Here is a 57,671-nt window from a genome sequence, read left to right as displayed (position 1 = left end):
TATCATGACTATTCGTAACTATACCTGACTATTCATGACTACACCTGACCATTCTTGCCCCAAATTACACTTTCAGGAATAACTTATTTTTGTAAAGTAAATACATAAATGCCCATTGTACGGCGATAAATGCAATTACTTCGCCGACTGCCTCTACCGGATGCGGGAAGTAACTGAGTATTCCACCGAACAACGCGCGGGCTGTGTAGCCGAAGTCGATAAACCCGCCGATCATGTAAATTACAATCGAATTCATGCCTATTACCACAAAAAACAGCGTCCATTTGCGGTAATTCAGCACGTCTACGATCCAGTAGAACAATGCGAGCAACAAGGTGCTGAACCCGCCTGCGCAGAGTACGAAGGAACTGGTCCAGAGGTTTTTGTTAATGGGGAAAAAATAATCCCACACCAGACAGAGCAGTAGGCTTACTATCCCCGCGAATGTGAGGTAAATGACTTTGTTTTTTTGGGAAATGATTTCGTGGCTGGTTCGGAGCAGCTCGCCTGCGAAAATACCCATCAGACCGGTGGCAATGGCCGGAATCGTCGAGACGAGCCCTTCCGGATCGTGAATGGTAAGGTGCAGACGGCCCGGGATCAGCATTTTGTCGATGTAGCTGGCTGGGTTACAGTCGATCGTCAATAACCCGGCGCCGCAGCCCGGCACGGGGTAGAACATCATAAAGAGATAATAGCCGATGAGCAGCCCGCCAAACCAGACCCAACGCGCACGGTAACCGAAATAGAGGTAGATGATCTGCGCGAACATTCCCGCGAGCCCGATGCGCGCGAGCACGCTCGGGTAACGCATTTGCGACCATTCCGTTTGGAAGAGGCCGTTGTTGTAGATGATCCCTAAAATGACGAGGATAATGCCGCGCTGGATCACCTTACGGATGAGCTGCGATGGCGGGACTCCTTTTTCGAGGCGGCTCCCGAGCGAGAATGGCGTCGAGACGCCGGCCATGAAAAGGAATGTCGGGAAAATCAGGTCGTATGCCCGGAAACCATTCCAGTCGGGATGGGTGAACTGGTGAGCCAGGAATACCGCCCACGACCAGCCGGTCGCTTTCGCGAGTACATGGAAAATCTCTTCGCCGCCCGAAATCCAGAACATATCGAAACCACGCAATGTATCCAGGGACAACAACCTTTGTGAAGGAGCACTATCTTTCATCTGATAAAACAGGGTGTAGGAAAATAAAATTTGGAAAATAGAATGGAGTTTGGAATAAAACTAACAACAACTACTGTAAAGATTGTAAAAAATACCATCCGTGCATTCGTGTAAAACTATAATTATTTGAATAAGCCAATAACTCTCGCGGATAGTTAAAAACTCGGCGCGCATATAACACAGGAGCGAAATGCCGTTATATGCATCGAATTTTTAACCCGTTATCGCCCCATGAAAAGAATCCTGACGCTGACCTTCGCCCTCGGGCTCCTATTGAGCGGTTTTACCGCCTCCACTTCATTCGCGCAGAGCGATCGGAACGACAGTCGGCGTGGCGACGCCCGACGTAGCGACGTTCGACGCGATGACGACGGTTTCCAAAATGACGCTGCAACCAATAGCAAGCTCAACAACCGGCGGCTTGAAAAGAACATGGACAAGTACGCCGACCAGCTCTACCTTACAAAGCGGCAGCAGAAACAGCTCAGAAAGATAGACAGGCGTTATGCGAGAATGGAAAGGAAAATGAAGCGCCGGGGTGACAATAAAAGAAGCGACCGCAAACGCCTGGCCGAGGAAAAGCGCATTGAAATTATCGAGGTATTAACGCCGGAGCAGCAGCAGACGCTGGAAGCATTGTCGAAGAAAGGCAGGTTTAGTTTGGATCAGCTGTTTGGGCGGTAGTTTTCAGGAAGCCCCAAATCATCATAATCCTGAAATATTAGAAATGCCGGTTACTTAATGACAACACATGACTATTCCTGAACAACACTTGACCATTCCTGACAACACTTGACAATACCTGACCAAAAATCACTTCAACCCCTCCAACCAAGCCTCGACCGTCGGCCCTGACAAATCAAACAGCAGCCCCGGCAGGATACCCACCAGAATGGTAAGGAGCACCAACGGCACAAGCATAAGCGTTTCCCGGCGCGTAAGATCCGTAAGCACTTGTGTGGTCCCGTTTTTGTACCAGAACGAGCTGAAAAACATCCGCTGATAGGTCCAGAGGAAATAGCCGGCCGCGAGCACGATGCCGAGTGTGGAAACCGCCGGGATCCAGACGGGCAGCGCGTCCGACTGAAATGCGCCCATGAGCGTGAACAATTCTCCGACGAAGCCCGAGAAGCCCGGCAAGCCGAGCGATGCAAAGAATGCGATGCCCGTAATAACCGTGTATTGGGGCATGACGGCGATCAGGCCGCGATAGTGGTCGATGCGGCGGTCGTGGGTACGGTCGTAGAGGACGCCGGTAAGCAAAAAGAGCATTGCCGACAGAATGCCGTGGCTGACCATCTGGTAAATGGCGCCGTTGAAGCCCTCTGGCGTGAATGCGGCGATTCCTAGGAGCACGAAGCCCATGTGCGAAACCGACGAGTAGGCGATCATTTTCTTCAAATCGCTTTGCCCCAATGCATTGAAACCGCCGTAAACGATGGAGATCATACCGAGAATGGCGAGCGGAATGGCGCTGTACAACGCTTCGGCAGGGAAGAAACCATCGACGATCCGGATGAAACCGTAACCACCGATTTTCAGCAAGATACCCGCGAGCACAACGGATATGGGCGTGGGCGCTTCCACGTGCGCGTCGGGCAACCACGTATGCACGGGCACGACGGGCAGTTTCACGGCGAAGCCGATGAACAGGAACCAGAATGCGAGCAAGCGCACCGGAATATCGGCGATGAAAAATTCGGATACCGCGTTAAGGACCGAACCCGGAATGTAGTTGCCCGGATCAGCGAGGTATGTGAAACGGAATGTGTGAATGAGCTGTTCGGGGGCGATTTTACCATCGAAAAGCCATTGCTGGATCTGCGGGATCATGTCGGGATGGACCGCATCTTCGGGGCCGATAAGGCCGACCGCACGCGCCGTTTCCACCGGGTCGATCACCGAAAGGTACAGGCCGATCATCACGATCAGGATCAGCAATGAGCCTAGAAATGTGTAAATGAAGAATTTCAAGGCCGCATATTCCCGCCGCGGACCGCCCCAAAGACCGATGAGGAAGTACATCGGCAAAAGCATGAATTCAAAGAATAAATAGAACAGGAAGAAGTCCTGCGCGAGAAAGCAACCCATGACGCTGCCGCTCAGCAGCAAATACAACCCGAAATAGGCCCTCGATTTGTGATTGATGTTCCATGAACTCACCACGCCCACCAGCAGCACCACCACGGCCAGCAGCACGAGCGGGAAGCTGATCCCATCCACCGCCAGTGCATAATCAATCGAAACAACACCCAGCGAGCCAATCGGCAGCGTGATCCATTCCCTTACTTCGGAAAGTTGCAGCACAGCGTCCTGATTATTAAATGACAAATAGGATACCGCGGTAACGATCACTTCCAGCAGCAATGCTACCAGCGCGATGAGGCGGAAGTTATGCGGGCTGTCGACCGGCCAGAATGCGACGGCCGCGGCACCGAGTAATGGTATGGCTATTAAAAAGGTGAGTATATGATCGATCATCAAGCATTAATTTAATCGGCCGCGCTACATTATATCGCAACCAGCCACAATATCAACAAAAGGACGCCCATTACCGCTACGACGTAGTACGACTGTATCCGGCCGCTCTGTACGTTCCGCGCTGCCTGCCCCGCCGAACGGATCGAGAAAGCGGTGAGATGTACCGCACCGTCGACGAACATCCTGTCGAACCAGGCGATAAAATGCCCAAACACAAGGCTGCCTTTCGCAACCAGGTCGACAAGGGCATCGACAATATTTTTTTCGAAGGCTTTGAGCGACTCCGCGACCATTTCAAATGGAATGAGGAAATACTTTTCATTGGAATAACCGCGCAGCCAGTTCCATGGACTCTGAAAGGGTTCGCCAACCGGAATGGGGTCATTTACCTTAAATGGATTTTCGGCGCCCGTTTCACGATAGGCCAGAAAAATCGAAACGAATGTAACGGCACTTGCCGCAAACGGTACCCATATTAAATGCGCGCCGTACTCCTTTCCGATCCAATGCAGGAACCACCCCTCCGCATTAAAAGGATTAACCGAAAACCAGAAGAACAACGACAATACGGAAAGTAATACCATCGGCAGCCACATCGCCACCGGCGACTCGTGCGGGTGTACGCTTGCAGGGGAACGCGTCTCTCCAAAGAATACCAGCCAGACCTGGCGTGTCATATAAAAAGCAGTTAACCCGGCGGATAGAATCACCAATACGGGGAATAGGTAGCCCAACGTTCCATATTCCGAAGCCCACAAAAAGCCTTCGGTAATAATCGCGTCTTTGGAAAGGAAGCCTGAAAAGAATGGTAATCCCGCCAGAGCAGCCGCGCAAACCGAAAAGCAAATGAATGTAATGGGCAATGCCTTGCGCAGGCCGCCCATTCTGCGCATATCCTGCGGATCATAACCAGGCAGTTCGTTGCCCGGAGTTACCGCGTGGATCACCGAGCCGGCCGAAAGGAACAATCCCGCTTTAAAGAATGCGTGCGTTGCGAGATGGAACAATGCCGTTTGCCAGCTCCCGAACCCGACCGCCATCACCATGAGCCCCAGTTGCGACATCGTCGAATACGCCAGGACCTTTTTAATATCCCAACCTTTCAAGGCCTTTACAGCACCGGTAAACATGGTAATGGCTCCGATAACGAGTATTACAAAACGCGCGTCGACGGTTAGCAAAAAGGATATTCTGGCCAGTAAAAAAATACCTGCCGCCACCATCGTAGCCGCGTGGATCAACGCCGATACCGGCGTAGGGCCTTCCATCGCATCAGGCAGCCAGCCCGAGAGCGGGAATTGCGCAGATTTACCTACACAACCACCAAACAGACAAATGCCGATAGCCGTCAGCATTTTGTCAGGAATCATTCCTACTTTCAGCTGGGAAAGCACGTCAAAATCCGTAGAACCAATATAGTAGAAGAGCATTAAAATACCCGTCAGAAAAGCGGCATCGCCGATGCGGTTGAGCACAAATGCCTTCTGCGCTGCCCAAACGGGGCGCTTTTTTAGTATACCAAAAACCGATCAGCAGGTATGACGACAGCCCCACCAGCTCCCAGAATATGTACATCACCAGCAAACTGCCCGCGAGCACAATTCCAAGCATCGAAAAAAGAAAGAGCTGAATGAATGCAAAATAGCGGTTCACATTCCGGTCGTCGTGCATGTAAGCTGTGGAAAACAGCTGTACGAGCAACGCCACGAAATGCACAATGACGAGCATCAGGACCGAAAGCGTATCGAAACGGAACGAAAGCTCAACAGAATGACTGCCGATAGTAACCCACTGAAAACGAATGAAGTGGTCGGAACCCGGATCGGCGTTGATAACGCTGACGACCAACCCCACGGCCGTGCACAGCACGCCAATCCAGCCCGCGGATTTATTTAGACTTTTTCCACCCAGCCATAGCAATAAAAAGCACGAAAACGGCAAGCCTAATAGCAGATAAGCAGGTAATAGGTATGCGGTATCGGGCATAAGGTGCGGGGAATTCGTTTAAATTTCGGCAAATATCCTGAATTCGCGACCGAATTCAAACAATGCTAGATGTCTTTCTCGATGTCGTCTATCTTCACTGAACCGTGTATTACCTCCAGCAGTTCCCTGAGGTCGTACGTCGAGCGGTTATACGTATTACCGAGAACAATGATCACCGCATCGTCTTCGGGGCACACCCATAGCATCGTATTGTACCCCTTCCACCAGCCACCGTGGTAGATAAACCGTGGAGTGTGATCCTCCTTGATGTGCATCCGGAATCCGTAACCGTAATTGCGGATACCATCGCGCTCGAAGCTGCGGGGCTTGAATGCCTCATCGAGCAGCTTTTTTTCGATGATCAGCCCTTTTGTGAGGCCGTTGTAGAACCGGTAAATGTCCATTGTGGTCGAATAGAGGCCTTTATCTCCTACCACTTCATCGTAATAATCCTTTTCCAGCCGGCGCCCGTACTGATGCCCGTCGGTGCGGTTTTTCATCGCGGCGATGGTTGTGTCGGTCACCAGGTAGGTGTTCTGCATTCCGAGCGGCGTAAAAATCTGGCTGTTCAGGTATTTACCGAATGAGTCGCCCGTTACCTTCTCGACGATCGCGGCGAGAACGCAGTAGTTGGTATTGCAGTAATTGAATGAGCGGCCCGGGCGGTTATATGGCTGCGGGGTTGGCACCACCTTGGCGTACCAATCCATGATATCGAGGTTATCAGGGTATTTCCTGCCATGACGGACGCTGTCGTTGAACGAATAAATGTAATTGGGCAACCCGCTGCGGTGGCTCAGCAGCATATCGACTTTCACCCCGTGATATGGGAAATCGGGGAAAAAGCGCTGCACCGAATCGTCGAGCGCCACGCGTCCTTCCTGGATCAGTTTCAAAACCGCTACCGCTGTAAATGGCTTCGACAGCGACGCAAGCTGGAAACGGGAATCGGCCGTGAGCGTATCCTTCGCCTTCATATGCGCGAAACCGAAGGAGTTCTGATAAAGTATCCTGCCTTTTTGGACCACCAGCACATTGCCGTTGAACCCGGCGTTCCTTTTTCGCCTGAAAATATCCTCGATCTTCGCAATTTTTTCGGCAGTTTCGGCATCAGGGTTCGTTACCGGCACGGGATCGAGATTTTTGACAGCTTTGCCAGACACGGCCACGTCCGGGGAATCGGTTTTGCTTTTTCTGACTAACCCCCAGGAAACCAACAAAATCACCAGGACGGCAATGCCCGTCCACCACACTTTCGGCTGCACTTTTTTCAACATAGGCTTTTGGCCTTTAATAATCAGAACGTTGCTATGCTAACGACACATCGAAAGCACTTTTTATACTTTACCATTACAAATTAAGCGCAGAATGCCTTACGGAACCAATACTTTCAGATGTTCTTTTCGGCCATTCTCTACGTATACTACAAAATAAATGCCAGAAGGGAGCGGCCGGGAAGGCAATAGCCTGATGCGTCCGCACGCATCGTTTTCGCGCCGGAAGGGGATGGGGGTGCCCGATGCATCGTACAATGCAAGGAATAGATTGCCGGTATGGCGAGCGGTCAAAGAAATGATCCGGGAAGAAGCCGGATTGGGCGCGACCCTGATGCCGGAGGTTTCGGTATTGTCAACCGCAATGGGTTTGCAGAGGGTGAAGCCCGAATCTTTATCGGCGAGCTTCAACCTGTAATAACTTATACCGACCGGCGGATCATTGTCAACAAATGAATACGGCGTCCGTCCGGCGGTTTCCCCCGAAGCCCCGACTACTCCGATCGTTGTGAACGTCTTCATGTCTCCGCTGCGCTGGATTATGAATTCGCGGGTGTTCTTTTCCCATGTGGTTTCCCAGTCCAATGCAATGCGCCCGTTTTCCGAATGGCCCTTGAAATAGGCAATGTCTACGGGTAAAATAATAGCCAGAACATTGCCGTTGACTGAGATTTCATCAAATCCGAATGTGCCGTGAATATCCACCGAATTATAGCCATAAACCCTGAACGAGAAAGTGTTGTTGGAAAGGTTGTTGTAGCTTACCGGAATGTTGCAGTTGGTGAACATCCCGCTACTGCCGATCGCAAACGCACTCAGATCGCTCGCGAAGCCGTCAATGCTTGTCCGGATTTTGACATTGGACGGGCCGTTGTTTGAGCGGCGGAGGCGGAAAGAAATGGAGGTGATATTATATTTAAATGAATTCGCTGTCAATGAGAATTCCATATAACGCGAGGCCGAAAAACTCACCGGCCATGGCCTTGTGGTGTAGCCGACTACAATAGCTCCGCCAATTGCGCTGTAAACTGTCGGTAATGTAAAGTCGTTGGGCCCGCCGGCAAGTAACGCGTCGGTTGGAGTGAAATTGGCATGGTCCGAAACGCCGGCCTGGGTGTAATCCATCGCCCATTTGACATGGAACGGCTCCTGCGCGTGGGCATTAAAAACAAAAAGCAGCATCGCGGCCATGGCCACAATACTGCTTTGCAAGAATTGTATTGTCTTTTTCATGTGCGTGTTGGTTTAAATAAAACTTACACTAACTGCTTTACTCTTTACGTAAAGCCATGAAAAAGGTAACAGCTTGTAGAATTAAAATTCTGCGCTTTTGGGATAACGCGGGAACGGAATTACGTCACGGATATTACCCATGCCGGTTACGAACTGCACGAGGCGCTCGAAGCCCAGCCCGAAGCCCGAATGCGGCGCGGTACCGAATTTGCGGGTTTCGAGGTACCACCACAGGTTTTCAGGATCGATACCGATTTCCTTCACGCGGCCCAGCAGCTTATCGTAATTTTCTTCGCGCTGGCTGCCGCCGATGATCTCGCCAATTCCCGGAAAGAGCACGTCCATTGCCCGTACCGTTTTACCGTCATCATCGAGTTTCATATAGAACGACTTGATCTCGCGTGGATAGTTGGTCAGGATCACCGGTTTTTTGAAATGCTTCTCGACGAGGTAACGCTCATGCTCGCTCGACAAATCGATGCCCCAGCCCACCGGGAACTGGAATTTGCCCTCCTTATGCGGCTTCGATTTCAACAGGATATCGATGGCCTCGGTATAGGTCAGTCGCTCGAACGGATTGTCGACCACGAATGCCAGTTTTTCCAGCAATGGCAGCGAGCGCTCGTTTTGCGGCTTGTTTTTTTCTTCTTCCGCCAAACGGTTTTGCAGGAAACTCAGATCATCCTTGCAATTCACCAGCGCATAGGTGATCACTTTTTTGACAAAATCTTCCGCCAGGTCCATATTGTCTTTCAGCTCGAAAAACGCCATTTCAGGCTCAATCATCCAGAATTCGGCCAAATGGCGCGTCGTGTTCGAGTTTTCGGCACGGAACGTCGGCCCGAAGGTGTAGATCTTCGAAAGCGCCATCGCGCCCAGCTCGCCTTCGAGCTGCCCGGAAACGGTGAGGTTGGCCTCCCGGCCGAAAAAATCCTCCTTGAAATTGATCGCACCGTCGTCTGTACGCGGCAGGTTGTTCAGGTCGAGCGTCGTCACCCGGAACATTTCTCCCGCACCTTCCGCATCCGAAGCTGTAATTACGGGCGTGTGCAGGTAGAAAAAGCCTTTTTCATTGAAATATTGGTGCACGGCGAATGCCAGCGCGTGGCGGATGCGGAGGATCGCGCCGAATGTATTCGTGCGTGGACGCAGGTGGGCGATCTCGCGCAGGAATTCCAGCGAGTGCTTTTTGGGTTGCAACGGATATTGCTCCGGGTCGGCGGTTCCGTAAACTTCGATGTCGGAGATTTTGACTTCCACCGTTTGCCCCGAGCCTTGCGATGCGATGAGCTGGCCGGTTATTTTAAGGCATGCACCGGTGGTTACTGTCAACAGTAATTCGGCAGAAAACTGACCGGGCTCAGCCACTGCCTGGATATTATGAATGGTCGAGCCGTCATTCAACGCGATAAAGATCGCGTTTTTGCTTTCTCTTTTTGTTCTTACCCAGCCCTTTACAACAACGGATTGGTTGTCAGGCGCAGTTTGTAAAATGTCTTTGATTTGCAACGGTCCCATTTTTCAATTCAATCTTTAAAATGTAAGCCGGTCAATACCCGGTTTTTTACGAATGAGGCGCAAAATTACAAATTCGGCCCCGAAAACCTATTGTGGGACCGGAACTTACTTTTCTGGGGAACGCAATGATTGTACAGTCTGGTTTTCAACGTAATTTTGCCCGCATCATCCTGATTAAAGACCCGATTACTTTGAATAACCGACTTGCCATCCTATTGTCGGTGGTTTTCCACCCGCTGATACTCACTACATACCTGTTTGCATTGCTCTTTTTCCTGGTCCCCGACCTGGTAGGCGTGAGCGCGTTCGAAATGCCGGCGCTGGGGAGCCTGCTGCTGCTCCTTTGGCTGAATACCTTCATTGCGCCGGCCATTATGATGTTTTATTTCAAGAAGATGGGCATGATTACCTCGCTGTACGTGGAAGATGCCACCGAGCGCCGCATTCCCTATCTCGCTTGCGTGATCATTTACGGGCTCGCCACTTATCTGTTTGGCTGGCAGTTGCAGCCAATCGGCGAGCTGGCGCCGCAGATATCCGTCATTCTGGCCGGTGTGACCCTTTCCCTCGTCGTGGTTACGATGGTGAGCTATTTCTGGAAGATCAGCGCACATGCTACCGGTATCGGCGGCGTAATCGGGATGCTGTCGGGCCTGATAATCCGTTTCGATGAAAATGCGTTGCTTGCGCCGTTGCTGATGACTATCCTGATCGGTGGCTGGCTCATGAGCGCGCGCCTGCAACTGAACGCACATACGCCGTCGCAGCTCCTCGCCGGTATCTTTTGCGGCCTGCTCGTCAGTAGCGGCACGGTTTATTTCTTCTTTTGACGAAAAACACTTCACGGCATGTATCAAAACCTTATTTTCGATAACAGCGACGGCGTCGTCCGCATCACGCTCAACCGCCCGGACGTTTTTCACGCATTGAGTCCGACCCTCATTAGTGAAATTACCAGCGCCGTCCGGATCGCCTCCAACGACGATTCCGTACGTGTAGTACTTCTTACCGCCACCGGCGAAAAGGCCTTCTGCTCCGGTGCCGACCTCAAAGAAGCCGTCGCCTCAGGCCAAAGCGCCGCCGAAATCCTCCGCGACTATTACGAGCCGATGATCACCGCCATCCGCGACATTCCCAAACCTGTGCTCTGTCGCATGAACGGGTTGGCCGTAGGCGCCGGCTGCTCACTGGCGCTGGCCTGTGACATGGTGATTGCGGCCGACGATGCTTATTTAAGTTTCGCATTCGTACAAATCGGTCTGATGCCCGACGCCGGGGCGACATTTTTCCTGCCAAGATTGATCGGTCTGGCCCGCAGCTTCGACCTCGCCACGAACGCCCAGCGCATTTACGCCAGCCACGCGCACGACATCGGCCTGATCGCCAGATGCGTGGAAAGAGAAGGCCTGGACGCCCTGGTGGAAAAGCAACTCCAGCACTACCGCCACGCCCCGACGAAGGCCATCGGCGCCATGAAGCATGCATTCAACCAATCGATGCATTCGAACCTGCCACAAATGTTAGAAAACGAGCGGGAAAGTCAGGAAATGTTGTTCGGGACGCAGGATGTGAAAGAAGGGATTGCCGCTTTTTTTGGAGAAAAGGAAGGCTGATTTTCAGGGCATTTAAGCAGTATTCCAAATTTTTTTCCTAAATTTACCCGTCAGAATTTGTTACTGCAAAAGTCATCACCTACCTTTGCAGTCCGATTCGGAAATGGTTTCGTAGCTCAATTGGATAGAGCATCTGACTACGGATCAGAAGGTTTGGGGTTCGAATCCCTACGAGACCACAGAATTAAGCGCCTTTCGTGAGATTGGCGCTTTTTGTTTGCCAAAAATGTCAAAAAATACACGTTTTCGCAGGCATTTGGTGAGGCCATGTAATCGTAAGCACGAAAGTGGCGGTTTGCCCGAGCTTTTAATAGAAATGTGTTTTGCGGTGACTACCAGTTTCCATAGTTTTGTTTACTGAAAACACCTCACCTCTGTATGCGTTATATTAGCGTTGTTCTGCTTCTTGCTACAATCATTCCATCCTGTAAAAAAGACAAGCAAATACCGGTCCCTTTCCAAGAAAAAGTATCAGTTTGCTTTAATCTTTCACCAGTCGAGGACTTTACAATCGACTCACTGATCACTTTTACAAACTGCTCTGATTCGATTGATGTAACCTACGAATGGAATTTTGGAGACGGTAACACGAGTAGCAGCAGGCACGAAAAACATGCCTACGCCGAACCCGGGGAATACGAAATCAAACTGACTGTATCCAGGCCAGGAACAACTCCGGTCGTGCTTAACAAAAAGATCACGGTACGGATCAAGGAACGTTATGTCGATCTGCTTTCGGTTACCAGGCCAACAGATTTTGTCGAGGCTCCGGATGGTTCGATTTACGTGATAGGCAATACAAATAGTAAGACGGAGGCAAAGCTGTATCTATCCAAATTCGATAAAAACCTGAGACTACGATGGACAAAATACTGGTCAGATAATCATAGTATCGTCTATCGCAAAATCGATGTCGCGCTCGACGGAGGACTTTTAATGGCTGGAAGTTGGGATGAATACGATTATCGGGGGCCGCTACGCATTATGAAAACCGACAGTGCCGGAAATGTTAAATGGACGAAATCGTACCCACTGAATCAGGGTGTATCTATTGATATACGGAGTACTTCCGACGGAGGACTTGTTGTTATTGCCGAGGAGCAAGGTGAACTAGAAGGTTACGGCATTGAAATGGGTTTTACATCCATGATTAAACTAAATGCCGATGGAGCCCTTTCGTGGAGAAAAATTTTCAATGAGGAGCGCGTATTTGGCGCAGGAAATATTCTTCCACTGTCCGACGGATACCAGTTTGCCGCATCAGGCACCAGTTTAAATGGTTGCGCCAACTGTTATGATTCTTTGGTCGTTTTGAAAACCGATTTCTCGGGCAAGCTCACATTTCGTAAATCCAGGCTACGTGAGCCAATGAGCTCGGTCGGCGGTACCTGTATAGCAGCGACTGAAAACTATATATTTACCAACGGTCCCGGCCCTACATTCACATTACTGAATGCTGACGGAAAGTTTTCAAATGAATTCCCAATGCCTTCAGACCATTCAAATTGGGTAAGCAGTACTTCAACCGGACACTTTGTTACCGGTTCAGGATTTACGCATTGGAATGGCTTACTGCTGACGCTTTTTGATGAAAAAGGAGTCATGAAATGGACTAAACGCTTGGGAAGACGCAACAAAACATGTTTCCCGGAACGTGGATTCGGCACTTTCGCTTCTCAGTTGAAAGACAACTCAATTTTATTCGTTGGCATCAGCTACAAAGATTGTCCAAATGACCAAGAAAGCTCCATGTATCTTGTCAGGGTAAATGAGAACGGCGACATTTTGTAGCTGAAATTCTGATAGGGTTTCACTCCGATATTAGTTCGTCCCGAGGTCCTAGTTGGTGCCGCCCCGGGAAGAATGTATGGATAGCTATTAATTTTGGTATTTTCCCGTACCACCGCAATGGCTTAACCGGGATAATGCGCAGAAGCCAGTTATAAATGGAAGTCATTATGAAACAGTTGATATTTGTTGTTTTCATCCTGATAAGCAACTTTTCATTCTCGCAGACCAAACAAGCAAAACATTAGCATCCAAGCCATTGGCAAAAGCTGAAGACGATAAGGAGTTTGATAACGGCTCGACGCTCACCCGGATGCGCCCTAGACTTTTTTTCACTTAACCATTTTTTATGAAGTATTGAAGTCGCCGGATATTTTACCGGCATGACACGTAAATTCGAAAAAGCTACCGTACCACCTCGCTCACCAAAATCACCGGCACTACATCAGTATAATTCGCAAAGTCCGCCCGGATGGCGTCCCTGTTTGGAGCAAGGGCTTTTTGGTATTCACTCAAATTTTTTACATAGAACGTGCCGATCGCCATATAAGGCAGGGGTTGGTTCGGGATACCGCTGGAAAGGCCCTTTTCAATGGTGTACTTTACCAGGTTCGAGCCCAAATAACCGGCCACCATGGGCATGTGCTTCGTCTCGTAATACTCCATATTGAAGGTCTTGCCCTCGGCATAAGGGTACATGACGGATATTTTAATTAGGCCTTTTTCCTCGGCATTGGCGTGTGTTTCAGGTTTTCCGGATTGCTTTTCCCCACTGAACGCGACAAAACAAGTGGTCAAAAGCAAAAGCGATAAAATGAGTTTGAACTTCATGACTAGCTGATTTTAGGTTTTAGAATGTCTGAATTGTCTTGAAATATATGCAATAAATTACATTGTAGCGCATTCGGGGTCCAGGGCCGGGCGGGAGATTTAGCTTGGACCAATATGGGTAAACGTCAGGAACGCGAAGCTTTTAAGGTCGTTCGCTTTGCATTTTACTCAATCATCCCCGCCGGAACGGATCAATGAACAGAAGAACTGCTATTACACAGGTTGCGGCCATGCTCGGAGGGGCGTTTTCCGCACCGACTTTGCTGGCCATGAAACGGTGGGAAGACTATGAGCAGTCTCCGTCTTTTGGGACGGATTTTACTTTGACCGAAAACCAAAAGCTGATCGTCGCGGAGGTGGCTGAAATGATCATTCCAAAGACGGCGACACCCGGCGCGAAGGATGTGGGCGTTCCGGCGTTCATCGTGATGATGTTGCAGGATTGTTATAAAACACCCGAGCACAAGAGTTTTCTGGAAGGACTGGGTAATCTGGAAAAGAAGCAATTCCTGAACCTGAATACGGAGCAAAAAACGACAGTCTTGAAGCAGGTCGAGAACGATTCCGTCGAGGAAATGAAAGCCTATCAGGTACAGCAGACCAAAATGGGGGATAATGAAGACCGCGAGCAGATGGCGGCGCAGGCGAAAGGATTACCGTTCTGGCGGTTGATAAAGGAGCTCACGATGCTGGGTTACTTCACTTCCGAGCAAGGGATCAAATCGTCCTTTGAATACGTCCCGATTCCCGGAAAGCTGGAAATGATCCAAATGAAGCCCAATCAGAAATCTTTCGCATACTAGCCGCCAGCTCACCATGAACTTGAATTTAAAATCGGATAAAGCACATACATTCGACGCGATTGTGGTCGGTTCGGGAATGACGGGCGGAATGGCCGCCAAAGAATTGACCGAAAAAGGCCTGCAGGTGCTGATGATCGAGCGCGGACGCGAAGTGAAGCACATCGAAGATTACGACACAGCCACGAAAGGCCCGTGGGAGTTTGAGCACAGGGGAAGGGTGTCGATCCATTCGGCAGAAGAATATTGGGCGAACAACCGTTTCGGGACGCTGGCCAATGAGGAAACCGGTCCGTTCTTTACCGACGATAAACAGAACCCCTATATAGAAAAACGCCCTTTCGACTGGATCAGGGCATATCATACAGGCGGGAAGTCGATGCACTGGGGCCGGCAATCGTACCGGATGAACCGGCAGGATTTCGAGGCGAATGCGAAAGAAGGCATCGCCATCGACTGGCCGATCCGGTATGAGGACCTGGAACCCTGGTATACGCATGTCGAAAAGTTTGTCGGTATCAGCGGTCAGGCCGAGGGCTGGGAAGTTTTGCCGGACGGCCACTATCTGCCGGCGATGCCGATGAGCGCCCCGGAGCGGTATTTCAGGGAGACGATGATGAAAAAGCTGAAACGGCCGGTCACGATCGGCCGCGTCGCCAATCTCACCAGGCCGCAGCCCTGGCACACGGATCTCGGGCGGGCGTCGTGCCAGTATCGCAGCAAATGCGCCCGTGGATGCCCTTATGGTGGTTATTATAGCTCATTGTCGGGCTCCATACCAGCAGCGCGCAAGACGAACAGACTGACGGTCTTGCACGATACCATTGCCAGCGAGGTTATTTACGACGAAAAAACGCATCGCGCCAAAGGGGTCCGTGTGATCAATCAGCATACGATGGCCGTAGAGGAGTTTTTTGCGAAAATCATATTCCTGAATGCCGGTTCGATGAACACCGCGGCGCTTTTGCTGAATTCGAAGTCCAACCGTTTTCCCACAGGGCTTGGTAACGACAGCGACCAGGTGGGCAGGAATATCATGGACCATCACCTGGGCGTGGGCGCGAATGCGACGGTCGAGGGCTTTGAAAACGACTATATTTTTGGCCAAAGGCCTAATGCACTATACATCCCGCGTTTCAGGAACTGGGGAACCGACAAAAAGGACTTCCTGCGCGGCTACGGATATCAGGGAGGCGCAAGCAAGTCGGATTGGAAGCGGGGGATCACGATGAATGGTTTTGGCGCCAGTTTCAAGGAGGATATGTCGCGTCCCGGCACCTGGACAATGGGATTCGGCGGCTTCGGGGAAATCCTGCCCGATCCGTCTAACCGGATGTTCCTCGACAAAGACAAAAAAGACAAATGGGGCATTCCGTTGATCGTTTTCGACGCCGCATTCGGTGAAAACGAGCTGGCAATGCGCAAGGATATGATGGCCTCGGCCGTGGAAATGCTCGAAGTCGCCGGTTTTAAGAATGTTACCGGGTTTAACCGCTCCGACACGCATCCGGGCCTGGGCATACACGACATGGGCACGGCACGTATGGGTAAGGACCCGAAAAACTCCGTGCTGAATAAATTCAACCAGGTGCATGCCTGCAAAAATGTGTTCGTCACCGATGGCGCGGCAATGGTATCCTCCGCCTGTGTGAACCCATCCATTACCTACATGGCCATGACGGCCAGAGCGGCTGATTATGCCGTGGCGGAGTTAAAACGGCAGAATTTATAAGTAAGGAAGAGAAAGCCGTGATTTAAAAGGCCAATCGGGAATCCTCTCTGTTTTTCTTTCAGCGGTATGACTGAGGTCGTACCAGCATACCCCCACTTTTAGCTAATACGTAGGAGTAGAGATATTTGTAGACTAATATCTACACATTTAATAATAATAGTTTGATAAATAATGTCTCAAACTATTTCTACATTTGTGCGCAACCGATTCGGAACCGATCAGAAACAGTCAGGTGGCCACCGCACTCTGATTTAGAATTTTTAACAGCCCGCCACAGGTATGGGCAGAGGTTTGCAACAACATTTGACTCAACAAAAACAACATCATGAATCTTGAAGCAGGCGAAACCTTCCCTTATATCAGTAGCCTTGAAGAACAATATGGTCCGGATAGCTATCAGATTATCATCGATACACTCAGCGACTGGGGGATCAATTTGTATGCCGGTGTGAACGGCGGTGGAGTTATCCACCTGCTTAAATACCTGGACCCACTCTATGAGGGAGGTGCAGAAATTCCTTCTTTCCTGACGATCGGCGAATATACGGCAGGGTTTATTCCGCTGGGCTATTACCTGGCGAGCGGGAAGGTCGCGGTGTCGGTGGCCACAACAGGCGCCGCAACGAAGCTCATCTGCTGCGGATTAAGCGACGCGAAATTGCACGATATTCCCGCTGTCTATATCGTTCCGGTTTCAAACAGAAGCACGACGGGCTTCGCCCCGTTGCAGGATACCAGCGAATACGGCAGCAATATACTGACGCAGCTCCGGGCCGAGTTGCCGGATTCGGTGTTTGTGCTGGATAATAAGTTGACTATCAGCGATCAGCTCGCGCGGGCAAAAGACCAATTGGACCGTTCGAAGCCCGTGGTACTGGTTTTAGACAATGAGGGGCTAAGTACTGCCCAGATGGACTGGTACCCCGCCCCCGCTCTTACCAGGAGGCCGGTGAGGGAGAATCTCCATTCAGGCGCGTTCGTGGCCACATTCCGGCGGGAAACCGCTGGCAAACGTGTCGTGATTTTTGTTGGCGAAGAAATGTCGAGATATCCCGGCGCCGGTACGCTGACGACCCGGCTCAGCGAAGCGCTCCGCGCGGCCACCATATGGAGTATCAACGGCGCGAATGCCGTTAGCCGTGAAAATCCCTACGGTTACGGTTATATTTCTTTCGGTGGGAACGACAGGGCGGTTTCGTTGTACAATTCACTCGGTGAGGACGACGTAATGCTGATGATAGGCGCATGTCCCGATGAGTACACGGTTAATTTCGGGAAGATAGCGGCTTCGGTAACATTTCACCTCAGCAATATTCCTCAGGCATACGGGTTCGTCGGTAGCAGCCTGCGGCATGCCGTCGCGGGTAGGTACTATCAGTTGAATGCCCCCCCTGGACTTGCTGGTGCAAACGCTCATCGACGCTGCCTGCGAACGTCCGTTTTTCAACGTGCCTATGGACAAAGCGCCCGCCGACCTGAACGATTTGCCTTTCGCGGGCGCCGACGGGAACTTCGTAAATATGGCCGGGCTGTATCAACGGCTGGACCGGTGGTGGCCCGAAGGCTCAATCGGAATCGACGATACCTGTCTGGCTTACAAGGACCGCCAGTACGTAACCCAGCGGCCTAATAACAATATCCTTTTTTACTCCCTTTACCGTGGTTCGGCAATGGGCGGCGCATTTGGTGTTGCCGTAGGCGCAAAACTCGCCGCGCCCCGAAGGCCGGTTTTCCTGTTCACAGGCGACGGTTGCTTTCGCCTGTTTTCCGGCTCGCTGGGGGAAGTAAGTAACCTGGGATTGGTCGTTTTTCTGCTCAATAACGAAACGTTTGGCATTGTCGAACAGGGATTAAGGAAGGTTCTACCTTACGTGGGAACAGCACATTACCATTCCCGGCTCGACGCGGTTGATTACTGCGGAATAGCCAGGGCGAACAACTGGGATGCGATACGCCTGGCCCCGGACCTTGGCAATCTGGACGAGGCACTGGACAGAGCGACCAACAAATCGTCCCGTTCCCTGCTGATCGAAGTGCCGGTTGACCCGAACCAGGTTTTAGGAAAGAACCCGCGTCTCAAAAATTTATAAAAAATCGCAATGGCACCTGTTCAAAACGATATATCAATCAGGCAGATAAGCGACTGCTTTCACCAGTTGGCCGGAAGGCCGCTTTACGCACCGCCGGGCATTTCGGATGTCTATCGGTGGCTTCACGAGGAAGCGCCGTACGCGATATTGGCCCATAATGCGGAGGCGGACCCATGTTTCATTTATGCCAACAATTATGCTTTGTCTTGTTTTAAATATTCGCCCGACGAAATTCTTTCCGTGCATTCCAGGCTGAGTGCTTCCGCGCAGGACCGGCCGCAGCGCGCCGCGATGTTGGAGATTGTCGTCCGCGACGGAATTGTGTACAACTATTCGGGCCCGAGGGTCGACAAGTTCGGGAACAGTTTTATGATCTATGACGGGGCCGTCTGGCAACTGCGAAGCGCGGCGGGAGAAATCTGGGGACAGGCAGCGCTTTTCTGGACTGAAAAGGACCGGCGTCCCGAATGGTATTGAGAAAGTGTTATTTAAAATTAGGTGTTTGACCAGTGTAAATTCATTATTCCTGGATAAATTAATCAAAAATAAGGGCTGCCATAACTAGAACAGATGCTTTTCGCAACTCGTCCTTTTAAGTTTCACCAGATACAACAGCTCGCTGGAATAAATGTGGGCAATGTTTTCTTTTGGAACGGATGAATGAATGAGCGGCAGGTCGTCGGAAAGAATGTAGTCGTAACAAAATTCCCTCCGTGCGTTTTTGAGAGGGGAAAGTTCCTTCATATAGCGGATATAATCCATCTGGCCGGCGCGCCCGATTCGATTGCTTGTAGCGCTCCAGAAGTGGTAATAGCCCACATTCCTGCGGAACATTACGCCTACGTTGCGGTCGGCCGGGATGTGGGGAAGCAGTTTTTTATAACTGAGGTAATTATCCGGATTGCTCAGGAAATAGGCCCTCTCGCGTTTCATGTGAATGATATTGGATGTAAGGTCGTGGTCATAGTAGCCCGCTTTTTCGAGCAGTGCGAAGACTTTCCGCCTTTCGGCATAGTCCGGCCAGCCTTTCAACGGGTGACAATTGTCCTTGCCCGGGAACTCGTAATAGTCGCTCAGGTATTTTTGGTAAATTTTGCCTGCCTCGGCGTTGCTCTCGCAAATCGCAATCGGGATGTGGCCCAATGCTTTCCGCGTTACGAAATTGATGGGAACAAGCTCCTTGCTGGGATTACCGTATACGAACGGCAGGGATAGCAACAGAAGGGAGATCACCAGGTAGATACTTTCCCACCGCAATTTCAGCGAGTATACGCAGGCTACCATAATGGCGCCCATGGCAAACAGCGGCATTTGCGTGCGCGTGCTCCAGAGCTGAAATTTCATTAACGTGCAAAAAAGCAGGAAACCCATTGCCGAGCAGGTCCAGAACCATTTCACCTCCGCATTCAGAGGCGCAAAAAGCAGCAAAATCCCCCCAGCGATAATAAGCCAGAAATGGACCGTGTTCGGTATCATGTCCTCATGCACGGAATACTTCACCGAAAACGGGTCGATACTTAAATCCGGGTCGTCGATATCGACGCCGATCGCCTGGTGAAACGAGCGGATTTTGTCGTCGAGTGCGCGGTTGAAGCTGGTAACGGGCAAGCCGACGTTCAACCCTGCGTTTTTGATTACGTTGGACAATGTAAAAAGTACCGAATGCTTATTGGCCGGCAGTTCTTCGGAAGCGAACACCGTGCCGCGGAGCGGATGCATGATGTGCCCGAAAATGGCGTAGTTACGATAAAAGAAAGGAGAAAACGTCACGGCCATCAGCACAAGCGCCACCGCCAGCACCTTCGCCGCGTAGGCCAGGCGATATCGCCACAGTATCCGCACGGCGAAATAGACAGCGAAAGGAATGGCGAATATCAGGATGGTGTATTTGGAAAAGCCGCCGAAAGCGAGCGATTGCATCATCATCACGAGGGCCAGCGCCGATTTGCGTTCCAGCAATTCGAAACCGAAATAAATGAATGCGATAAAAAAGAAACAGGCGCAAAGGTCCACTTGTGTGCTGGTGCTTTCAAAAATGCCGATCGGCAACGTGAGGAAGCAGATCGAGGCGAGCAATTGCCCATCCTTGCCCAGTCCGAATTTTTTCGCGATCAGCCCGATCCCGCAGATCGACCCTATGAATGCACCGTACTGGATCAGCCCTGCAAACTGATCGGAACCGGCGAGCAGTACGGTATCCAGCACGAGATATTCCGCGAATACATTGAGATACAACTGCTGCAAATGCATGGTAGGAAAATGATCCAGGTTGCCATTGTAGGTCCAGATCAGGATCCGGTTCAAATGGTACATGTGCGTATCGAAGTTGTTGGGCGCGGCGTAAAACGCCAGGAACAGCAGCGGCAGCATGTAAAACAACACCACGAATACAATCACCGCTCGATGTGTTGTACCGAATCCGTCCAGGCGTAATGCAGTTTTCAACGCGCCGAGCCTGGCCAGGTCTATTTTCCCCCAGCGATGCAGGTAGTAAACCAATCCCGATACGCCCATTGCCTCCAATGTCCAGAAAGCGAGCGCCGACGTGGTATTTACTGCGTTGAAAAAGGAGGCTGTTTCGTTAAAAGCAAAGACAATAAATGCATTGGTAACAAGCGACAGCAGGAGCGACCGCCGCAGATTGGTATAAACTCCCGCTCCCGAAGAGCGCAGGAAAAAGATCGTAAAAATACAGGCAAACGAAATCGGGAGTAAACAAATACCCATACGTGAATTGAAAACGAACCAGGAAATATCAGAATCTAGGCCAGTTTTGGCGCTGTAAAGGTACGCGTTTATTTGAGCGGCGAACAGGATTTGTTAGTGTACGTGCCTGATTCGCCGATTTTCCATATCAGGACCTACGAAACTACATTTTGCGGGGCGCCTTTCTGAAAACTCTCCAGATTGCCGGCCACCATTTGCAGCAACCGCCGGCGTGCCTCGAAAGTCGCCCAGGCTACATGCGGTGTGATCACGCAGTTCGGAGCGGAAAGTAACGGGTTATCGGGTTTTGGCGGCTCCACGGAGAGCACATCCAGGCCGGCCGCGGCGATTGTGCCGTTTCGCAGGGCATCGGCCAGATCGGCCTCGTGGATGAGCGGTCCACGGCCGGTATTCAGGATAATGGCCCCTGCCTTCATTTTAGAAAGGCTTTCCCGGTTGATGATTTCCCGAGTCTCTTCCGTAAGCGGGCAATGCAGGCTGATTACGTCGCTTTGCGTGAAAATAGCGTCGAGCGAGACCATTTCGATGTTATCCATTGGCACCGGATGTTTCCTGTGTGCAATGACGCTCATCCCGAACGCCAGCGCGATCTTCGCCACCTGAGAGCCGATATCGCCTAGCCCGATCAGTCCCATTGTTTTTCCTGCGAGCTCGTTCAGCGGCGTTTTCCAGTAGCAAAAATCCGGTGAAGCCACCCAGTCCCCCGCAAACACACTCTGGCTATGCGTTTCCACGCGGTTCACAATGGCCAGCAGCAATGCGAAGGTCTGCTGGGCAACCGACGCCGGGCCGTAGGCTTTCACATTCGTTACCGTGATACCTTGTTTCCGGGCCGCTTCGATATCGATATTATTGAAGCCTGTTGCCATCACCCCGATATATTTGACCTTCGTCAGCTGCGCCAGCGTCTCCGCCGAAAGCACCACTTTATTGACCAGCAATATTTCCGCGTCGTGGGCGCGACCAACGATTTCTTCTTTCGCGGAGCGGTCGTAAATGGTTACGTTTCCCAGCTTCCGAATGGGCGCCCAGTCCTGGTCGCCGGGGTTCAAAGTATATCCGTCGAGAATTACGATGTTCATAAGTTTATATTTAAATGTTTTTCCAGCCTGTTACGATGTACTGCGTTCGCGACTGGTTGATACTACCGCCATATATTAAAGTTTTTTTGCCCGTGCTGTTCTCCGAGATCTCATTGAAATAATCAGGCCCTGCAAAATGCCCGGGCATAATGGTTTGGGTGGATTTGATTTCAAAAATATCATACGGGTTTGCCATTCTGAGTCAGCAGATCGACCTCGTGGCAGTTTGAACCCTATTTTGAATTTACATGACGTTAATTTTGAAATTACATAAATCTTACTTTGAAATTGCATAGACTCTGTTCTGAATTTACATGAAAAAAGCCCCTCCGAATGACGCTCGGAAGGGCTTTAAGGATTATCGGAATAACGCTAATTTTTGGGGTCTGTACTGATCTTTCCGGCACCTGTACCCTGCATTTGCATGGGGTTAGGTGCTTTTTTCTGCTGTTGCTGCTTGAAAATCTGGAACCGGGTTGGTTTCGCGATGCGCGGGAACGAGTTATTCTCCGTGTCGATATCGGCGATTTGCTGGTAGGGGTCGAGCGTCCATTGAACGACTTTTTTCCTGGTGGAAATTACCTTGTTAACCTGCTGATCGTTGAAACGCCAAATCTCTGCGGGGAATACCGCCACGGAATCGGTACCGTCTTCAAAGTCCATTTTCACGATCACGGGCATAGGCAAGCCCCCTTTGTTTCTGACAGACAATGTGTAAAAATTGGTATTGTCCCGGATCAGCTGGCGCTCGCTTTCCGACAGCGTTGCCAGGTATTGCTCGTATTTCTGCTTATCGGCATCGGTAACCTTGAACGGATCATAGCGGTTGTAGAAATCGGCCATGGTCGAATCCTGCGCGACAACGGTTTTGTCTTTGGTTTTGGCGTCCTGTATTTTACTCATGGTCAGTTTCCTGCGGGCGTCTTCCTGGCGGGCGATTTCCTTTTCGATAGCCGGGTCCTGGGTGTCGATGTTAAACCAGTCGACCGTCACCAGATCCTGATCCACAGGCTCGGTACCGTAAAACCAGCCTTTCCAGAACCAATCGAGATCCACGCCGGAGGCATCTTCCATGGTGCGGAAGAAATCGGCCGGGGTAGGGCTTTTGAAGCGCCAGCGGTTGGCATATTCCTTAAACGCGTGGTCGAACAACTCGCGGCCCATTACGGTTTCGCGGAGGATGTTCAATGCGGTTGCGGGTTTGCCGTAAGCATTGGGGCCGAGGCCGATGACGTTTTCCGCCGAAGCCATAATCGGGCTGAGCACCGATTTGTCCGACGACATATATTCCGTAATCTGGTTAGGTTCTCCGCGCCGGGTAGGGAAGTTGTAATCCCATTCTTTCTCGGCCAGGTACTGGCAGAAAGTGTTCAAACCTTCGTCCATCCACGCCCATTGACGTTCGTCGGAGTTCACGATCATGGGGAAGAAGTTGTGCCCTACCTCGTGGATGATCACCCCGATCATGCCATATTTTACCGCTTCGGTGTAAGTTCCGTCTTCCTCCGGGCGACCGCCGTTGAAGCTGATCATCGGGTATTCCATACCGCCGCCGGCTACCGCATGGCATGAAATCGCAACGGGGTAAGGATATTCAAAGGTGCGTGCGCCGTAGGATTTCAGGGTATGTTCCACGGCGCGGGTAGAGTATTGCTCCCAAAGCGGGTTGCCTTCCTTGGGGTAAACCGACATACACCAGATCTTGCGGCCGTTTTTGTAAACATCGCTCTGCATCGCGTCCCAGATGAACTTCCGGCTGCTTACGAATGCGAAGTCGCGCACATTATCGGCCTTGTAAATCCAGGTTTTTTTGCCCGGATTTTTGTTTTCGCGTTTTTCAGCCTTTTCCGCTTCCGTCTGCGTCACGATCATGACGGGTGTTTTCGAAGTTTCGGCTTGTTTGAGGCGTTGTCTCTGAGTGGCGGTCAATACCTGCGCATAATTCTGGCATTCGCCGCTGGCGGCCACGATGTGGTCGGCGGGAACGGTGATGGCGACTTTGTAATTTCCAAAAATCAATGCAAACTCGCCCTGGCCCAGAAACTGCTTGTGGTTCCAGCCGTTCACGTCGTCGTACGGGGCCATGCGCGGGAACCAGTGCGCGATGAAGTAGTTGTAATTACCGTCTTTGGGAAAATACTCGTAACCGCTGCGGCCGTAATATTCCGTGATGTTATAATTCCAGTCCACACTGAATACGAAGCTTGTGCCAGGCTTCATGACGGCCGGGAGGTCAATGCGCATCATGGTACCGTTAATGGTGTGCGGCAACGCCTTGCCCGCCTTGTCCTTTACCGCGGTGATATTGTAACCATATTCGACCGCCGGATCCAGCGACGAGCCGCGGCCGGTGTTCAATGCCGCCAGCTGCGCCGTACTCATGCCTTTTTCACTGATAGTGCCCGTACGCGACATGGCCGCTATGCCGTCCTTTTTGAACAGGTTCTGGTCGAGCTGCATCCAAATGTATTTCAGGTCGTCCGGGGAATTGTTGAAGAAAGTAATGGTTTCGGTTCCGATGATACGGCGGTTTTCGTCGTCCAGTTCGGCTTTGATATCGTAGTCGGCACGTTGTTGCCAGTACTCTTTACCGGGAGCACCGGAAGCGGTCCGGTAAGTATTGGGAGTGGGCAAAACGGTACCCAATTGTTCAAAACGATCGTTGGCCTGATAGTTGGGTGAAGTGGGTAATTGCTGTGCCATGCCACTGAGTGCCAGCAGAAGAAATAGTAACGGGAGCAGCGCTTTTTTCATAATTGGTTGGTCATAAATAGTTGGTTGTCATGAGTCGGTGGCCATGCCTGTGAGTGTGCGGAATAGTTCGTTGTTCAGGATCAGCGAGAGGGCCATGCCGAAAATGATGCCGGATAATATCTGTATCCAGCTTGGTTTCGGGACCTTCATCAGCTCGATTATCACGAACGCAATGACTAATATAATAAACACGATGATGAGTTGCCCCAATTCGAGCCCTACATTAAATCCAAGCAGCGGATTGAAGATATCCGCCTCCTTGCCCAGCAGCGCTCTCAGGTAGTTCGAGAAACCCAGTCCGTGGATCAATCCGAAACCCAATGCGAGCGGGTACCTTAACGCGGGTTGTTTTTCCCTGGGCGCATACGGGCCTTTCGGAATTTTATAGAAGAAATTCAGAAAGGCGGTGATCAGGATCGTGATCGGGATCAGCAGCTCTATCCAGTCGGGATCGACGGCCACATAGCCGAGTGTGGATAGCGCCAGCGTGATGGAATGGCCCGCCGTGAATGCGGTAACGAGGACGATTACTTTTTTCCAGTCTATCAGCGTGTAGACCGAGCAGATTGCCATGATGAAGAGGATGTGATCATAACCGTTGGAATCTGTGATGTGGTTGAAACCTAATTGGAGGTAAGCCTGGAACTCGGACATTAAACTAGGGTTAGGACAGGTGAAACCCGACAATTTTAGTTGTCAAGACAAAATAGATAAACCCGAAGATATCTCTTTCAACGGTGCAAATCAACAATCTGGTGAAAAAGCTACGTACGACATTGAACTTTTACGGCAATGCAACGAAAAAGACCGGAAGCATCTGCTTCCGGCCTTTCCAAATTCTGACACCAATTATATAAGATTTTTGAAGAAGCTTATTTGTAGATCGTATTTTGCGGATCCCAGTTAGCCCATCCTTTGGTCCAGTCGGTAGTTCCGAATGCACCTCTGAAGGTCTCTTTTGTGAAGAATGCATCTGTACCTTTGCCTTCCCAGGTCGACCCGCTCAACAAAGGAGAAGTGGCTTGCGGCAGGAAGTTAGGAGCAGTCAGGTTGAAATTTGCACTGTTCAACAACAGGGAAGCCAGGTCTTTTATTTCGTTCTTGCGTGCGGCAGTATTGAAATAGGTAGTAGCCTGATCGTTTGTTATTTCACCTTTACCAACAACAGGAGTCAGGTTGTTCGACAATACGATGCCTCTCAGGTCGAGTTTGCCGTCCTGGGCGTTTTTCCAGGTTCCGGTTGCAGTACCATCCAAACGAAGGCCTTCCGGCGAACCAACGAAAACCGAGTTAAGAATGCTGATCGCAGTGTTTCTGCGAAGGTGCATCGCCGACTGATATGGTCCGGTTCCCTGAGGAGCCTGAGCGGTGGACGGTGTTTTGTCGGTTACGAAGTGGCTCACATTGGCAAAAATGGGTTCTGTCAGAGGCAAACCGTTGTTGGCGCCGGTTGCAGGTTCTCCCGGATTATAGTTATCCGATTCGAAACCGTTGGAAGCCGACTGGTCAGCAAACTGGGGATCACGAAGTGAAAGCGCATACTGAACTTTACCGGTAAAGCCCCAGTCGGTGTCGAAGTCATCGTCGTAACCGCGGAATGCGATGAGGTTTTTAGCATTTACCGTTCCGCCAAACCATTCGTAGGAGTCGTCGCCGGAATAAGAAACCTGTACGTGGTCGATTACGGTGCCCGCACCTACCGAGTAGAGCGTCAAACCATTGATTTCGGAGTTAGGCGTTGCACTCAATGCAATACCCGCAAACTCGATACGAACGTACTGAAGTGTTCCCGAGTTGTCGTTGGCATCCGTTCCTGCACCGATCGTTCCGCGGATACCACCTTCGAATGCAGTGGAGGCCGGACGGTTATTGGGAGCTTTACCAATCAATACTACACCACCCCAGTCGCCGTAGCTGCGTTTGCCGGGATCCTTGGCAGAAGTAAATACGATAGGCTCTTCGGGGGTACCGATGGCCATCAGTTTGGCACCTGCTTCCACAATCAAAGCGCCACCTTTTCCGGATGCGTTAGGGTCCTCTTCTTTGCCCGCGCCTTTAATGATGGTTCCTTTTTCGATGGTCAGGGTAGTGCCCGCTGTCACATAAACAAAGCCTTTCAGGATATAAAGCTTGTCTTTTGTCCAGGTAGTGTTAGCTTTGATTTCACCGCTAACTTCAACAGTTGTACGATCGGACACTGTGAAGCTTGTCGTGCTTTTCGCAGTTACGCCACCTACCGTTACGGATATTACCCCATTGGTAGCGCCAGCAGGAACGGTCACTTCCAGTGAAGTCGCGGTCGCTGCGGTCACGGTTGCCTGCGTGGTATTGAACAACACGGTATTGTTTGCCGGAGTAGGGTCAAACTTCGTACCGGTAATCGTCACTTTAGTCCCTACCGGCCCGGAAGACGGAGTGATAGCGGTAACAGTCAATTCCGGCTGCGGCGTTGTGTCGGGCTCGTCGTCGTTGTCGCAAGCCGACATGCCTGCAACCAGGCCTGCCAGAAGGAGCAATGAATACAATTTGTTTTTTAAGCTAATCATAGTGAATTCAAGTTTGTTTGCAATTGGATGGTTTATTGAGCTGTTACTGTATTTATCCGGTATGGTGGTGCTGCGATTGGATTATGGAACAATGGTTCTTCTCCCGAAATTGTAAGCAGCCGTGAGGGTGAAATAGCTGCCGCGTCTGAATTTGCGGATGTCCTGGTCGGCATTCGGACCTTTGGTGGTCACGTCTTTACCGATTTTCCCGTCATGGTTGAAGTCCTGCGAGAAGCGCACGGGCTGGTTGAAAATGTCCTGGATACCCAGGCGCAATTCCAGATTGCTCTTGAACTTCTTGCTGATATTCAGGTCTACTACATTGCGTGGCATTTCGTAAACGGTTGGATTGTCGACATTGCCCACCGCGAAAATTCTTTGTCCGAATACATTGTAAAGGATATTCCACTGCCAGCCGCTCGGTTCGGCGTAGTAAACACCCGCATTGACCAGGTAAGGCGATTGATTGGCCATTGGACGCTTGCTATCGGTAATGCCAGTCAGGTCGTATTTTTGAATCGCACCACTTAGGTCCGGCCCTTCAACTACCTGGCCAAGGTCTACGCTGCTTTTGATCAATGACGCATTGGCTACCAGTGTCAGGTTTTGCAGGAAACGGCTCGATGCCTGTGTGAAGCCTTTGCGGATTTCAGCCTCCACGCCGTAGCTTTGGGCTGAACCGGCATTGATAAAGGTGTAAGCCAGTCCGTTACCGGTAGGGATGAGGAATGTTTCGATCGGGTTTTTGAAATGCTTATAAAAACCGGTTACGGAGATCAGTTCATTCTGGGTTGGGTAAAACTCCCATTTCGTGTCGAGGTTCTGGATTTTTGCAGTTTTCAGCGCGGTATTGCCGCGGATGTCGGCCAGGAGATTGAAATCAAAGTAGGTAAACGGCGCCATTTCGCGGAATTCGGCCCGGTTAAGGGTTGATGAGTAAGCCAAACGCAGGTTCTGTTTTTCGCTCAGCTTGTAAGTGAAGTTCATCGACGGAAGCGGGATGAACACGATATTGTTTACCAGTTCCTGCCGTTGGTTCACGACGGTCGAATGCAGCTGCTGATTGTTATACTCGCCCCGGAAGCCAAGTGTCAGGATTGCCCTGGAACCGAAGTTTACATCGCCGCTTAAATATGCCGCGTAGTAGTTGTTGATACCGTTATATGAATCCAGGTCCTTTGTCCCGTCTTTGACCGTCAGGCCTCCGTTTTCTCCGGTTATATTCTGGGGCGTGAAAATGGAGCCGATGTCACGGCGAAGGATTTCGGAGGCATCACCTACATTGGTATAGCCGTAGAAGCGTGCAGAGTAGTCGCGGTCCTTGCGTTCGCCGTAGATACCGAAGCGGATCTTGTTGGGCTCTCGATCGACGGGGTTGCCAAACGTATGTTCCCCGTTTACCGCCAGGGTTACCACGCGCTCGTTCAATTTGGAATAAAAGCGTCCAAGGTCGATGGGATTCGGGTCGATCGGTGCTACTGCCTGGTAAGGGGCCGGCTCGCTTCCCGGTTCGGTAGTCCTGCGCTGAAAACGGATTCTTTTCCAGTCGGGCTCCCAACGGCCGGTATAACCAAACCCGGTAATCCAGTTCAGTTTCGTCAGATCGCCGATCTTGTGATCGCCGGAAACCTGCGTCGTGACAATGGTGCGGTTCTCGAAACGCTGTGAGTAATTTTTGACATCGTATCCGTCTATTACACGCTGACCTTCACGGGCAACTGTCTCGGTATTGCCCATTTGGTTAAACAACGTCTTCCATTCAAGGTTGAAAACAGGCGAGAAGCGGAACGTCCAGTTATGAAGTACGCCGATGCGTGTCTGACGTGCATAGTTGGCATCGTTGTATTTCTCGAAAACATCATTGGCATTCAAACCATTTTGGTACAGTTTCAAATCGATATTTGAAAACTGGTTGGTCATCGAGTAGTTGATGTTGGTGATATTGCTCACATCCACATTACCGATGTCGAAGCGGCGACCGAGGTTGAACGCCAGACGCACGTCTGGCGAAACGTTGATGTTTTTCAATGCCCAGCTGTTAGGTAAAATCCTGCCGTAGGCAGCCCTTTCAGCTGAACTAAGCGTGTTGAAATCCGCGGAGCGCTTCGGAAACGCGCTCGAAAGTGTCTGGTCGGCTCCCCATAATCCAAGCCAGTTGGCACCGCTTCGGGAATGGGTCTGCACATTCTGGAAAGTAGTGTTGGCGCGATACCCTATGGTCAGGGCCCCGTCTGTAAAGTTCTGGTCCGGACGGCGTTTTGTGTAAATTTTAATAACACCACCTGCAAAATCACCGGGAGACTCCGCTGATCCTGATTTGTAGACAATCATCCGGTCGATGATATTGCTGGGAAGAAGATCGAACGAGAAAGCACGGGTGTCTACCTCGGTTGAAGGTGTAATTACGTCGTTGATCAGCACCGCATTGTAGCGCGAGCCCAACCCCCGGATCATCACGAAACGGTTCTCCACAATGCTGATGCCCGGCACCCGGCGGATCGCCGCCGCCGCGTCGCGGTCCTGCGATTTCTGGATCTGCGCCGCCGAAATGCCGACCGCGATCGGTTTTAACTGTTTGACCTCGCTGATAACAGCCACCTCAGTGTTGGTAGCCCGGTTTCCGCGAACGACAACCTCCTGCAATGCCTTGCCTTCTTCATCCAGCTCGGTGTCGATAACGGTCGTGTTTCCGGATTCGACCCTGACGTTCGGTATATTTTTCGTTTGGTAGGAAACGAAGGAGATGATGATGTTGTGGTTTCCGACCGGAACATTGGAAAGTACAAAATTTCCGTCGACGTCGGCGGCGGCACCGATTTGAGTGCCTTCTATCATAACGGAGGCGCCGATAAGCGGCTCCTTGGTTTTTGCGTCTTTGATGGACCCGCGGATCGTACCGGGGTCTGCAAACGCCGTAATGACGGCAGTGAGGGTGAACAGTAATGTAAGTAAGTTGGTTTTCATCTTAAGGTGTCAAATTTCCGACACAAAAGTAGATTGCCAATGTTACCTCAATGTTAACCCTATGTTACGCGTCAATTATTTCGGAATTGTACTTTTTAGTTAAAAATCAGGTAGTTATTCCACGATTCCTTGTCCTTTTTCGGTATTGAAATCGTCCAGATCATGTACGAAACCATTCACGACGGCATACTTCACTTTACCCCCTTTTTTGAGGATAAAAGTGGCTGTATTGCCTAATCCGGGCGTACCCGACGGGGCGGCCTGGCCGCTCCTGAGTATATGTAGCGGGGCGGTGGTGAAGTAAAGCCCAAGGGCGCGCGTGTTGGCGTCGGGGGCCAGGCGTACGTACGTGTAACCTTCCCTGAGCAGGTTCAGGGCATTGAGCTTACTGATCTCGCTTATATTTTTATAGGCCGTCGGATAAACTTTACCTTTTTCAATTGTAAGCCCCGTTGCGTCGAGTTCCTGGCTGCCATATTGTGGGTGGAGATCACCGAAGTCCTCGATTTTGCTGTAATAGAAGAATTTGGTTGCATTGGAATAGCTTACCTCATTACGGTTAATGCCCAGGTCGGCGGTGAACGTCTTGCCCGATTGCCGCACGGTCGCATTGCGCACGACGAGGTCGTATACCCAGCGGCCGTTTTCGGGAATGTTGTAGTACTCTTCCCGGTTTTCCTTCGTCAGTGAATTGTCCGCAATCTTATCCAGGGAGGACAAAATAGCCATAAAATTGAGCTGACGGATGTACTGTTTTTCAGGATCGCCTACATAACCTCCCGATTCGATCAGCACCAATGTGGTACCCCATTTTTGCACATTATCGCCAAATCCGCGTGGCTCGTGGTCGTCGGCGTAGCGGGCTACCTGGCCGGGAATGTATCGTTGCAGAATCCTGTTCATGCCCACAATCAGTTGCATTGAGCGCTGGCGTACGTCGTTGACGGACAGTTCGTAGTCGTATGAAGTCGCCAGGAACGAGACCGTCGCCAGTTTCGGGCTGCGGCCTGCGGAATAGCGGGGATTCTGGTCGTGGAGGTTGAAGCCGTAATCGGGTTTCAGGCGGTCAACAAGGCCTTTCAGGATTTGAGCTTCGGGTGTCTGGCCGGCGGCGGCGTCGCGGTTCATGTCGATCCCCTGCATGGTGCGTCGCTGGTAGCGTTCCGCCCCGTCGGGGTTAAGCATGGGTACGAAATATAATGTGGTATTGTCGAGCAGCTTCTTGCGGAACTCGTCGAAACCATCGTTTTTCCCTTCAAGAAAATTGAAAATATCGAAACTTGCCATGGTAGCGGTCGGTTCGTCGCCATGCATTTGCGTCCATAGCAGCACCTTTTTCTTGCCGTTCCCGATCCTGATCATCTGAATAGGCCGGCCCTCGAACGACTCTCCGACTTTTTCGATATGATACATCGCATTGCCTTCCCGTCCCGAGATCAAAGGAAGAATATCTTTTTGCTTGAAACGGCGCTGGGTAAGGGCTTGTTCGCGGAAGGTTTGGTGTGCCTGGTAAAGACGATCGGCGAGGTCTTTGGTTTGCGCCTGGGAATCAACGGTAATCAAGGTAATGAGCAGAAAAAATAGTGGCAGAATGATTGGTTTCGTCATGGTTCAGGGCCATTTGTTAACCGCAAGGTACGAAGATTTTTCTAAGCAAATTTTAATGTAATATTTACGGCTTTCTTGACCGGTTATTGTAAATTTTACTTACATTTGTGCCATGTTAACAGCTGAAACATATCATTTGCATCACGGCCTTATGGCTTTCGGACGTCTAGGGTGATGTGTTTTTGCAAGTAGTGTTGTAATAAGGTTGAATACATAGTATCCCAGAAGCCCGATTGTCAAGATCGGGCTTTTTTATTGTCGATTTCAAGTACAGATTGGTATGAAAACCGTCATTATCAAGTACAATGCAGGCAATGTGCAGTCGGTCATGTACGCGCTCGACCGCATTGGCGCGAGCTATCTTTACACCGACGATGAAGCCGAGATCCGTTCCGCCGATAAAGTGATCTTCCCGGGCGTAGGCGAGGCCAGCACCACCATGAGCTACCTCCGCAATGTGGGCCTCGATAAGGTGATTCCTTCATTGAAACAACCCGTGTTCGGGACCTGCGTAGGCATGCAGCTCATGTGCCGGTTTTCGGAAGAAAACAATACCGTATGCATGGGTATTTTCGATGTCGATGTAAAACGTTTCCCTGCGGCCCCGGGTTTCAAAGTGCCGCATATGGGCTGGAACAATATCACCGGCTATCAATCACCGCTCACCGAAGGCCTGCCCGATAATGCCTACGTTTATTTCGTTCACAGCTATGCGGCACCGATCTGCGACTACACGGTGGCCAGCTGCGATTACGCATCGCCGTTCAGCGCAATGCTGCATAAGGACAACTTTTACGCCGCCCAGTTCCACTGCGAGATCAGCGGCAATGCAGGTCAGCAAATCCTCGAAAATTTCCTCAAACTCAGATAACCGCCTGCCCCACAACCATGATCCACATTATCCCCGCTATCGACCTGATTGAAGGCAAATGCGTCCGCCTCACACAGGGCGATTATGGTCAAAAGAAGATTTACAATGAAAATCCCCTGGAAGTAGCGCTGCAATTCGAAGACGCGGGCCTGAAAAGGCTGCATTTGGTAGATCTCGACGGTGCGAAAGCCAAAAAGGTCGTCAACTGGAAAGTGCTGGAAAGAATAGCCACCAAAACTTCGCTGCATATCGATTTCGGCGGGGGCGTACAATCGGATGACGATCTGAAAATTGTATTCGAAAGCGGTGCGAAACAGGTTACCGGCGGCAGCATTGCCGTAAAGCAACCTGATCTGTTCGGACATTGGCTCAAAACCCACGGGGGCGACAAGATTATTCTCGGAGCGGATGCCAAAAACGAGAAGATCGCCGTGAGCGGCTGGGAGGAAGGTACCGCTATTTGGGTATATGATTTTGTGGAAGAATATGTGGAAAAGGGCGTGAAGTACACCATTAGCACCGATGTGGCGAAGGACGGCTTGTTGCAAGGCCCGTCATTTGATTTATACAAAAACCTGCAAGAGAAATGTCCCGACCTGAATATCATCGCCAGCGGGGGCATCGCAGGGATCGAAGACGTGGAAAAGCTGGCGGAAATGAATATCTACGGCGTGATCATCGGTAAGGCGATTTATGAAAACCGGATCAGCCTGGCCGATTTACAGCGTTTTTCAGTTTAATATATGCTTACGAAACGAATTATTCCCTGCCTCGATGTGAAAGACGGCCGGACCGTCAAAGGGGTCAATTTTGTGAACCTCCGCGACGCTGGCGATGCCGTGGAACTGGGCGCATTGTACGCCGCGCAAGGCGCCGACGAGCTGGTTTACCTCGATATTACCGCCACTGTGGATGGCCGCTCGACATTTATCGACCTCGTCCGCAGAGTAGCGCAGACCATTAATATACCTTTTACCGTCGGCGGAGGCATTTCCTCGATTGCGGACGTGTCGGCGTTACTGCACGCGGGTGCGGACAAAGTGTCGATCAATTCGGCGGCTGTGCGCAATCCGGACCTGATCAATGAGCTATCGCTCGAATTCGGCAGCCAATGCATCGTGGTAGCCATCGATACGCGTTATATCGAAACGGAAAACGGTCATGAGCACATCGTGCACACCCACGGGGGGAGAAAAGCGACGGAAATCCGTTCCATACCCTGGGCGAAGGAAGTGGAGGAGCGTGGCGCGGGCGAAATTCTGCTGACCTCGATGGATACCGACGGTACGAAGAACGGTTTTGCACTGGAACTGACGGCGGTTATTTCAGGGAATGCCAATATTCCGGTGATCGCTTCCGGCGGGGCAGGCAACATGGAACATTTTTACGATGTCTTTACAGCCGGGAAAGCCGACGCCGGCCTGGCGGCCAGCATTTTCCACTTCCGGGAAATCGATATCCCCGATTTGAAAGAATACCTTAAAAACAAAGACCTGCCGATCCGGATGACCCGGTAATGGCGCGGAGTTTTATTAAATACAGAGAACCGGCCGGCCGGGAAGCACAATGCGGGGCTGGCGGGAAATGTGCTAATTGAAACAATCAAATAATGAGCGAGACGTTTTCAACCATTGACTTTAATAAATCGGCCGAGGGCCTGGTGCCGGCGATTATCCAGGATGTAAATACCGGTAAAGTGCTGATGCTCGGCTACATGAACGCCGAAGCACTGGACGTTACCCGGCAGCAGGGCACGGTTACTTTTTTCAGCCGCAGCAAGCAGCGCTTGTGGACAAAAGGTGAAACGTCGGGCAATTTTCTGTTCGTAAACGACATCGCGGCCGACTGTGATGGCGATACATTGCTGATCAAAGCCACACCCGCGGGCCCTGTTTGCCACACCGGTGCGGATACCTGTTTTGGGGAAAAAAATAGCCAGCCGGAAATTGCTGACACACGTGCGGGCGACGCCGCATTTTTGAATTACCTGCAAAAAGATGTGATCCGCGAGAGAAAGCTGAACCCCTCGGATGCGTCCTATACCAGCAGCCTTTTCAAAAAGGGGATCAATAAAATCGCACAGAAGGTGGGGGAGGAAGCAGTCGAAGTTGTCATCGAATCGAAGGATAATGACGACGATCTTTTCAAGAACGAGGTATCGGATCTGCTGTTCCACCTTCTCGTTTTGCTCGAACAAAAAAACATTGACTTAGATGAGGTAATTGACGTACTTCGTAGCCGTCACCAATAAAAACCGGAATCGTATGAAGTTACTCCTGCGTCTTGTAATCAGTACTTTGGCGATCATCGTCGCTGCGAATTTGGTGCCCGGGGTTGTGGTTGCGAGTATGGGCACGGCCATTGTTGTGGCCATTGTGTTGGGTATTTTGAACACATTCCTTAAACCCATCCTGCAAATCCTGGCATTGCCGATCACGATCCTGACGCTGGGGCTGTTCTATTTTGTCGTCAACGTCTTCATCATTTACCTCGCTGCGTCGCTGGTGGACGGCTTTCGGGTCGATGGTTTTATTTCCGCATTATTCTTCGGTTTGATCGTTTCGGTCGTCTCCGCAATTCTTGGTATGTTTTTGGATTGATGTGAAGAAAGTCTGTTGTCAGGCACAAAATGTTTTCACATGATTTGAAAATTTACCGCTATGCTGAGTCAACTCGAAGAAATCAAGGATACCCTTTTTAAATATTTCGAAACGCGGATCGACCTGTTCAAGATCGAGACCCGCGACAAGATAGAGCGGGCCGTCGTAATGGGAATTTACGCCGCGATTCTGCTTTGTATCGGTCTTACGATCCTGATTTTGCTGGTCATTTTGCTGGGGACATTCCTGAACAAATGGCTGCACAGCGATTACCTGGGCTTCGTGATATTGCTCGGTGTTTTCATTATCAAACTGACAGTTACCATTATCTGGCGGGAAACATGGATTAAACTGATCCGGAAAATAATCGTTCGTTTTGTCAGCACGAAAGAGGAATAAATGCTTTTTGGCTGCTTATTTGGCAATAAGTTTCTCTGAATTGCTATTTTTGGATTCCTTTTGAAAAAATCTCAGGCACTATTTAAACAGATATGAAATGAGTTCTTCAATAGATTCTTCCGTAAAAATCACCAGGCCGTTTTCATCGGATACGGACAAGGACAAAGAAGGTTTGTTGCAGGACGCCGATCTGTACCGCGAAAAACTGGAAACACAATGGAGCGGGCTTAAAAAAGACGCCACGGAATATAGCAAGCAGGCGCTGGTCATCGGCGGGGTCGTTGTGACCACTTTCCTGGTCATGAATGCATTGCTGCCGAAAGGGAAAAAGAAAAAGGAAATTTTGGTGGAGCCGGTGAAGCCCGTGGAAAAGGAAGTCTCCAAAATCAAAACCCAGTCTGCGGTCGGACAAGCCGTTCAAAGTTTAGCCTGGACATTGGCTGTGGGATGGGCGCGCCAGAAGCTGAAACATTTTATTGAAGACGAACGTAAAACCGAATGAAAGCAGCGAAACATCAAATCGCAGACCTCCTTTCCGAACGCAAAGCAGAAAAAAGGAAATCGTTTGCTGTTCTCCTTGACCCGGATAAAATTAACCTTTCTACATTCCCGACATTCCTCGAATACGCGGCCGGGCATGGCGTTGATTTCTTTTTCGTAGGCGGAAGCCTCATTACCAACTATGCCATCGACAAGCTGATCGCCGCTATTCATGAGTATACCGACGTTCCCGCGATCCTTTTTCCCGGAAGCAGCCTGCATATAGAGCCTACCGCCGACGCTATTTTATTGCTGTCGCTCATTTCAGGCCGTAACCCCGAACTGTTGATCGGCCAGCATGTGATTGCTGCGCCATTATTGAAAAGAAGCGGCCTCGAAGTGTTGCCGACGGGCTACATGCTCATCGAAAGTGGTAAGCTCACGACCGTCTCCTACATCAGCAATACAACGCCGCTCCCTCGCGACAAGCCGGGCATTGTGGCATGTACGGCCCTTGCCGGTGAATACCTGGGCCTCAAAAATATTTTCCTCGATGCGGGTAGCGGTGCGCAGTTCCCGGTTCCCGGCGAAACCATCGCGGCCGTACGCGCGGCGGTCGACACGCCGATCATCGTAGGCGGAGGCATCGATTCCTACGAAAAAGCCGATGCCGCGCTGCATGCGGGCGCGGATGTGATCGTGGTAGGTAATGGTATCGAGGCCAACCAGGAACTGCTTCCCGAAATAGCCGCGTGTGTACGGGCTCACAACGAGAAATTGTTGAGCGTTTAGGGAGAATAGGGGAAATAATAGGATAAATTAAAGTGAATTAAGAATTTTCTAAGGAAATTTTAAGTTCTTGGAAAAATACAAACTTAAAATTTAGGAATATTCAAATCGATCCTATTACCTTTGTATCGAACCTTAATTACACCCAAGAAATGAAAAAATTCTTTGCATTTGCGTTTGTTGCCGGGATGGTAGCATTCGCTGCTTGTACTAGCAAACCTGCTGACGAATCAGCTGATACTACTGCTGTAACTGTTGAAACTCCTGCGGTTGATACAACTGCCGTTGACACAGCTGCTGCTGCTGCAACTGATACTGCTGCTGCTGATACTACTAAGAAGTAATCAGACGTACAAGTCGAAAATCTTGAAAAGCCCTATGAAAGTAGGGCTTTTCTTTTTTTATTCGGGTATGAAAAACGTGTCTTTGGCGTCGTATGTGCCGGATGGGGCGAGCGGGTATTGCCAGGAGTTGTATCGATCCCACCGGTTTGATTTTTCCCTCTCGCGCCCGCGGCGAACGCGCCTGGGCGATTTTACGGTAAAACCGGGCATGGTTCCCCGGATTACGGTCAATGCCAATCTGAATCCTTACAGCTTTCTGATTACTTACCTGCACGAGGTGGCGCATTGCGTTGTTCATTATAAATATAAAGGCCGCCGCAGGCGGGTGGCCCCGCATGGTGCCGAATGGAAACACGAGTTTCGCGAACTGCTGGTGCCGGTGATGCACGAAAGTATTTTCCCGGGAGACATTCTGGTGCATTTGCTTCGTTATGCTCAAAATCCCGCCGCGTCTACCGGCGGTGACCAGAAACTTTTTAACGCGCTCAGAAAATACGATGAGCAGGAATTGAATACCGGCAAAGTATGCCTGTTCCAACTGGACGAGGGTACAAATTTCGTTTTCCAGAACAGGACTTTTACACGCGGCACACTCAGGCGCACGCGTGTGCTTTGTACGGACAACGCCTCTCAGCGTCTTTACACGATCCCCGCTCATGCATTGGTTGAAGCATGCTGATGCCCCGAAACTAATGGCCCGTACAATACCAGGCTTTCTGGCATTGCTGGTTTCCTTTTTTTCCTATGCACAAAAATCGGTGTTGTCGGAAGGCCGGTGGTTTAAGCTGGCGGTGACGGAATCGGGGATTTACCGTGTCGATGCGGATTTGCTTTCCGAAATGGGTATCGATATCGCTTCCGTGCGCCCGTCGGGCATCCGCATCTATGGTAATGGCGGCGCAATGCTGCCGCAATCCAATAGGTCGGGATATGTGAATGCGTTGCAGGAAAACGCGATCTGGGTTAGTGGCGAAGACGACGGGAAGTTTGATAAAGGCGACGCCGTATACTTCTACGCGGAAGGCCCGCACCTGATTCAATACGATGCCGCGAAATCGGAACTCCGGCACCAGATCAATTACTACTCCGATTCAAGTTTCTATTTCCTCACTTTTACCGAAAGTAACGGGCTGAGAATAAAGCCCGGTGCCGGACTGGCCGTCACGGCCGCCAAAACAGTGAGCCAGTTCGACGACTACTGGTTTCACGAATCGGAATCTTCCAATACCCTTAAATCAGGCCGTGAATGGTGGGGCGAATATCTGGGTGGTTCGTCGGGTTTCGGCATAGATGTTGATATGCCCGGTGTCGTGCCGGCGTCGGATTTTAAGCTGAGGACGTCGGCCATAGGTGCCGCGCAGGTAGCGACGCGCTTTGTATGGCAGGTCAACGGAAATACGGCGGGCGAGGAGCCGATCGGAACAGTGAGCCCGGGTACTTACGATGTGAAGGCATTGCGGACCGCGAATACTTATATATTGAAAAACGCGCCGGCCTCCGGCAACTTTTCGATTCGGGTAACTTACCACAACAACGGTCAAAGCTCGGCCGAAGCCTACCTTGATTACATCGGCTTGCAGGTAAAGCGGGAGCTGAGGCATTATAAGGGCCAGCAGGTCTTTCGCTTTTTGCCGCAGCCTGACGACACCGTGCATTATCAATTTGCGGGTTCATCCGAAGGTTTCAACCTTTGGAATATCACCAATCCGCTCATTCCGCTGGTTATTTCACAAAAGGACGCTGCCGGAGCATTCTCCTGGATTTCCGGCGGCGCGAAAAATATTCAGAAGTACATTAGCTTTAAATGGGAGGACGCATTGCCGCCCGCCGCCTGGCAAAGTATCGCCAATCAGAACATCGCCGCCGCTCCCGCGCCCGATTTGCTTATCGTAACACCTCCCGCCTGGGCGGATGAGGCCAACCGCCTGGCGGGTTTCAGGAATACACATGACGGTCTCGACGTGCTTGTTGTTACGACCCACCAGATTTACAACGAATATGCCTCAGGAAGGCCCGATATTACCGCAATACGGGATTTCACCAGACAGCTTTATCGGAAGGAACCCGGCAAGTTGAAATACCTTTTACTGTTCGGTGATGCGACATACGACTACCGGAATTTGCTCAATCACCAGTCGGAAGCACAACGGGCGGCCTGGGTGCCGGTATACGAGAGCCGCGAGTCGCTGAACCCCGTTTATACCTATTCCTCCGACGACTATTTCGGTTTTATGGATGCCGCCGAGGGTGAATGGAACGAGAATACGGCCGGCGATCACACGGTCGATATAGGTATCGGAAGGTTACCCGTAAAATCCGCCGAGGAAGCGAAAATCGTGGTCGACAAGCTGATGCGTTACGAAAAATCCTTCGGGATATGGAAAAACACGGTCCGGTTCGTGGCCGACGACGGGGACGGGAATATTCACCAGCGCCACGCCGACCAGCTTGCCAACCTGATTCGGGGCCGGATGCTTTCGGCCAGATCGTTTATCGACGAAGTACCGCAGACCACGACCGATGCGGGGCAGAAAGCGCCCGCCATTAACAACGCCATTCGGAATGCGATCGATAACGGTACATTGATATTGAATTATACCGGGCACGGGGGCGTCAGCGGCTGGGCCGAAGAGCAGGTACTGACGCTGTCGGACATGCTTTCGAGCCGCGGAATGGATAATCTGCCTTTGTTGCTCACCGCAACCTGCGATTTCGGTCGTTACGACGACCCGGCCGTCGTGTCGGGGGCCGAGTTGATGGTGCTGAGCCCGAAAGGAGCGGCGATAGGGGCGATCAGTACCACCCGGCCCGTTTATTCGAGCACCAACTTTGCCTTGAACAAAGCATTTTATGAAGCGTTACTGAGTGCCAGGCCCGAACAGCGCGTGGGCGACTTTTTCGTTTACACGAAAAACAATGCGCTCGCCGGAAGCCTGAACCGCAATTTTACCCTGCTGGCGGATCCGTCGATGACGCTGGCGCCCGGCAGAAAAGGTATCCGATGGACAGCGAAGCCGGATACTTTACGTGCATTGCAAAAGCTGACGCTCAGTGCCGAGATTTTTGACCGGGGCACCGAAAAAGTTGACGCGGGTTTCAACGGCACGGCACGGCTGGTGATTTACGACAAGCCGATTGAATTCCGTACGTTGGGTAATGGAGGGGATGCTGAAACATATACAGAGTTTAGAAGCAAGCTTTTCGATGGTAATGTGTCGGTGAAAAACGGGCGTTTGCAATGTACGCTGCAGATGCCGAAGGACATCGATTATCGCACAGGCACAGGCAGGGTGAGCGTTTACGCCGTGAACGCCGACAGTACCCAAGACGCCTCGGGGCAGCTGGCGGTGACCGTGGGCGGAAGCGCGGTCCAGCAAACGGATTCCGTTCCGCCAAAGCTTGCCGGTTATCTGAATACCCCTGCCTTCCGCGACGGGGACACCGTTGAGCCATCGTCGTTGCTGGTGTTGCGCATAAGCGATGAGAGCGGGATCAGTATTTCGAAAGCGGGAATCGGCCACGACATTACGATGACTTTGAACGATACGCTTACCGTCGTCCTGAACGACTATTATGTAGCGGATCTGGATAATTATCAGGCGGGTACGATCAATTATCCTTTGAATAACCTTCCGGCCGGTAAATATATTGTCCGCGTAAAAGTATGGGATACATATACTAACTTCTCCGAAATAGCGTTCGGGTTTCTAGTGGGCCCGGCCAAGGGAATACGACTCAACACCTTTAATATTTATCCCAATCCATTTCAGAAAGACCTTACGCTGGAACTTGGTCACAATCGGGTAAATGATGACGTAGAATTAATTTTTAATATATTGCTTGTCAATGGGCAACCTTTGGGTACTTACAAAAAGCTCTATTATAATAGCGAGCCGGTTATCAGGGAAATGTGGGACATGACGCCGCTGCTGCGGAAGATACCGTTTGGTGAACCGCTCGTTTACCAGTTACGGATCAGATCGTTAAAAGACAATTCTTCGGATCGGAAAGCCGGGAGACTTGTCCGAAATCCTTAGGATAATAAAACTTATCAAATTTTTAGTAAAAACTATCTTTCATTGTATTTTTGACCCTTTAAAGAAGCTGATACAAAGCACTTCCTATCGCAAATCCAATTTCTATGAAACTTTTTTTTGTTACATTATCCTCACTATTCTTTTTAACATCAGGTACGCTTTTCGCCCAGCTGGATTCTACGAGAAGAATTCCGGCATCGCCACTTTCCTTTCTGACATTTGCCCCTGATGCGAGAAGTGCAGGGTTAGGAGAAGCCGGTGTTGCGCTCAGCCCCGATGCAAATGCGAGTTACTGGAATGCGGCGAAGCTTCCTTACAACACGAAAGACTTTGGAATTTCAGCATCTTACACCCCTTGGCTGCGTTACCTGGTCGACGATATGTGGCTCGGCTATCTTACGGCCTACAAGAAATTGGGCGACCGCCAGGCTGTTGCGCTTTCGTTCAATTATTTCAATAATGGGGAACTGGATTTGCGGAATGCGACGGGTGACAACGTCGGTTACTTCAACTCCCGCGAATTTGCAATAAACGGAACATACTCGCGCCAGCTGGGAAGAAACTTCTCGATGGGGTTGACGTTGAAGTACATCTCCTCGAACCTGGCCGGAAATGCGGTGGTAAACAACGTTTCTTTGAGCCCTGCCCGTGTGGCTGCGGGCGATATCAGCGCTTACTATAAAAAGGAATTCAAGAACGAAGATACCGGCAGCGAGTTGGTATGGTCGCTGGGTGCGGTACTTTCCAACCTCGGCGGTAAGATCAACTACGGTTCGGGCTCGGAAACCGAAAACTTTATCCCGACTACCCTGAAAATCGGTACCGGATTGTCCTACACAGGTGACGGAAGGAACCGTTTCAATTTCATCATCGATTTCAGCAAACTCATGGTGCCGACTCCCGATGGTAAGACCAATATCAATACCAAACCATTGCTGAAAGGCGTGTTCGGTTCTTTCTCCGATGCTCCGGACGGGTTCAAGGAGGAAATCCAGGAGGTGGCTATCGCAACGGGGCTCGAATACTGGTATAACAATATCTTCGCTTTGAGAGCGGGTTATTTCGGGGAAAATAAAAACAAAGGCGACCGTCGCTTTTTTACCGCCGGTGCGGGTATTCGTTTCGCGGATCAATATGCCGTCGACTTCGCATACATGTTCCCGACTACTCAGGGAAGCCCGCTGGCACAAACATTGCGTATCACATTGTCGCTCGCATTGAACAAAGCAGAGAAGCTAGACGTGAGCGATAGCGAAAACTAAGCACTGCCAGAAATTTAATTTTTTCAGGACGAATGGCGTTATTGCAACGTCATTCGTTTTTTTATACTCATTGCTGCCCATGTTGCCGGACCGTACCATTGCCCCCGATTTCAAAGTCATTCAAACCGTAAATCTGCCAGACCCTCAAACTTACACGCTGGATAATGGCCTGGCGGTGCATGTGATCAATATCGGAGAGCAGCCGGTTGTACGCCTGGAATGCATTTTCGAAGCAGGCAGCTGGTACGAGAGAGAGGTGGCGGCATCGTATTTCGCGATCAAAATGTTGCCGGAAGGGGCCGGCGGGATGACATCGCAGGAAATCAGCGAGGCTTTCGACCGCCTGGGCGCATTTACCGAAATGACCCACACCCCTGACCGCGTCGGCGTCGTGGTGTATTGCCTGTCGCGCTTTTTGCCGGACGTATTGCCGGTTGTCCAAAAGCTGATCGGCAGCCCGAGATTTCCCGAAAAGGAATTTCAGGAGCTAAAAAATATTACCCTTCAGAACTTGAAGGTAAACAAGGAAAAGACCGCTTACCTGGCTACCACGGAGTTCAGGGCACGCCTTTTTGGGAATGAACATCCTTACGGGCAGAGTCAGAGCGAGAAGGGAATCGAAGCGTTGGGAATCGATGCTGTGAAGGCACATTACGAGCGTTTTATAAAGAATAGCAAATTCACGGTAGTGCTCGCGGGACAGGTCTCGGAGGCGGATGTCCGGCTCATTAACGCAACATTGGGCCAGGGCGCCGTTAGCACAGGCGGTACTGCGGTATCCTATGCGCCTTCGGGCGTTTATCAGGGACAGGAGGCGGTAGTGGAGAGGCAGGAGAGCGTTCAATCGTCCATCCGGATGGGCCGCGTGCTTTTTAACCGCCAGCATCCCGACTATTTCAGAATGCTCGTCACGAATGAAATCCTGGGCGGCTATTTCGGATCGAGGCTGATGAAGAATATCCGCGAAGAAAAAGGACTTACCTACGGCATTTCGTCACATTTGGCGACGTTGCGTAACGAGGGATATCTCATGATCGGGACGGATGTGAAGAAGGAGTTTACACAGCAAACGATCGACGAAATCAAAAAGGAGATTCGCCGGCTGCAAACCGAGCCGGTAGGTGCCGGGGAATTGCAGACTGTAAAAAGCTTTATGGCCGGTGAATTCGCGGGATCGTTGAATACCGCGTTTGAGGTCGCCGACCGCCGCAAAATATTACTGCTGGACAACCTGCCCGCCGATTTTTTCAATCAATATATCGACCGCATCCACGCCACGACAGCCGAAGAAGTGATGGAAATGGCTAACCGCTATTTGAGTCCCGACGATATGCTGACGGTCGTCGCCGGGGGAAAATAGCTATCCGCTTTCGTTCGGGAACGTTTCACTGCGATCGTGCGCTTTGCGGGCAAACTATATTCTACGCACAGATCGGCCCGCTTCTCCCGTAATAAAGCCCGGTATTGTCGTGCAGCCGGAGGTCGCGGCGAAACCAGAAAAGGGTGATTCTTCTGTCGTTTTTACGCTCATGAGATTTGAAATCGGAGCCCCTGGCTCCTGTTGATGTGAAGTCGGCTACGAATCATTACCACCTTCCGATTTTTTCGTCCCAAAAAACCTGCGTCTTTAATATGTGTCGGCCTCCGAAGAATGGATCGTGAAGTCGTATCTTTACGGCAGTGGTGATTTAATCCAATTAATGTTGTACAAAATCCTGCCAACGCAATCTTAACTTTACCTGTATCCATGAAATTACAACTCACGATCCTGTTCAGCCTGATTTATTTGACTGCCTTTGCACAAAAGAATGCCGACAAACAAGAATGGAAGCAGCTCTTCAACGGAAAGAATCTGGACGGCTGGGATATCAAAATCCGTGGCTACAAACTGAACGACAACTACAACAACACCTTTCGGGTAGAAGATGGGAAAATGGTGGTGCGGTACGATCAATACGACGATTTTGCACAAAAATACGGCCATATTTTCTATAAAGGCGATTTCTCCTACTACCGCATTGCCGTCGAATACCGTTTCGTGGGAGAGCAGGCGCCCAAGGGCGAGGGCTGGGCGTGGCGTAACAGCGGCATTATGGTGCACGGACAGCCGGCTGCCACGATGGGCAAGGACCAGGATTTTCCTGCGTCGATCGAGGTTCAGTTGCTGGGCGGGAACGGAAAAACGCGCACTACCTGCAACCTCTGTACGCCCGGTACGAATGTGGTGATGGATGGTAAGCTGATCACACAGCATTGCGTAAATTCAAAATCGAAAACTTACGATGGCGATCAATGGGTACGCGCCGAAGTGCTCGTGCTGGGCGATTCACTGATCCGGCATTTTGCCAATGGAGAAATGGTGCTCGAATACAATAAGCCGCAGCTAGGGGGCGGCAACGTCAGTGGCGACACCGATCCCAACATTAAAATTGCCGGCAAGCTCCTCGATCACGGTTCGATTTCGCTGCAAAGCGAAAGCCATCCCGTCGAATTCAGGAAGGTTGAAATATTGGACCTGAAAGGCTGTATGGATCCGAAAGCGACCAATTACAAGTCGTACTATGTGAAGGCGGATAATAGTAAGTGTAGCTACGGGAAGAAGAAGTAAGCGAGTCAGCCGTTAGTTTGAACAAACACGAAAGATGTCAGTCTGAGCGAAGTCGAAGACAGTCCGCACAGCGAATACTGTGCACCGCCCTTCGACTACGCCCAGACTGACATTTGTTTTACAATCTTACAATTTCCGCGCCGATTGCGTTGAGACGAGTGTCGATATTCTGGTAACCGCGGTCGATTTGCTCGATATTGTCGATAATGCTCACGCCTTTGGCCGACATCGCTGCGATGAGCAATGCTACCCCCGCACGAATGTCGGGTGATGTCATACGGATACCGCGGAGTTGCGTCTCGCGGTTATGGCCGATTACCGTTGCGCGGTGCGGATCGCAAAGGATAATCTGCGCGCCCATCTCGATCAGTTTGTCTACAAAGAACAGGCGGCTTTCGAACATTTTCTGATGGATGAGCACCGTTCCCTGCGCTTGCGTAGCCGTCACGAGCACGATACTCAGCAAGTCGGGCGTGAAACCGGGCCATGGGGCGTCGGCTACTGACAAAGTGGAGCCGTCGAGGTAGTTTTCGATGCGGTAGCGCTCTTGCGCGGGAATGAAAATATCATCGCCGCGGAACTCCATTTGGATACCCAATCTTTTGAAAACATCGGGAATAATGCCCAGCTCGGGGATGTGGCAGTCTTTAATGGTGATCTCCGATTGCGTCATCGCGGCTAGACCGATAAAGCTACCGATCTCGATCATGTCTGGCAGCATGGTATGCTCGGTCCCGCCGAGTTCGCTTACTCCTTCCACAACGAGCAGGTTCGATGCGATGCCGGATATTTTGGCGCCCATGCGGTTCAGCATTTTACAAAGCTGCTGCAAATAAGGCTCGCAAGCCGCATTATAAATAGTGGTAGTGCCTTCGGCCATTACCGCTGCCATCAATACGTTGGCCGTACCGGTTACCGATGCCTCGTCCAGAAGCATGTAAGTGCCTTTCAGATTGGCCGCGTCGACACGGTAAAAACCCCCATCTTCTTCATCATAGCTGAACTCCGCACCCAGTTTCTCGAAGCCCAAAAAGTGCGTATCGAGTCTTCTGCGGCCTATTTTGTCGCCACCGGGGCGGGGAATGCGTCCTTTGCGGAAACGCGCCAGCATAGGCCCCAGCAGCATCACCGACCCACGCAATGCGGCGGCTTTCTGACGGAACGAATCCGATTCCAGGTAGTCAAGGTTGATATCGTCGGCTTCGAAACGGATGGAGGTCTCGCTCAGGCGGGTGCGGCGTACGCCGAGGTCGCCCAGGAGGTTAATCAGCTGGTTTACGTCGCGGATATTGGGGATGTTATGGATCGTTACCGGCTCTTTGGTCAACAGCACGGCGCAGATGATCTGCAACGCTTCGTTTTTGGCGCCTTGCGGCACGATTTCACCCTTGAGACGACGATCCCCGGTAATTTTGAATGATGCCATAAAGATTTTGGGCAGTTGAGACTGTATAAAATGAAAACCCGGAGCTTACATTCCAGGTTTTTTGCGGTTGTTATTTCGGTTGTTGCCGCTCCGGTTAGAGAATTTGTTCCGGTTGCGGTTTTGATTGCCCTGGTTATTGCCGCTTTGTCTGTCGGAATTGTGGCTTTGCTGGGCTTTGAAGTTGCCGCCCATCTGGTTCACACGGTTGCGTTCCTGGTTGTTGTTGCGGTCTTTCGGTGCAGCTTCAATAGGCCCCGACTTGCGGATGTAGTCGATCTCCTCTTTCAAACGGCCCTTGCTGAGCTGTTCGAGCTGGCTGAGTAGAACGTTGTCTTCGGGGTTATCCTTGTTCCATGCATTGAAAAACGAACGCATCAGGCGAAATATGTAGGAAACGAATGCGAGGCGGTCTTCGGGATTCTCGGTCTGCGATGCCTTTTCCAGCAGCAATTCGATATTGCGGCCGTAATGGCGGAACGTCAGGTTTTGCTGGTTATAATCAACCCGGAGCGGCTTTTTGCCGAGCGCCTCTTTGGACGGAGGCGGGAAAGGACTATCGACGTCCAACTGGAAACCGGAAATAATGTACAGGTCGTCCCACAGTTTGTTGGTATAATCCTGGTTATCCCGCATGTTGGGGTGTATCTGGCGCATAAGCTCGACCAGGATGTGCGCGTAGAGTGTGCGCTTGGCCTTATCCTCGATCTTGACGATGTGGTCGGCAAGTTTTTGTACGTTACTACCGTATTCTTTCAATGGGATATCTTTTTTTATAATGGACAAAAATAATAAGTTTTTGTGGAAACAAAATGAGGTATAGCGGTAAAACAGGCATTCCACGGGCTTGTTCAAGGGCTGTATTGCAAATGTCCGCGCGCGCAGCTGAACGGGAATGCCGGGTTGCCCGCACCTTCCACAGTGCCGATGGTGTAGTGGTAAAGTCCGGCCGGAAGTGTTCCGGGATGCCAGAACCACTCGTTCCGGCCGGTATGACAATGTAACAGTTTCCTGAAAACCGTCGTTCCCGCCGTGTTCGTGACCACCAGGTCGAGTCCGGCGCCGCCCGGCCCGTCGTTTTGAATGATGAACCTAAACCATTGTCCCGAGGGATTGGGAGAGACGGATACGCTAAGCTGCCCGTTTCGTGCCGGTACCTGAAAGCGAATCTGGTAAGGCGCCGCCGAATGGCCGGTATAATCGCGGCACTGGACAGTCAGCAGGTATGTGCCGGGGGATAAGGTGGTTTGAAAAATAATTTCATAGAACTTTCCATTTACATTCATTCCTCTTGCATTTCGAAGCGGTATGCGCACATCCGTACATCCTTCGCATTGCTTTTTGAACCAGACAGCCAGCATTGCGGTATCGTTTTCGACGACCGGAAGCTGACCGTCGAAAATGCGGATACGGACCGCCGGGTTTGAGGAAACCATGTCGCCGTTTACGAGCTCCCTTTCGTCGATAAACACCTGCATGATCGGGGAAAGGTCTTCTTTGCTTGAATAAGTGGCGGTATCCGGGAGCAGGGACGGGAAAATGCGAATGGCCGGGTCGCCGTGGAGTGTCATTTGCTGTACAGTTATGCTGTCCAAAATGCCGGGATTACGTGCCAGGTTCCGCCGGATCGCTTCCTGCCGGATCATGCCGAATGGCTTGCTTGTGAATGCGGAATCGGCCAGGACTTCGTAGAAGATTTCGGTGTAGCGTTTCAAGGCGGTCGACGGGCCATTGAAAGTGTGTGCCAAAAAGAGTATGGCTCCGCTCTCAGGCGCGAAAATCCAGTCGCCGCTTAATGTTTGGGTTGAATAAAAAATACTGCCCGCCGCACAGCCATTCACGATTACCGCCGGATAACGCGGATGGTTACGGTAATTCCGCGCGGGATCGGTTGCACGGCCGATATCGATGTCGGTCACATCCGTGGAGGAATGGCCGAATATGGTGACAAGGGCCAGGCCTTCATTAACCTGTTTATCGATTTGGACCGGCTCGACCGCGTTATCCGTCAGCTTTGAAATTGTGGCGACATTAACCGCAAGCGGCGAATTGGCAAGTTTCCTTTCGAATGACTGGGCGTAGGATTTGAACACATTCAATTCATCCTTCGACCTTCCTCCGCTTAAATGCAATATTTGTTTCCGCCAGGCCGCTCTTGCAGGTTCCGCCTCCATGGCCTGTACTTTGCGCAGGTAGTCGAGCAGTTGTTGGGAGCTCAATGCATTAATGCGGCCAATCGGAACGAGCGGATTGAAATCGCCTTTTTTAGTAGCCAATGCGATGTCCGAACCCGGCCAGCCTGCATTCGGTACCATATCTGTTTGCCATGAATCTTTCATTTTACGCGCTTTCTGAGGATCGGTCGACCTGCCGGCCAGCAATACGAATTTCAAATTGCCTTCGCCGTGCAGCCACCGGATCACATTCCGGATGCCCTGCGGACCGGGTTGGCCGGCATTGAACTGGTCATAAAGTTCATGGCTGTAAACGATCGCCGTTTTATACCCGCCGCCATCGCCGGAAGCACGATAATGTGCATACTCCGCGACCGCGTCGACCCGGCCCACGGGTACGCGCATGAGCGGGTGCGTAATGACGAGGTATTCGGTCCCGGGATCGATCCGTGAAAATTTCACAATGCGCGGACGCGCGATATGCATAGGTTCGGGCGCAGCGCGCGGTCCTGCCTGCGGATAGCGAATGCGTGCATACGAGACCGACACGTGCCCGCCTACGGGCAGGAGCGTTAATGTCAGCAGTCCGGTTTCATCGAAATCTTCCAGGTGTATTTTAAATGAAATTGCCCTGGTTTCCCGGCCGTTAATGCTCGAATCCGCTAATTTTCGCTTCAAGCTTTGCGCACTGCCAAGCCATACCGCAAATGAATGCACGCCCGGCGTCCAGCCTGCGACGAGTATTTTACACTCGATATCCGATCGCTTTTCGCGGAAGAGCCTATCGGTTTTAAGGGCAATTTCAAAAGGCGTATGTTCGGCCGTTTCAGGACCCGTCCAGCCCTCGCCCTCATCATAGGCGGTGAGTAGCGAGCCGGTTTCATAGCCGCTTTCCGAGGGGAAGAACCCGCCCGGAAGGTAATGGGAGGTAAAAAGCTGCGTGGGCTCTTCCCAATGGAATGCCGAGCTGTCGATAATGGTGCCGGAAGCAGGGAACGTCGTTCTTAGTCCATGTTTGTTGTTTTGCCAGGTGAGGAAGTAGGCGGTGGTGTCGGAGTAAAGGTTATAGTAATGATGTGGCATGGCGTCGGGTCTGGTATAAAGCGCCGTATCCGCATAGCCGTCATTCTTTTTACCTGAAAATAAAATGTGCCCATCGCGGCCTAACGTGCCCGATGGTCCGCCCGTGACTTCGATGGGTACCTCCATGCCATGTTCAAACAACCGAATGCCCGGTGCCCATATCGAATCAACGGGGATGCCTTCGCGGGCGAGTTCGGCGGCGGTAATTTTGTAAACGCCCGATTCCGCCACCGGGATGCGCAGGTAAGTCTGCCCGTAATCGATCCATTCGTTGCCGTAGCGTTCCTGTGCGTTGCTTTCAAAGCAGCAAAGGAGGAGTAGGGTGAGTGTAAAAATCCTTGTCATCGTCTAATTTTTGATGCACAAGGTCAGTCTTGCTAGGATCGTGGGGCTATTCCCGTTGCTTGCGGATGTACAGGTTCATGGAAAACGAATACAGATGATCGTTATCAGTACCATGAAATTCTGAACTCCGCAATTCCCAATCGTTCGGGTCGAATGCGGGAAAATAAGCGTCGCCTGCTACTTGTGCGTGTACAATGGTCAGATACAGTCTATCGGCCAGCGGGAGCATTTGCCTGAAAATACTCTCACCGCCCAATATGAATACGTCGGTTTCATCGGAAAGTAACGCAATAGCTTCGGAAATATCTTTGGCATATTCCACATGCGGCTTCCCCTGCGCGGGCGGGCGGGAGGTAATGATCACATTCCGGTATTCCGAATGCAGCGCGTCGGGCGCCTCGAAACTCTTTCTGCCCATAATGAATGCCTTCCCCGCAGTGACTTTGCGGAAATGCGCCCATTCATCGGGCAAATGCCACGGTAAGTGATTGTTCAGTCCGATCACATGATTTTCGGCCATCGCCGCGATGATATATAATTGCAGTTTCATATTTAATGATCATTTTTTCTCTTTCTTTCTTTCTCTATCTATCTATCTCCGTCGGTTAAAACCGACGGCAAAAGATAGTCTATTACCGTCGGTTTTAGCCGACGGAGTATAGCGAAGAGTATTAATTCGGTTGCGGCTTATAGTAGCACATAAATTTTAACCGATCACCATTTAAATTGACCATTCATCCCAACACCGGTATTTTTTTAACATGGTACCTTGCATCACAAAGTACCTGTGTATACCTTTGTATTGTTAGAAGTATAAATTCTATCTGTTAGCCATGAACATATTCATTTAAAATTAACTCATGAAACCACATGAATATTGAAAATGCCCAAGTGCAGATGCGGAAGGGAATTTTGGAATTCTGCATCCTGCACATCATATCCCGGGGCGAAGTGTATGCTTCGGATATGTTGGATGAACTCACGTCCGCTCACATCATGGTGGTGGAAGGCACATTATACCCTCTTCTTACCAGGTTAAAGAACTCAGGCTGGCTGGATTATAAATGGGTGGAGTCGTCTTCGGGCCCTCCCAGGAAATACTATGTTTTGACGGATGAGGGGAAGGTCTTTCTGGACGCGATGCAGGCTACATGGTTCGAGCTCGCCGATTCGGTGCAAACCGTGATTAAACGCACAGAAGAGTTGAGCAAAACGGCTTCAAGCAACCTTCCTGACCCTAACTGATCACTCAAAGACATTCGATTATTTCAATCATGAAAAAGACAATCAGCATAAATATAGGCGGCATTATCTTCCATATCGAGGAAGATGGCTACGAGAAACTGAAAGGTTACCTTGCCTCTATCCAGAAATACTTTTCTTCGTTCGCGGATAGCAAAGAGATCCTTTCGGACATTGAGGGCAGGATTGCGGAGCGGTTTTTGAACAAACAAAAAATAGAGAATAAGCAGGTAATTTCACTTTCCGACGTCGACGAGCTGATCGCCGCAATGGGTACCGTGGCCGACTTCGAAGCGATCGAACAAGCCGAGGATATTCTGGCCGATCCGCTGGAAACTGCGTCCGCGCAAACCGCCACACCCAGGCCGGAAGCCTACGCAGCAACGCCGAATGCCCCTAAAACGGAACCTGCAAGGCCCGGCGCACCCCGAAAACTTTACAGAGACCTGCGCAGAAAGCTCCTGGGCGGCGTAGCGGCTGGTCTTGCGCATTATTTTGCGATCGACGCCATTTGGGTAAGGCTTGCCTTTCTCTTCGCGGTGATCGGGCTGCCGGCCGGCTCGGGTATGCTGGATATGAACGCCGAAGAGGTGTTCGGACCTATTTCGGGATTTACCGTGCTGGTTTACATTGCCATGTGGGTAGCATTCCCCGGATCGACGACGCTTGAAGAAGACGCGCATATCAAGAAATTCTACCGCGATCCCGACCGTAAGGTAGTAGGTGGTGTGGCTGCCGGAGTGGCGTCTTATTTCGGGGTCGACCTGGGTGTGGTACGTTTTCTGTGGGTATTATCGATCCTGCTATTCGGAACGGGCTTTCTGATTTACATCGTGTTGTGGGTAATTGCCCCGAATGCGAATACACTTACCGAAAAAATGGAAATGCAGGGGGGAGCCTATTACCCTCTCCAATATTGAGTCGAATATCAAACAAAGTCTCAATTTGGAAGAAAGAGGGGGAGAAGAGCATATCGTTACCAAAATATTGTTATTGCCTTTTCGCGCCATCGGGCTGGTAGTGGCTGCGTTGGGGAGATTGTTGAAAGGGCTGGGGCCTATTGTGCGGGTGTTGATCGGCGCGTTTCTGATCGGGACGGCAGCGCTCGGGTTACTGGGTCTGGTGATCGCCGGCGGGGTTGCGCTTGGCCTTACCAGCGCCGGAGTGTTCGACGACCTGCCGCTTCCTGTCCTGATTTACCAGGAGCTGCCCGAAATACTGATATTCTCAGGAATCCTGGTAGCCGCCATCCCGCTGGTAACCTTTCTCTTGCTGGGTTTGACACTGGTTTCCAATAAAAGGATCGTAGGCGGGAGCGTTTGGCTCACGTTGCTGGGACTCTGGATCGTGGGCGTCATCGGTGCCACCGTCGGCGGGGTTTCCTACCAGAGAAATTTTGCAAAAAGGGGCGAGGTAACCGAAACGAGCTATTACGCTGTTCCCCGCGGGACGCTGACTTTGGATTACAACTATATCTATGACGAAGAAAATATCGACGTGGACGTAAGACTGGCGGGGATCAGCGCCGGGGACAGTATCAAGCTTGAAAAAACATTGCAGGCAAGAGGCCGTTCCAGGGAAGATGCGGAAAAGAATGCGAAGAATATCCATTATAACCCGCAGCTCCGCGATTCCGTTTTCGTGTTCACCGAAGGTCCGGTGCTTTCGGGCCGCACGCGGTTCCGCGACCAGCATATCGATCTGACGTTGCATATTCCTTACGATAAGCCTTTTGCTATGAAAAGGGACTTCTACCACCAGTTGAACAACTGGGAAAGCAACCAGCAAAACATCAAAAGATATGACCTGAGCAATGCCGACGATATTACCTGGAACAAGCTGATATGGGTAATGCGCCGTGATTCGGGACTGGTTTGTACGAACATCCCGTTGAAATATATCCGCAGCGAAAGCGGCGACGATAACAACGACGGGTACTCTTTCGAATATAACGACAACAGCGATCTCGAACTCGGCGAGCGCGGCAGTTACAGCAAGCAATTCCCGGTTTCGGATTTCAGGAAAGTGGACATCGGCGGCGCGTACTCGATTATCATCCGCCAGGGCGCCGAATACAACGTAACGGCCGATTCGGACAATCAGGAAAATATAGACGATATTAAGGTAGTGGTGGAAGACGGCGTGCTGAGGGTGAAACGGGCCCGAGACATCAACCTCTTCGACCACCAGGAATGGCAGCGTGTAGGTATCGTGATCACCATGCCGACGATCGAGAACCTTTCGCTTTCGGGAGCCAATAAAACGCTGGTAACAGAGTTCAAGGATTTGCAAAAACTGAACGTCGAGGTTTCGGGTGCTTCCAAATCGGAACTGAATGTGTTCACGGATCAGTTGACCGTCAATATTTCCGGTGCTTCGAAGGCTACACTGAGAGGTTCGGCCAGGTCGGCCAAGCTGGATGCCCACGGGGCCTGCAAGCTGACGGCCACCGAAATGACCATCGAGAATGCAGATGTGAATGCCTCCGGCGCCTCGAAAGTGGAACTGAGCCACGTACCTAACCTGACCCGGCACGCCAGCGGAGCGAGCAAGATCAACATGCAGTAATAATTTGAATGCCGGTGCAACTTCGCCGGCATTCCTGCCATCTTTTAGAAAATCTAACTTGTTGAACCATGAAAAGAACGCAACTACTTCTCATTGCAGCCCTTTTGATTACCGCATTGTCGTGCCGTGTATCCGCGCAGGAGACGCGTAAATTCTCAGTCTCGGGCTTTAACAAGCTTGCCATGGGCAGCGCATTTAAAATAGATGTGAAGCAGGGAGGCAGTTTCAGCGTGACAGCCACCGGTCGCTCCGAGGACCTCGATGATATGGAATCGTCCGTGAAAGGCGGTACCCTGCATTTGGGTTACAAAAGCAATGGCTGGAACAAGAACCGGAAGACCGTCGAGATCAGTATTACCATGCCGGAGCTCGAAGGTGTCGACTTCTCCGGTGCTTCCAAAGCCAATGTCGCCCGTTTCAGTGGCGTGAAAAGTATGGACATCGAAGTTTCGGGCGCATCGCAGGTGACCATGAGCGTCGCAGCGCCGAAAGTGACCGTTGATCTTTCGGGCGCGTCGTCGCTGACGCTTACCGGTGAGGGCGACGTTCTTACCGGGGACGTTTCGGGCGCATCGTCTCTCAAAGGCCGCGACTTCTCGGCCAAAACCGTCAATATCGACGCCTCAGGGGCCAGCAGCGCGGCGGTACTCGCCAGCAACACCGTCAATGCCGAGGCCAGCGGTGCCAGCAGCATCCGCTATTCAGGTAGCGCCAGGGATATCCATTCGAGCACTTCCGGCGCGAGTTCGGTTAAGAGAGAATAAAGAGAATCATTTTAATATTCACCATGAACTACAAATAAGGCCTGCGGTTGCGGGCCTTATTTGTTGATATTTCATCCTTAAAGGACGGGAGATTACCGGCAGCCTCCGTATTTATAGGTTAGCTTCGTGAAACCCGAGTTTACGCCGTTGTCATTATTCCAGGATTCAGACCGCGTAGCTGGGTAGTTGCCGGCATTGTAAGTGTAGGTAAAGTTAATTGTTGCTATCAGGGGTGTTTGCGTCTCCCAACTTGTAGTCTCGATTTTTACGGGATTATTGACCTCGTCACGCCGCTGACGGTTTTGAGGGGTTCCACCTAAAAACCATGGGGTTGGAATTCCTTTGAAAGTAATTGGGATTGAATTCTCAGGCCTGGGACTATCGTCGTACCAATATTGGTACTGTGACATTTTCTTTCCATTTCTGCTTATTTCAATCAAAGTGAGATTGCCTTTCTGGTCATATGTAAATTCCTGAACACCTCCGTTCGAACTTGTTATCTTCTTTGTTAACCCGACTTTAAGCTCGAAAATCTCGGTGTAAGGGCCATACTGGTCGGTTCCTGTGATTGAGGTAATTAGCCCGTTCTCATAGTTAGTCACCGAATTCCAACCGGTTGATTCTGTAAAATGAACTGCCTTCAACAGACCTTGCGGATCATATTGGTAAGTCCTTTACTGTTAAGCGTGGTGGAAATAGTGCCTATATTACTGGTTATGTAGGAAACGGTCTGATTAAAATCCACTTCTTTTAACGTGCCATTCTCGTATTTGAAGTCTGTTATTTCGGAAGTCTCGGTACGGAGCTTTTTAGTCCGGTATTGAAGGAAAAAAATATTGTCAGTCTCCGATTGCCGGTCGGTAACGTCTTGTCTGACTATCTGTGTGAGATAGCCGCTATTATAGTTGTATGTGGACTGATCGGAATCGGTGCTGGTGTACGTTTCCAGATTTGCTACGGTATCACGTTGTTTGAAAGTTCTCAGTGACGCTGTCTTTGTTGGATAGAGGTCGCTGGTTTGGTCAATGTTATAATCGTCGGTATATACAGTTTTAACAGCGCCGTTATGAACTTCCTGAACCAGGAGATATCCGAGATAGGTGCACGAAGGCTGAGGAGGGTGGTCTTGCAGGGAGCAAGAGCTGGCAACCAGGAAAACAAACAGAGTTTTTGCGTAGAGCTTCAAATTTTTCATAGTGTGATTGATACATTGATTAAAGTAAGTGAAATCAAGGTGACTCCGAATACTTCCGACAATTTGGGATAAATCAGTTTCTTTTACAACTTGCATCACTCAACACGCATTACCGACATCACACATGAGCAAAAAATATCTACTTTCCGTTGCGTTGTGCCTGACAATCTTTCAACACTTTGCGCTGGGACAAGGCCGGTCCAAATTCGGGGGGGCGTTATACCAATCCTTTCGGCGTGTTGAGCGTGACGGCAGGCGTGGGAGTGGCCTATTACATGGGCGACCTGAACGACGGTGTAAATGTAAAACACCTCGGGCTCGGACCTTCCATTTCGCTCGGCGTCGCATACCGGCTCACCGAGCATGTGAGCGCGCGCGGGGAACTGCGTTTCTACCAGGTTTCGGCGGATCAGAAGTATTCCAAAAACTATCAGAACAACCTTTCATTCAAGACATTCAACCCGGATATTAACCTTGGTTTACAGGCTGATCTGTTTGCCTATAACAAGCATGCGCCCGTTAACCCGTACCTTTTCGGAGGCGTGGGTGCGACGTATTTGAATCCCAAAGCGAAGCTCGATGGTGTGTGGTACAGCCTGCCGCCGCTTACTACCGAAGGGGTAAAGTACAAACGGATGCCACTGGTGTTCACGGCCGGAATCGGCGTTTCGATCAAGGCGGGGGAAAGGCTGAGCCTGGGCCTTGAACTTTGTAACAACTTCCTCAATTCCGATTACCTCGACGACGTGAGCACGGTGTACCCCCATCCCGACCAGCTACCGAGCGATATCGCGCGCCTGTTATCCGATCGTTCGTATGAGATCGGGGAGCCGTTGCGCCAGCCGGGCTGGAACCGGGGAAGTGCCAAAAGCAAGGACAGCTACCTGTTTTTTCAGGTTCGGGCGGCCTATTCGATCGGCAACCGGGCCCAGAACATCGAGCGGAGAAAGACACGCTGCCCCAAATTTTAATTCTTTTTCATACTAAAATGCTGAAACCGAAAAAGCCCCATCAATCCGAAGTAACCATGACCGAAATGGTGCTTCCCAACGACACCAATACACTCAATAACCTGATGGGAGGCAGGCTGCTGCACTGGATGGACATTTGCGCGGCCATTTCGGCACAAAAACATTCCAACCGCATCGTCGTGACGGCCTCGGTAGATAATGTGTCTTTTTCGGAGCCGATCCGGCTGGGGAACATCGTAACCATGCGGGCCAAGGTAACGCGGGCTTTTAATTCTTCGATGGAAGTGTTTATCGAAGTTTGGGCCGAGG

General features: G+C 50.9%; 52 protein-coding genes and 1 tRNA gene (1 of these 53 only partly in view). 30 read left to right on the top strand and 23 right to left on the bottom strand.

The annotated features are described in order from the left end of the window. Window positions 1–64: 64 nt before the first annotated feature. Window positions 65–1,180, bottom strand: a complete 1,116-nt coding sequence (locus ABV298_RS11815; RefSeq protein ID WP_353722305.1) for a DUF5009 domain-containing protein — start codon at window positions 1,178–1,180, stop codon at window positions 65–67. A 231-nt stretch (window positions 1,181–1,411) separates the two neighbouring features. Between ABV298_RS11815 and ABV298_RS11810 the strand changes: the two genes are divergently transcribed. Continuing rightward, on the top strand, window positions 1,412–1,864 hold the full coding sequence (locus ABV298_RS11810) for a hypothetical protein (protein ID WP_353722304.1): 453 nt from the start codon (window positions 1,412–1,414) through the stop codon (window positions 1,862–1,864). 129 nt (window positions 1,865–1,993) lie between these two features. On the opposite strand, the gene ABV298_RS11805 is transcribed toward ABV298_RS11810, so the two are convergent. From ABV298_RS11805 to asnS, 6 genes are all read right to left on the bottom strand, one after another. Then, window positions 1,994–3,661 carry an NADH-quinone oxidoreductase subunit M gene (locus ABV298_RS11805; RefSeq protein WP_353722303.1) on the bottom strand — a complete coding sequence of 556 codons (1,668 nt, stop codon included), beginning with the start codon at window positions 3,659–3,661 and terminating at the stop codon, window positions 1,994–1,996. A 29-nt stretch (window positions 3,662–3,690) separates the two neighbouring features. Beyond that, entirely contained in the window at window positions 3,691–5,136 is a 1,446-nt protein-coding gene (locus tag ABV298_RS11800; RefSeq protein WP_353722302.1) for a proton-conducting transporter membrane subunit, read from the bottom strand. Beyond that, a complete protein-coding gene (locus tag ABV298_RS11795) occupies window positions 5,057–5,647 on the bottom strand; it encodes a proton-conducting transporter membrane subunit (protein ID WP_353722301.1) in 591 nt (196 codons plus the stop codon). The genes ABV298_RS11800 and ABV298_RS11795 overlap by 80 nt, the downstream gene beginning before the upstream one ends. A gap of 65 nt (window positions 5,648–5,712) precedes the next feature. Then, the gene (locus tag ABV298_RS11790; RefSeq protein ID WP_353722300.1) at window positions 5,713–6,924 is read right to left on the bottom strand and encodes a serine hydrolase domain-containing protein; all 1,212 of its coding nucleotides are present in this window, start codon (window positions 6,922–6,924) and stop codon (window positions 5,713–5,715) included. 96 nt (window positions 6,925–7,020) lie between these two features. After that, entirely contained in the window at window positions 7,021–8,154 is a 1,134-nt protein-coding gene (locus ABV298_RS11785) for a T9SS type A sorting domain-containing protein (protein WP_353722299.1), read from the bottom strand. Window positions 8,155–8,235: 81 nt separating this feature from the next. Beyond that, window positions 8,236–9,672, bottom strand: coding sequence for an asparagine--tRNA ligase (asnS, locus tag ABV298_RS11780; RefSeq protein ID WP_353722298.1), 1,437 nt, complete (start codon window positions 9,670–9,672; stop codon window positions 8,236–8,238). Window positions 9,673–9,797: 125 nt separating this feature from the next. Here asnS and ABV298_RS11775 point away from each other — a divergent pair, with 125 nt between their 5' ends. The 4 genes from ABV298_RS11775 to ABV298_RS11760 all read left to right on the top strand — a co-directional run bounded on the left by ABV298_RS11775 (window position 9,798) and on the right by ABV298_RS11760 (window position 13,076). Further along, a complete protein-coding gene (locus ABV298_RS11775; protein ID WP_353722297.1) occupies window positions 9,798–10,502 on the top strand; it encodes a hypothetical protein in 705 nt (234 codons plus the stop codon). Window positions 10,503–10,520: 18 nt separating this feature from the next. Then, window positions 10,521–11,285 carry an enoyl-CoA hydratase-related protein gene (locus ABV298_RS11770; RefSeq protein ID WP_353722296.1) on the top strand — a complete coding sequence of 255 codons (765 nt, stop codon included), beginning with the start codon at window positions 10,521–10,523 and terminating at the stop codon, window positions 11,283–11,285. 105 nt (window positions 11,286–11,390) lie between these two features. Further along, window positions 11,391–11,464: transfer RNA gene (locus tag ABV298_RS11765), tRNA-Arg, on the top strand. A 199-nt stretch (window positions 11,465–11,663) separates the two neighbouring features. Further along, entirely contained in the window at window positions 11,664–13,076 is a 1,413-nt protein-coding gene (locus ABV298_RS11760) for a PKD domain-containing protein (protein WP_353722295.1), read from the top strand. A gap of 402 nt (window positions 13,077–13,478) precedes the next feature. On the opposite strand, the gene ABV298_RS11755 is transcribed toward ABV298_RS11760, so the two are convergent. After that, a complete protein-coding gene (locus tag ABV298_RS11755; RefSeq protein ID WP_353722294.1) occupies window positions 13,479–13,904 on the bottom strand; it encodes an EthD family reductase in 426 nt (141 codons plus the stop codon). A 194-nt stretch (window positions 13,905–14,098) separates the two neighbouring features. Between ABV298_RS11755 and ABV298_RS11750 the strand changes: the two genes are divergently transcribed. The 5 genes from ABV298_RS11750 to ABV298_RS11730 all read left to right on the top strand — a co-directional run bounded on the left by ABV298_RS11750 (window position 14,099) and on the right by ABV298_RS11730 (window position 19,003). Continuing rightward, window positions 14,099–14,707, top strand: coding sequence for a gluconate 2-dehydrogenase subunit 3 family protein (locus ABV298_RS11750; RefSeq protein ID WP_353722293.1), 609 nt, complete (start codon window positions 14,099–14,101; stop codon window positions 14,705–14,707). 13 nt (window positions 14,708–14,720) lie between these two features. After that, window positions 14,721–16,436 carry a GMC family oxidoreductase gene (locus ABV298_RS11745; protein ID WP_353722292.1) on the top strand — a complete coding sequence of 572 codons (1,716 nt, stop codon included), beginning with the start codon at window positions 14,721–14,723 and terminating at the stop codon, window positions 16,434–16,436. Window positions 16,437–16,761: 325 nt separating this feature from the next. Further along, entirely contained in the window at window positions 16,762–18,066 is a 1,305-nt protein-coding gene (locus ABV298_RS11740; RefSeq protein ID WP_353722291.1) for a thiamine pyrophosphate-binding protein, read from the top strand. Next, the gene (locus tag ABV298_RS11735) at window positions 17,957–18,526 is read left to right on the top strand and encodes a thiamine pyrophosphate-dependent enzyme (RefSeq protein ID WP_353722290.1); all 570 of its coding nucleotides are present in this window, start codon (window positions 17,957–17,959) and stop codon (window positions 18,524–18,526) included. The genes ABV298_RS11740 and ABV298_RS11735 overlap by 110 nt, the downstream gene beginning before the upstream one ends. A 9-nt stretch (window positions 18,527–18,535) precedes the next feature. Next, complete coding sequence (locus tag ABV298_RS11730) at window positions 18,536–19,003, top strand: MEKHLA domain-containing protein (RefSeq protein ID WP_353722289.1); 468 nt, start codon at window positions 18,536–18,538, stop codon at window positions 19,001–19,003. A gap of 84 nt (window positions 19,004–19,087) precedes the next feature. Here the strand turns inward: ABV298_RS11730 and ABV298_RS11725 are convergent, their stop codons facing one another. The 8 genes from ABV298_RS11725 to ABV298_RS11690 form a co-directional block, all read right to left on the bottom strand. Continuing rightward, entirely contained in the window at window positions 19,088–21,253 is a 2,166-nt protein-coding gene (locus tag ABV298_RS11725; RefSeq protein WP_353722288.1) for a glycosyltransferase family 39 protein, read from the bottom strand. Window positions 21,254–21,387: 134 nt separating this feature from the next. Further along, the gene (locus ABV298_RS11720) at window positions 21,388–22,335 is read right to left on the bottom strand and encodes a D-2-hydroxyacid dehydrogenase (protein WP_353722287.1); all 948 of its coding nucleotides are present in this window, start codon (window positions 22,333–22,335) and stop codon (window positions 21,388–21,390) included. 10 nt (window positions 22,336–22,345) lie between these two features. After that, entirely contained in the window at window positions 22,346–22,531 is a 186-nt protein-coding gene (locus ABV298_RS11715) for a hypothetical protein (RefSeq protein WP_353722286.1), read from the bottom strand. A 176-nt stretch (window positions 22,532–22,707) separates the two neighbouring features. Continuing rightward, complete coding sequence (locus tag ABV298_RS11710; protein ID WP_353722285.1) at window positions 22,708–25,089, bottom strand: M1 family metallopeptidase; 2,382 nt, start codon at window positions 25,087–25,089, stop codon at window positions 22,708–22,710. 27 nt (window positions 25,090–25,116) lie between these two features. Then, window positions 25,117–25,743, bottom strand: a complete 627-nt coding sequence (locus tag ABV298_RS11705) for a HupE/UreJ family protein (protein WP_353722284.1) — start codon at window positions 25,741–25,743, stop codon at window positions 25,117–25,119. Window positions 25,744–25,961: 218 nt separating this feature from the next. Then, window positions 25,962–27,635, bottom strand: a complete 1,674-nt coding sequence (locus ABV298_RS11700; RefSeq protein WP_353722283.1) for an IPT/TIG domain-containing protein — start codon at window positions 27,633–27,635, stop codon at window positions 25,962–25,964. An 81-nt stretch (window positions 27,636–27,716) separates the two neighbouring features. After that, complete coding sequence (locus ABV298_RS11695; RefSeq protein WP_353722282.1) at window positions 27,717–30,599, bottom strand: TonB-dependent receptor; 2,883 nt, start codon at window positions 30,597–30,599, stop codon at window positions 27,717–27,719. 114 nt (window positions 30,600–30,713) lie between these two features. Next, window positions 30,714–32,207, bottom strand: a complete 1,494-nt coding sequence (locus ABV298_RS11690) for a M14 family zinc carboxypeptidase (protein ID WP_353722281.1) — start codon at window positions 32,205–32,207, stop codon at window positions 30,714–30,716. A gap of 280 nt (window positions 32,208–32,487) precedes the next feature. Here ABV298_RS11690 and hisH point away from each other — a divergent pair, with 280 nt between their 5' ends. The 13 genes from hisH to ABV298_RS11625 all read left to right on the top strand — a co-directional run bounded on the left by hisH (window position 32,488) and on the right by ABV298_RS11625 (window position 44,349). Continuing rightward, window positions 32,488–33,078: an imidazole glycerol phosphate synthase subunit HisH gene (gene hisH / locus ABV298_RS11685; protein WP_353722280.1), complete on the top strand. Its 591-nt coding sequence runs from the start codon at window positions 32,488–32,490 to the stop codon at window positions 33,076–33,078. 17 nt (window positions 33,079–33,095) lie between these two features. Next, the gene (gene hisA, locus ABV298_RS11680; protein ID WP_353722279.1) at window positions 33,096–33,818 is read left to right on the top strand and encodes a 1-(5-phosphoribosyl)-5-[(5-phosphoribosylamino)methylideneamino]imidazole-4-carboxamide isomerase; all 723 of its coding nucleotides are present in this window, start codon (window positions 33,096–33,098) and stop codon (window positions 33,816–33,818) included. A gap of 3 nt (window positions 33,819–33,821) precedes the next feature. After that, window positions 33,822–34,595, top strand: a complete 774-nt coding sequence (hisF, locus tag ABV298_RS11675) for an imidazole glycerol phosphate synthase subunit HisF (RefSeq protein ID WP_353722278.1) — start codon at window positions 33,822–33,824, stop codon at window positions 34,593–34,595. Window positions 34,596–34,687: 92 nt separating this feature from the next. Continuing rightward, a complete protein-coding gene (gene hisIE / locus ABV298_RS11670) occupies window positions 34,688–35,329 on the top strand; it encodes a bifunctional phosphoribosyl-AMP cyclohydrolase/phosphoribosyl-ATP diphosphatase HisIE (protein ID WP_353722277.1) in 642 nt (213 codons plus the stop codon). A gap of 13 nt (window positions 35,330–35,342) precedes the next feature. Further along, a complete protein-coding gene (locus ABV298_RS11665) occupies window positions 35,343–35,678 on the top strand; it encodes a phage holin family protein (RefSeq protein WP_353722276.1) in 336 nt (111 codons plus the stop codon). Between the two features lie 60 nt (window positions 35,679–35,738). Further along, window positions 35,739–36,077: a phage holin family protein gene (locus tag ABV298_RS11660; protein ID WP_353722275.1), complete on the top strand. Its 339-nt coding sequence runs from the start codon at window positions 35,739–35,741 to the stop codon at window positions 36,075–36,077. 97 nt (window positions 36,078–36,174) lie between these two features. Further along, window positions 36,175–36,579: a hypothetical protein gene (locus tag ABV298_RS11655; protein WP_353722274.1), complete on the top strand. Its 405-nt coding sequence runs from the start codon at window positions 36,175–36,177 to the stop codon at window positions 36,577–36,579. Beyond that, on the top strand, window positions 36,576–37,349 hold the full coding sequence (locus ABV298_RS11650) for a geranylgeranylglyceryl/heptaprenylglyceryl phosphate synthase (RefSeq protein WP_353722273.1): 774 nt from the start codon (window positions 36,576–36,578) through the stop codon (window positions 37,347–37,349). The genes ABV298_RS11655 and ABV298_RS11650 overlap by 4 nt, the downstream gene beginning before the upstream one ends. Before the next feature lie 149 nt (window positions 37,350–37,498). Then, complete coding sequence (locus ABV298_RS11645) at window positions 37,499–37,690, top strand: hypothetical protein (RefSeq protein ID WP_223401799.1); 192 nt, start codon at window positions 37,499–37,501, stop codon at window positions 37,688–37,690. A 34-nt stretch (window positions 37,691–37,724) separates the two neighbouring features. Beyond that, window positions 37,725–38,369, top strand: a complete 645-nt coding sequence (locus tag ABV298_RS11640; protein ID WP_353722272.1) for a hypothetical protein — start codon at window positions 37,725–37,727, stop codon at window positions 38,367–38,369. Window positions 38,370–38,382: 13 nt separating this feature from the next. Further along, the gene (porU, locus tag ABV298_RS11635; protein WP_353722271.1) at window positions 38,383–41,727 is read left to right on the top strand and encodes a type IX secretion system sortase PorU; all 3,345 of its coding nucleotides are present in this window, start codon (window positions 38,383–38,385) and stop codon (window positions 41,725–41,727) included. 104 nt (window positions 41,728–41,831) lie between these two features. After that, on the top strand, window positions 41,832–42,989 hold the full coding sequence (gene porV, locus ABV298_RS11630; protein ID WP_353722270.1) for a type IX secretion system outer membrane channel protein PorV: 1,158 nt from the start codon (window positions 41,832–41,834) through the stop codon (window positions 42,987–42,989). Window positions 42,990–43,068: 79 nt separating this feature from the next. Further along, complete coding sequence (locus ABV298_RS11625) at window positions 43,069–44,349, top strand: pitrilysin family protein (RefSeq protein ID WP_353722269.1); 1,281 nt, start codon at window positions 43,069–43,071, stop codon at window positions 44,347–44,349. Window positions 44,350–44,410: 61 nt separating this feature from the next. Here ABV298_RS11625 and ABV298_RS11620 read toward each other — a convergent pair whose 3' ends face one another. Then, complete coding sequence (locus tag ABV298_RS11620) at window positions 44,411–44,497, bottom strand: deoxyribodipyrimidine photo-lyase (RefSeq protein WP_353723173.1); 87 nt, start codon at window positions 44,495–44,497, stop codon at window positions 44,411–44,413. 239 nt (window positions 44,498–44,736) lie between these two features. Here ABV298_RS11620 and ABV298_RS11615 point away from each other — a divergent pair, with 239 nt between their 5' ends. Further along, window positions 44,737–45,597 carry a DUF1080 domain-containing protein gene (locus ABV298_RS11615; RefSeq protein ID WP_353722268.1) on the top strand — a complete coding sequence of 287 codons (861 nt, stop codon included), beginning with the start codon at window positions 44,737–44,739 and terminating at the stop codon, window positions 45,595–45,597. Between the two features lie 118 nt (window positions 45,598–45,715). Here the strand turns inward: ABV298_RS11615 and murA are convergent, their stop codons facing one another. The 4 genes from murA to ABV298_RS11595 form a co-directional block, all read right to left on the bottom strand. Next, window positions 45,716–47,023 carry a UDP-N-acetylglucosamine 1-carboxyvinyltransferase gene (gene murA / locus ABV298_RS11610; protein ID WP_353722267.1) on the bottom strand — a complete coding sequence of 436 codons (1,308 nt, stop codon included), beginning with the start codon at window positions 47,021–47,023 and terminating at the stop codon, window positions 45,716–45,718. A gap of 45 nt (window positions 47,024–47,068) precedes the next feature. Continuing rightward, window positions 47,069–47,806 (bottom strand): DUF4290 domain-containing protein, encoded by a 738-nt coding sequence (locus ABV298_RS11605; protein WP_353722266.1) that lies wholly within the window; start codon window positions 47,804–47,806, stop codon window positions 47,069–47,071. Between the two features lie 65 nt (window positions 47,807–47,871). Further along, the gene (locus ABV298_RS11600) at window positions 47,872–50,622 is read right to left on the bottom strand and encodes a C25 family cysteine peptidase (RefSeq protein WP_353722265.1); all 2,751 of its coding nucleotides are present in this window, start codon (window positions 50,620–50,622) and stop codon (window positions 47,872–47,874) included. A 46-nt stretch (window positions 50,623–50,668) separates the two neighbouring features. Further along, on the bottom strand, window positions 50,669–51,172 hold the full coding sequence (locus ABV298_RS11595; RefSeq protein ID WP_353722264.1) for a dihydrofolate reductase: 504 nt from the start codon (window positions 51,170–51,172) through the stop codon (window positions 50,669–50,671). Between the two features lie 320 nt (window positions 51,173–51,492). Between ABV298_RS11595 and ABV298_RS11590 the strand changes: the two genes are divergently transcribed. From ABV298_RS11590 to ABV298_RS11575, 4 genes are all read left to right on the top strand, one after another. Next, window positions 51,493–51,867 (top strand): PadR family transcriptional regulator, encoded by a 375-nt coding sequence (locus ABV298_RS11590; RefSeq protein ID WP_090151757.1) that lies wholly within the window; start codon window positions 51,493–51,495, stop codon window positions 51,865–51,867. 29 nt (window positions 51,868–51,896) lie between these two features. After that, a complete protein-coding gene (locus ABV298_RS11585; protein WP_353722263.1) occupies window positions 51,897–52,784 on the top strand; it encodes a PspC domain-containing protein in 888 nt (295 codons plus the stop codon). A gap of 25 nt (window positions 52,785–52,809) precedes the next feature. After that, a complete protein-coding gene (locus ABV298_RS11580; RefSeq protein WP_353722262.1) occupies window positions 52,810–54,432 on the top strand; it encodes a DUF2807 domain-containing protein in 1,623 nt (540 codons plus the stop codon). 68 nt (window positions 54,433–54,500) lie between these two features. Further along, window positions 54,501–55,196: a head GIN domain-containing protein gene (locus tag ABV298_RS11575; RefSeq protein WP_353722261.1), complete on the top strand. Its 696-nt coding sequence runs from the start codon at window positions 54,501–54,503 to the stop codon at window positions 55,194–55,196. A gap of 92 nt (window positions 55,197–55,288) precedes the next feature. Here ABV298_RS11575 and ABV298_RS11570 read toward each other — a convergent pair whose 3' ends face one another. Next, window positions 55,289–55,840, bottom strand: a complete 552-nt coding sequence (locus tag ABV298_RS11570) for a hypothetical protein (protein ID WP_353722260.1) — start codon at window positions 55,838–55,840, stop codon at window positions 55,289–55,291. Further along, the gene (locus tag ABV298_RS11565) at window positions 55,837–56,391 is read right to left on the bottom strand and encodes a hypothetical protein (protein WP_353722259.1); all 555 of its coding nucleotides are present in this window, start codon (window positions 56,389–56,391) and stop codon (window positions 55,837–55,839) included. The genes ABV298_RS11570 and ABV298_RS11565 overlap by 4 nt, the downstream gene beginning before the upstream one ends. 179 nt (window positions 56,392–56,570) lie before the next feature. Between ABV298_RS11565 and ABV298_RS11560 the strand changes: the two genes are divergently transcribed. After that, entirely contained in the window at window positions 56,571–57,362 is a 792-nt protein-coding gene (locus ABV298_RS11560; protein ID WP_353722258.1) for an outer membrane beta-barrel protein, read from the top strand. Between the two features lie 17 nt (window positions 57,363–57,379). After that, window positions 57,380–57,671: the 5' portion of an acyl-CoA thioesterase gene (locus ABV298_RS11555; RefSeq protein WP_353722257.1), read on the top strand. It continues 227 nt past the right edge of the window; only the first 292 of its 519 coding nucleotides appear in the window; its start codon is at window positions 57,380–57,382; its stop codon lies beyond the right edge, outside the window.

Origin of the sequence: Dyadobacter sp. 676, assembly GCF_040448675.1 — a bacterium.
Lineage (GTDB): Bacteria > Bacteroidota > Bacteroidia > Cytophagales > Spirosomataceae > Dyadobacter.
This window is presented reverse-complemented; position numbering and strand designations above follow the sequence as displayed.

Excerpts from the sequence above, each read along its gene's own strand:
- ABV298_RS11600 (WP_353722265.1), bottom strand. The coding sequence starts at position 50,622 with ATGACAAGGATTTTTACACTCACCCTACTCCTCCTTTGCTGCTTTGAA.
- ABV298_RS11805 (WP_353722303.1), bottom strand. The coding sequence starts at position 3,661 with ATGATCGATCATATACTCACCTTTTTAATAGCCATACCATTACTCGGT.
- murA (WP_353722267.1), bottom strand. The coding sequence starts at position 47,023 with ATGGCATCATTCAAAATTACCGGGGATCGTCGTCTCAAGGGTGAAATC.
- ABV298_RS11650 (WP_353722273.1), top strand. The coding sequence starts at position 36,576 with ATGAAAGCAGCGAAACATCAAATCGCAGACCTCCTTTCCGAACGCAAA.
- ABV298_RS11720 (WP_353722287.1), bottom strand. The coding sequence starts at position 22,335 with ATGAACATCGTAATTCTCGACGGATATACTTTGAACCCCGGCGACCAG.
- ABV298_RS11590 (WP_090151757.1), top strand. The coding sequence starts at position 51,493 with ATGAATATTGAAAATGCCCAAGTGCAGATGCGGAAGGGAATTTTGGAA.
- ABV298_RS11735 (WP_353722290.1), top strand. The coding sequence starts at position 17,957 with ATGGCCGGGCTGTATCAACGGCTGGACCGGTGGTGGCCCGAAGGCTCA.
- asnS (WP_353722298.1), bottom strand. The coding sequence starts at position 9,672 with ATGGGACCGTTGCAAATCAAAGACATTTTACAAACTGCGCCTGACAAC.
- porU (WP_353722271.1), top strand. The coding sequence starts at position 38,383 with ATGGCCCGTACAATACCAGGCTTTCTGGCATTGCTGGTTTCCTTTTTT.
- ABV298_RS11700 (WP_353722283.1), bottom strand. The coding sequence starts at position 27,635 with ATGATTAGCTTAAAAAACAAATTGTATTCATTGCTCCTTCTGGCAGGC.
- ABV298_RS11770 (WP_353722296.1), top strand. The coding sequence starts at position 10,521 with ATGTATCAAAACCTTATTTTCGATAACAGCGACGGCGTCGTCCGCATC.
- ABV298_RS11760 (WP_353722295.1), top strand. The coding sequence starts at position 11,664 with ATGCGTTATATTAGCGTTGTTCTGCTTCTTGCTACAATCATTCCATCC.
- ABV298_RS11745 (WP_353722292.1), top strand. The coding sequence starts at position 14,721 with ATGAACTTGAATTTAAAATCGGATAAAGCACATACATTCGACGCGATT.
- ABV298_RS11575 (WP_353722261.1), top strand. The coding sequence starts at position 54,501 with ATGAAAAGAACGCAACTACTTCTCATTGCAGCCCTTTTGATTACCGCA.
- ABV298_RS11740 (WP_353722291.1), top strand. The coding sequence starts at position 16,762 with ATGAATCTTGAAGCAGGCGAAACCTTCCCTTATATCAGTAGCCTTGAA.
- ABV298_RS11690 (WP_353722281.1), bottom strand. The coding sequence starts at position 32,207 with ATGACGAAACCAATCATTCTGCCACTATTTTTTCTGCTCATTACCTTG.
- ABV298_RS11665 (WP_353722276.1), top strand. The coding sequence starts at position 35,343 with ATGAAGTTACTCCTGCGTCTTGTAATCAGTACTTTGGCGATCATCGTC.
- ABV298_RS11810 (WP_353722304.1), top strand. The coding sequence starts at position 1,412 with ATGAAAAGAATCCTGACGCTGACCTTCGCCCTCGGGCTCCTATTGAGC.
- ABV298_RS11705 (WP_353722284.1), bottom strand. The coding sequence starts at position 25,743 with ATGTCCGAGTTCCAGGCTTACCTCCAATTAGGTTTCAACCACATCACA.
- ABV298_RS11640 (WP_353722272.1), top strand. The coding sequence starts at position 37,725 with ATGAAAGTAGGGCTTTTCTTTTTTTATTCGGGTATGAAAAACGTGTCT.
- ABV298_RS11750 (WP_353722293.1), top strand. The coding sequence starts at position 14,099 with ATGAACAGAAGAACTGCTATTACACAGGTTGCGGCCATGCTCGGAGGG.
- ABV298_RS11795 (WP_353722301.1), bottom strand. The coding sequence starts at position 5,647 with ATGCCCGATACCGCATACCTATTACCTGCTTATCTGCTATTAGGCTTG.
- ABV298_RS11615 (WP_353722268.1), top strand. The coding sequence starts at position 44,737 with ATGAAATTACAACTCACGATCCTGTTCAGCCTGATTTATTTGACTGCC.
- ABV298_RS11725 (WP_353722288.1), bottom strand. The coding sequence starts at position 21,253 with ATGGGTATTTGTTTACTCCCGATTTCGTTTGCCTGTATTTTTACGATC.
- ABV298_RS11660 (WP_353722275.1), top strand. The coding sequence starts at position 35,739 with ATGCTGAGTCAACTCGAAGAAATCAAGGATACCCTTTTTAAATATTTC.
- hisIE (WP_353722277.1), top strand. The coding sequence starts at position 34,688 with ATGAGCGAGACGTTTTCAACCATTGACTTTAATAAATCGGCCGAGGGC.
- ABV298_RS11645 (WP_223401799.1), top strand. The coding sequence starts at position 37,499 with ATGAAAAAATTCTTTGCATTTGCGTTTGTTGCCGGGATGGTAGCATTC.
- ABV298_RS11595 (WP_353722264.1), bottom strand. The coding sequence starts at position 51,172 with ATGAAACTGCAATTATATATCATCGCGGCGATGGCCGAAAATCATGTG.
- ABV298_RS11715 (WP_353722286.1), bottom strand. The coding sequence starts at position 22,531 with ATGGCAAACCCGTATGATATTTTTGAAATCAAATCCACCCAAACCATT.
- ABV298_RS11790 (WP_353722300.1), bottom strand. The coding sequence starts at position 6,924 with ATGTTGAAAAAAGTGCAGCCGAAAGTGTGGTGGACGGGCATTGCCGTC.
- ABV298_RS11775 (WP_353722297.1), top strand. The coding sequence starts at position 9,798 with ATGATTGTACAGTCTGGTTTTCAACGTAATTTTGCCCGCATCATCCTG.
- hisH (WP_353722280.1), top strand. The coding sequence starts at position 32,488 with ATGAAAACCGTCATTATCAAGTACAATGCAGGCAATGTGCAGTCGGTC.
- ABV298_RS11585 (WP_353722263.1), top strand. The coding sequence starts at position 51,897 with ATGAAAAAGACAATCAGCATAAATATAGGCGGCATTATCTTCCATATC.
- ABV298_RS11755 (WP_353722294.1), bottom strand. The coding sequence starts at position 13,904 with ATGAAGTTCAAACTCATTTTATCGCTTTTGCTTTTGACCACTTGTTTT.
- ABV298_RS11815 (WP_353722305.1), bottom strand. The coding sequence starts at position 1,180 with ATGAAAGATAGTGCTCCTTCACAAAGGTTGTTGTCCCTGGATACATTG.
- ABV298_RS11695 (WP_353722282.1), bottom strand. The coding sequence starts at position 30,599 with ATGAAAACCAACTTACTTACATTACTGTTCACCCTCACTGCCGTCATT.
- ABV298_RS11785 (WP_353722299.1), bottom strand. The coding sequence starts at position 8,154 with ATGAAAAAGACAATACAATTCTTGCAAAGCAGTATTGTGGCCATGGCC.
- ABV298_RS11565 (WP_353722259.1), bottom strand. The coding sequence starts at position 56,391 with ATGAAAAATTTGAAGCTCTACGCAAAAACTCTGTTTGTTTTCCTGGTT.
- ABV298_RS11710 (WP_353722285.1), bottom strand. The coding sequence starts at position 25,089 with ATGAAAAAAGCGCTGCTCCCGTTACTATTTCTTCTGCTGGCACTCAGT.
- ABV298_RS11730 (WP_353722289.1), top strand. The coding sequence starts at position 18,536 with ATGGCACCTGTTCAAAACGATATATCAATCAGGCAGATAAGCGACTGC.
- ABV298_RS11655 (WP_353722274.1), top strand. The coding sequence starts at position 36,175 with ATGAGTTCTTCAATAGATTCTTCCGTAAAAATCACCAGGCCGTTTTCA.
- hisF (WP_353722278.1), top strand. The coding sequence starts at position 33,822 with ATGCTTACGAAACGAATTATTCCCTGCCTCGATGTGAAAGACGGCCGG.
- hisA (WP_353722279.1), top strand. The coding sequence starts at position 33,096 with ATGATCCACATTATCCCCGCTATCGACCTGATTGAAGGCAAATGCGTC.
- porV (WP_353722270.1), top strand. The coding sequence starts at position 41,832 with ATGAAACTTTTTTTTGTTACATTATCCTCACTATTCTTTTTAACATCA.
- ABV298_RS11625 (WP_353722269.1), top strand. The coding sequence starts at position 43,069 with ATGTTGCCGGACCGTACCATTGCCCCCGATTTCAAAGTCATTCAAACC.